This window comes from Klebsiella pneumoniae (genome assembly GCF_000742135.1).
Classification (GTDB): domain Bacteria; phylum Pseudomonadota; class Gammaproteobacteria; order Enterobacterales; family Enterobacteriaceae; genus Klebsiella; species Klebsiella pneumoniae.
Window position 1 is genome coordinate 3,330,707 of record NZ_KN046818.1, and the last position, 56,952, is coordinate 3,387,658.

54 protein-coding genes, 1 pseudogene and 1 riboswitch (1 of these 56 running past the window's edge) are annotated in these 56,952 nt (G+C 57.7%); of the genes and pseudogenes, 35 read left to right on the forward strand and 20 right to left on the reverse strand.

Annotated features, from left to right (window positions below):
- Together folB and bacA are read left to right on the forward strand one after the other, a co-directional pair.
- A protein-coding gene (folB, locus tag DR88_RS09860; RefSeq protein ID WP_032428415.1) for a bifunctional dihydroneopterin aldolase/7,8-dihydroneopterin epimerase crosses the window boundary here: on the forward strand, positions 1-189 show its end. 195 nt of this gene lie to the left of the window's left edge; the window shows 189 of its 384 coding nt (coding positions 196-384); its start codon lies beyond the left edge, outside the window; the stop codon is at positions 187-189.
- A gap of 198 nt (positions 190-387) precedes the next feature.
- On the forward strand, positions 388-1,209 hold the full coding sequence (gene bacA / locus DR88_RS09855; RefSeq protein ID WP_004144532.1) for an undecaprenyl-diphosphate phosphatase: 822 nt from the start codon (positions 388-390) through the stop codon (positions 1,207-1,209).
- A gap of 11 nt (positions 1,210-1,220) precedes the next feature.
- Here bacA and DR88_RS09850 read toward each other — a convergent pair whose 3' ends face one another.
- Entirely contained in the window at positions 1,221-2,462 is a 1,242-nt protein-coding gene (locus DR88_RS09850; RefSeq protein WP_004149858.1) for a multifunctional CCA addition/repair protein, read from the reverse strand.
- 61 nt (positions 2,463-2,523) lie between these two features.
- Positions 2,524-3,144: a TIGR04211 family SH3 domain-containing protein gene (locus DR88_RS09845; protein WP_002916862.1), complete on the reverse strand. Its 621-nt coding sequence runs from the start codon at positions 3,142-3,144 to the stop codon at positions 2,524-2,526.
- A gap of 214 nt (positions 3,145-3,358) precedes the next feature.
- Between DR88_RS09845 and DR88_RS09840 the strand changes: the two genes are divergently transcribed.
- Genes DR88_RS09840 through hldE form a run of 3 tightly spaced genes read left to right on the forward strand, consistent with a single transcriptional unit; the run spans position 3,359 to position 9,007 of the window.
- Entirely contained in the window at positions 3,359-4,657 is a 1,299-nt protein-coding gene (locus tag DR88_RS09840) for a CYTH domain-containing protein (protein WP_032443943.1), read from the forward strand.
- A gap of 20 nt (positions 4,658-4,677) precedes the next feature.
- On the forward strand, positions 4,678-7,515 hold the full coding sequence (glnE, locus tag DR88_RS09835; RefSeq protein WP_004149856.1) for a bifunctional [glutamate--ammonia ligase]-adenylyl-L-tyrosine phosphorylase/[glutamate--ammonia-ligase] adenylyltransferase: 2,838 nt from the start codon (positions 4,678-4,680) through the stop codon (positions 7,513-7,515).
- 58 nt (positions 7,516-7,573) lie between these two features.
- Positions 7,574-9,007, forward strand: a complete 1,434-nt coding sequence (hldE, locus tag DR88_RS09830) for a bifunctional D-glycero-beta-D-manno-heptose-7-phosphate kinase/D-glycero-beta-D-manno-heptose 1-phosphate adenylyltransferase HldE (protein WP_002916858.1) — start codon at positions 7,574-7,576, stop codon at positions 9,005-9,007.
- 77 nt (positions 9,008-9,084) lie between these two features.
- On the opposite strand, the gene DR88_RS30930 is transcribed toward hldE, so the two are convergent.
- Positions 9,085-9,234 (reverse strand): hypothetical protein, encoded by a 150-nt coding sequence (locus DR88_RS30930; RefSeq protein ID WP_004144536.1) that lies wholly within the window; start codon positions 9,232-9,234, stop codon positions 9,085-9,087.
- Between DR88_RS30930 and glgS the strand changes: the two genes are divergently transcribed.
- A complete protein-coding gene (gene glgS, locus DR88_RS09825; RefSeq protein ID WP_002916857.1) occupies positions 9,226-9,423 on the forward strand; it encodes a cell surface composition regulator GlgS in 198 nt (65 codons plus the stop codon). The genes DR88_RS30930 and glgS overlap by 9 nt on opposite strands.
- Before the next feature lie 35 nt (positions 9,424-9,458).
- Here the strand turns inward: glgS and ubiK are convergent, their stop codons facing one another.
- Positions 9,459-9,731: a ubiquinone biosynthesis accessory factor UbiK gene (ubiK, locus tag DR88_RS09820; RefSeq protein WP_002916856.1), complete on the reverse strand. Its 273-nt coding sequence runs from the start codon at positions 9,729-9,731 to the stop codon at positions 9,459-9,461.
- A gap of 120 nt (positions 9,732-9,851) precedes the next feature.
- A riboswitch (FMN riboswitch) is annotated at positions 9,852-10,003 on the forward strand.
- Positions 10,004-10,108: 105 nt separating this feature from the next.
- Between ubiK and ribB the strand changes: the two genes are divergently transcribed.
- Positions 10,109-10,762, forward strand: coding sequence for a 3,4-dihydroxy-2-butanone-4-phosphate synthase (ribB, locus tag DR88_RS09815; RefSeq protein WP_002916855.1), 654 nt, complete (start codon positions 10,109-10,111; stop codon positions 10,760-10,762).
- Positions 10,763-10,823: 61 nt separating this feature from the next.
- Here the strand turns inward: ribB and zupT are convergent, their stop codons facing one another.
- Entirely contained in the window at positions 10,824-11,594 is a 771-nt protein-coding gene (gene zupT / locus DR88_RS09810; RefSeq protein WP_032443944.1) for a zinc transporter ZupT, read from the reverse strand.
- Positions 11,595-11,780: 186 nt separating this feature from the next.
- Here zupT and ygiD point away from each other — a divergent pair, with 186 nt between their 5' ends.
- Positions 11,781-12,572 (forward strand): 4,5-DOPA-extradiol-dioxygenase, encoded by a 792-nt coding sequence (ygiD, locus tag DR88_RS09805; RefSeq protein ID WP_025861741.1) that lies wholly within the window; start codon positions 11,781-11,783, stop codon positions 12,570-12,572.
- A gap of 44 nt (positions 12,573-12,616) precedes the next feature.
- On the opposite strand, the gene DR88_RS09800 is transcribed toward ygiD, so the two are convergent.
- The 3 genes from DR88_RS09800 to tolC all read right to left on the reverse strand — a co-directional run bounded on the left by DR88_RS09800 (position 12,617) and on the right by tolC (position 16,094).
- Positions 12,617-13,777, reverse strand: coding sequence for a glutathionylspermidine synthase family protein (locus DR88_RS09800; protein ID WP_004144540.1), 1,161 nt, complete (start codon positions 13,775-13,777; stop codon positions 12,617-12,619).
- Between the two features lie 5 nt (positions 13,778-13,782).
- On the reverse strand, positions 13,783-14,454 hold the full coding sequence (locus DR88_RS09795) for a DUF1190 family protein (RefSeq protein WP_002916849.1): 672 nt from the start codon (positions 14,452-14,454) through the stop codon (positions 13,783-13,785).
- Between the two features lie 167 nt (positions 14,455-14,621).
- On the reverse strand, positions 14,622-16,094 hold the full coding sequence (tolC, locus tag DR88_RS09790; protein WP_032443945.1) for an outer membrane channel protein TolC: 1,473 nt from the start codon (positions 16,092-16,094) through the stop codon (positions 14,622-14,624).
- A gap of 196 nt (positions 16,095-16,290) precedes the next feature.
- Between tolC and nudF the strand changes: the two genes are divergently transcribed.
- From nudF to parE, 5 genes are read left to right on the forward strand one after another with little or no spacing between them, the layout of a single operon-like run.
- Positions 16,291-16,923 (forward strand): ADP-ribose diphosphatase, encoded by a 633-nt coding sequence (gene nudF / locus DR88_RS09785; RefSeq protein ID WP_002916848.1) that lies wholly within the window; start codon positions 16,291-16,293, stop codon positions 16,921-16,923.
- Positions 16,920-17,342, forward strand: a complete 423-nt coding sequence (locus tag DR88_RS09780) for a DUF1249 family protein (protein ID WP_002916847.1) — start codon at positions 16,920-16,922, stop codon at positions 17,340-17,342. The genes nudF and DR88_RS09780 overlap by 4 nt, the downstream gene beginning before the upstream one ends.
- A gap of 24 nt (positions 17,343-17,366) precedes the next feature.
- Positions 17,367-18,194 carry a 3',5'-cyclic-AMP phosphodiesterase gene (cpdA, locus tag DR88_RS09775; protein WP_002916846.1) on the forward strand — a complete coding sequence of 276 codons (828 nt, stop codon included), beginning with the start codon at positions 17,367-17,369 and terminating at the stop codon, positions 18,192-18,194.
- Positions 18,194-18,769: an esterase YqiA gene (gene yqiA / locus DR88_RS09770; RefSeq protein ID WP_002916845.1), complete on the forward strand. Its 576-nt coding sequence runs from the start codon at positions 18,194-18,196 to the stop codon at positions 18,767-18,769. The genes cpdA and yqiA overlap by 1 nt, the downstream gene beginning before the upstream one ends.
- Before the next feature lie 30 nt (positions 18,770-18,799).
- The gene (gene parE / locus DR88_RS09765; RefSeq protein WP_002916844.1) at positions 18,800-20,695 is read left to right on the forward strand and encodes a DNA topoisomerase IV subunit B; all 1,896 of its coding nucleotides are present in this window, start codon (positions 18,800-18,802) and stop codon (positions 20,693-20,695) included.
- Between the two features lie 72 nt (positions 20,696-20,767).
- Here the strand turns inward: parE and DR88_RS09760 are convergent, their stop codons facing one another.
- From DR88_RS09760 to qseB, 4 genes are all read right to left on the reverse strand, one after another.
- Positions 20,768-21,082, reverse strand: coding sequence for a putative quinol monooxygenase (locus DR88_RS09760; protein WP_002916842.1), 315 nt, complete (start codon positions 21,080-21,082; stop codon positions 20,768-20,770).
- Positions 21,083-21,163: 81 nt separating this feature from the next.
- A complete protein-coding gene (locus tag DR88_RS09755; RefSeq protein ID WP_004900659.1) occupies positions 21,164-21,745 on the reverse strand; it encodes an NAD(P)H-dependent oxidoreductase in 582 nt (193 codons plus the stop codon).
- A 106-nt stretch (positions 21,746-21,851) separates the two neighbouring features.
- Positions 21,852-23,201 carry a quorum sensing histidine kinase QseC gene (qseC, locus tag DR88_RS09750; RefSeq protein ID WP_004149844.1) on the reverse strand — a complete coding sequence of 450 codons (1,350 nt, stop codon included), beginning with the start codon at positions 23,199-23,201 and terminating at the stop codon, positions 21,852-21,854.
- Positions 23,198-23,857 (reverse strand): quorum sensing response regulator transcription factor QseB, encoded by a 660-nt coding sequence (gene qseB / locus DR88_RS09745; RefSeq protein WP_002916836.1) that lies wholly within the window; start codon positions 23,855-23,857, stop codon positions 23,198-23,200. Before qseB ends, qseC begins: the two co-directional genes overlap by 4 nt.
- 150 nt (positions 23,858-24,007) lie before the next feature.
- Here qseB and DR88_RS09740 point away from each other — a divergent pair, with 150 nt between their 5' ends.
- From DR88_RS09740 to DR88_RS09710, 7 genes are all read left to right on the forward strand, one after another.
- Positions 24,008-24,403, forward strand: coding sequence for a YgiW/YdeI family stress tolerance OB fold protein (locus DR88_RS09740; protein WP_002916833.1), 396 nt, complete (start codon positions 24,008-24,010; stop codon positions 24,401-24,403).
- 77 nt (positions 24,404-24,480) lie between these two features.
- Positions 24,481-25,350: an AraC family transcriptional regulator gene (locus DR88_RS09735; protein WP_002916831.1), complete on the forward strand. Its 870-nt coding sequence runs from the start codon at positions 24,481-24,483 to the stop codon at positions 25,348-25,350.
- A gap of 121 nt (positions 25,351-25,471) precedes the next feature.
- On the forward strand, positions 25,472-27,730 hold the full coding sequence (gene parC / locus DR88_RS09730) for a DNA topoisomerase IV subunit A (protein WP_004181324.1): 2,259 nt from the start codon (positions 25,472-25,474) through the stop codon (positions 27,728-27,730).
- 191 nt (positions 27,731-27,921) lie between these two features.
- Complete coding sequence (gene plsC, locus DR88_RS09725) at positions 27,922-28,659, forward strand: 1-acylglycerol-3-phosphate O-acyltransferase (protein ID WP_002916826.1); 738 nt, start codon at positions 27,922-27,924, stop codon at positions 28,657-28,659.
- Positions 28,660-28,742: 83 nt separating this feature from the next.
- Positions 28,743-30,155 carry a cell division protein FtsP gene (gene ftsP / locus DR88_RS09720; protein WP_004144547.1) on the forward strand — a complete coding sequence of 471 codons (1,413 nt, stop codon included), beginning with the start codon at positions 28,743-28,745 and terminating at the stop codon, positions 30,153-30,155.
- A gap of 123 nt (positions 30,156-30,278) precedes the next feature.
- A complete protein-coding gene (locus DR88_RS09715) occupies positions 30,279-32,462 on the forward strand; it encodes a YgiQ family radical SAM protein (RefSeq protein WP_004174383.1) in 2,184 nt (727 codons plus the stop codon).
- A gap of 57 nt (positions 32,463-32,519) precedes the next feature.
- Positions 32,520-33,047 carry a GNAT family N-acetyltransferase gene (locus tag DR88_RS09710; protein WP_004144550.1) on the forward strand — a complete coding sequence of 176 codons (528 nt, stop codon included), beginning with the start codon at positions 32,520-32,522 and terminating at the stop codon, positions 33,045-33,047.
- Between the two features lie 35 nt (positions 33,048-33,082).
- Here the strand turns inward: DR88_RS09710 and dkgA are convergent, their stop codons facing one another.
- Positions 33,083-33,910 (reverse strand): 2,5-didehydrogluconate reductase DkgA, encoded by an 828-nt coding sequence (gene dkgA, locus DR88_RS09705; protein ID WP_002916796.1) that lies wholly within the window; start codon positions 33,908-33,910, stop codon positions 33,083-33,085.
- 145 nt (positions 33,911-34,055) lie between these two features.
- The gene (gene yqhD, locus DR88_RS09700; RefSeq protein WP_004144551.1) at positions 34,056-35,219 is read right to left on the reverse strand and encodes an alcohol dehydrogenase; all 1,164 of its coding nucleotides are present in this window, start codon (positions 35,217-35,219) and stop codon (positions 34,056-34,058) included.
- 196 nt (positions 35,220-35,415) lie between these two features.
- Here yqhD and DR88_RS09695 point away from each other — a divergent pair, with 196 nt between their 5' ends.
- Entirely contained in the window at positions 35,416-36,315 is a 900-nt protein-coding gene (locus DR88_RS09695; RefSeq protein WP_032443946.1) for an AraC family transcriptional regulator, read from the forward strand.
- 49 nt (positions 36,316-36,364) lie between these two features.
- Here DR88_RS09695 and yghB read toward each other — a convergent pair whose 3' ends face one another.
- Positions 36,365-37,024, reverse strand: a complete 660-nt coding sequence (gene yghB, locus DR88_RS09690; RefSeq protein WP_002916791.1) for a DedA family general envelope maintenance protein YghB — start codon at positions 37,022-37,024, stop codon at positions 36,365-36,367.
- Positions 37,025-37,155: 131 nt separating this feature from the next.
- A complete protein-coding gene (gene metC / locus DR88_RS09685) occupies positions 37,156-38,343 on the reverse strand; it encodes a cystathionine beta-lyase (RefSeq protein ID WP_004149836.1) in 1,188 nt (395 codons plus the stop codon).
- A gap of 250 nt (positions 38,344-38,593) precedes the next feature.
- Here metC and exbB point away from each other — a divergent pair, with 250 nt between their 5' ends.
- From exbB to DR88_RS09650, 7 genes are all read left to right on the forward strand, one after another.
- Complete coding sequence (exbB, locus tag DR88_RS09680) at positions 38,594-39,325, forward strand: tol-pal system-associated acyl-CoA thioesterase (protein WP_004174395.1); 732 nt, start codon at positions 38,594-38,596, stop codon at positions 39,323-39,325.
- Positions 39,326-39,331: 6 nt separating this feature from the next.
- Positions 39,332-39,757 carry a TonB system transport protein ExbD gene (gene exbD / locus DR88_RS09675; protein WP_002916785.1) on the forward strand — a complete coding sequence of 142 codons (426 nt, stop codon included), beginning with the start codon at positions 39,332-39,334 and terminating at the stop codon, positions 39,755-39,757.
- 204 nt (positions 39,758-39,961) lie between these two features.
- Positions 39,962-41,380 (forward strand): glycoside-pentoside-hexuronide (GPH):cation symporter, encoded by a 1,419-nt coding sequence (locus tag DR88_RS09670; protein WP_002916782.1) that lies wholly within the window; start codon positions 39,962-39,964, stop codon positions 41,378-41,380.
- Positions 41,381-41,393: 13 nt separating this feature from the next.
- Positions 41,394-42,917, forward strand: coding sequence for a glycoside hydrolase family 43 protein (locus tag DR88_RS09665; RefSeq protein WP_025862128.1), 1,524 nt, complete (start codon positions 41,394-41,396; stop codon positions 42,915-42,917).
- A gap of 106 nt (positions 42,918-43,023) precedes the next feature.
- A complete protein-coding gene (locus DR88_RS09660; RefSeq protein WP_004105804.1) occupies positions 43,024-43,518 on the forward strand; it encodes a TIGR00645 family protein in 495 nt (164 codons plus the stop codon).
- A 121-nt stretch (positions 43,519-43,639) separates the two neighbouring features.
- Positions 43,640-44,527: a YghX family hydrolase gene (yghX, locus tag DR88_RS09655; RefSeq protein ID WP_004144560.1), complete on the forward strand. Its 888-nt coding sequence runs from the start codon at positions 43,640-43,642 to the stop codon at positions 44,525-44,527.
- Between the two features lie 78 nt (positions 44,528-44,605).
- On the forward strand, positions 44,606-44,893 hold the full coding sequence (locus DR88_RS09650; RefSeq protein ID WP_002916743.1) for a DUF2623 domain-containing protein: 288 nt from the start codon (positions 44,606-44,608) through the stop codon (positions 44,891-44,893).
- A gap of 72 nt (positions 44,894-44,965) precedes the next feature.
- On the opposite strand, the gene yghU is transcribed toward DR88_RS09650, so the two are convergent.
- On the reverse strand, positions 44,966-45,832 hold the full coding sequence (gene yghU, locus DR88_RS09645; protein ID WP_025862129.1) for a glutathione-dependent disulfide-bond oxidoreductase: 867 nt from the start codon (positions 45,830-45,832) through the stop codon (positions 44,966-44,968).
- Between the two features lie 47 nt (positions 45,833-45,879).
- Positions 45,880-46,440, reverse strand: coding sequence for a DsbA family protein (locus DR88_RS09640; protein WP_004150918.1), 561 nt, complete (start codon positions 46,438-46,440; stop codon positions 45,880-45,882).
- A 20-nt stretch (positions 46,441-46,460) separates the two neighbouring features.
- Between DR88_RS09640 and DR88_RS30935 the strand changes: the two genes are divergently transcribed.
- The 3 genes from DR88_RS30935 to DR88_RS09630 all read left to right on the forward strand — a co-directional run bounded on the left by DR88_RS30935 (position 46,461) and on the right by DR88_RS09630 (position 49,852).
- Positions 46,461-46,583: a hypothetical protein gene (locus DR88_RS30935; RefSeq protein WP_004217169.1), complete on the forward strand. Its 123-nt coding sequence runs from the start codon at positions 46,461-46,463 to the stop codon at positions 46,581-46,583.
- Positions 46,584-46,659: 76 nt separating this feature from the next.
- The gene (gss, locus tag DR88_RS09635; RefSeq protein WP_004149826.1) at positions 46,660-48,525 is read left to right on the forward strand and encodes a bifunctional glutathionylspermidine amidase/synthase; all 1,866 of its coding nucleotides are present in this window, start codon (positions 46,660-46,662) and stop codon (positions 48,523-48,525) included.
- A 145-nt stretch (positions 48,526-48,670) separates the two neighbouring features.
- Positions 48,671-49,852 carry an aminotransferase-like domain-containing protein gene (locus tag DR88_RS09630; RefSeq protein WP_004149825.1) on the forward strand — a complete coding sequence of 394 codons (1,182 nt, stop codon included), beginning with the start codon at positions 48,671-48,673 and terminating at the stop codon, positions 49,850-49,852.
- A gap of 176 nt (positions 49,853-50,028) precedes the next feature.
- Here DR88_RS09630 and DR88_RS31515 read toward each other — a convergent pair whose 3' ends face one another.
- Together DR88_RS31515 and DR88_RS0126275 are read right to left on the reverse strand one after the other, a co-directional pair.
- On the reverse strand, positions 50,029-50,148 hold the full coding sequence (locus DR88_RS31515) for a hypothetical protein (RefSeq protein WP_085956357.1): 120 nt from the start codon (positions 50,146-50,148) through the stop codon (positions 50,029-50,031).
- A gap of 29 nt (positions 50,149-50,177) precedes the next feature.
- Positions 50,178-50,875, reverse strand: a protein-coding gene (locus DR88_RS0126275; protein WP_228135124.1) for an IS1 family transposase whose coding sequence is annotated in 2 segments (ribosomal slippage) — positions 50,178-50,626 and positions 50,626-50,875 — 699 coding nt in all. Because the reading frame shifts where the segments join, the coding sequence is not laid out codon by codon here.
- Between the two features lie 41 nt (positions 50,876-50,916).
- Here DR88_RS0126275 and DR88_RS0126285 point away from each other — a divergent pair.
- The 4 genes and pseudogenes from DR88_RS0126285 to DR88_RS28405 form a co-directional block, all read left to right on the forward strand.
- Positions 50,917-51,510 (forward strand): fimbrial biogenesis chaperone, encoded by a 594-nt coding sequence (locus DR88_RS0126285; protein WP_227539921.1) that lies wholly within the window; start codon positions 50,917-50,919, stop codon positions 51,508-51,510.
- Between the two features lie 46 nt (positions 51,511-51,556).
- A complete protein-coding gene (locus DR88_RS09625) occupies positions 51,557-54,151 on the forward strand; it encodes a fimbria/pilus outer membrane usher protein (RefSeq protein WP_032430740.1) in 2,595 nt (864 codons plus the stop codon).
- Positions 54,148-56,229: a reverse transcriptase domain-containing protein gene (locus DR88_RS09620; protein ID WP_025862282.1), complete on the forward strand. Its 2,082-nt coding sequence runs from the start codon at positions 54,148-54,150 to the stop codon at positions 56,227-56,229. Before DR88_RS09625 ends, DR88_RS09620 begins: the two co-directional genes overlap by 4 nt.
- A gap of 17 nt (positions 56,230-56,246) precedes the next feature.
- Positions 56,247-56,679, forward strand: a pseudogene (locus tag DR88_RS28405) (integrase domain-containing protein); the annotation flags it as partial.
- Positions 56,680-56,952: the final 273 nt, after the last annotated feature.

Sequence of the window (56,952 nt, forward strand, 5' to 3'; positions counted from 1 at the left end):
GGGGGGACATTTGCGTTAGTGGAGCGGGTGGCGGAAGAGGTGGCCGACCTGCTGCTGGAAACATTCCAGTCGCCATGGGTGCGCATAAAAGTCAGCAAACCTGGCGCCGTGGCTCGCGCGGCAAACGTCGGGGTGATTATTGAACGTGGCCTTAATCTGAAACAAAACTTTTCAGGTCATACTTGTTAAACAAATTGCGTTTATACCGGTCATAGCATCCGGTCATCAGGCAATTTTACTGGCGATGTCCTTCCAGAACGGTGGACGAATCCGTGTGTACTTCCTATACGCTGCGGATTACGCGCGCTCTGGCAGCCGGGTTGTGCCTGTTGAACGATACCGTGTTCCTGGTTTTTTTCATTTTACTTTTTTAAAGGGTTTAATTGGATGAGCGATATACACTCGCTGCTGGTGGCGGCAATATTGGGTGTGGTTGAGGGTTTGACAGAGTTTTTACCTGTTTCCAGTACCGGTCATATGATTATTGTTGGTCACCTGCTGGGGTTTGAAGGTGATACCGCAAATACCTTTGAAGTGGTGATTCAGTTAGGTTCGATACTCGCCGTGGTGGTGATGTTCTGGCGTCGCCTGTTCGGCCTGATCGGCATCCATTTCGGGAAACCGCCGGCGCATGAAGGCCAGGGCAGCGGCCGTTTGTCGCTTATCCATATCCTTCTCGGCATGATCCCCGCGGTGGTGATGGGGCTGATTTTCCATGACACCATTAAATCCTTGTTTAACCCGGTGAACGTGATGTACGCCCTGATTGTCGGCGGCGTATTGCTGATTGCAGCGGAAGTGCTGAAGCCGAAACAGCCGCGCGCGGTCGGGATTGACGATATGACCTACCGTCAGGCGTTCGTCATCGGCTGCTTTCAGTGCCTGGCGCTGTGGCCAGGTTTCTCCCGCTCGGGGGCGACTATCTCCGGCGGCATGCTGATGGGCGTCAGCCGCTATGCGGCCTCGGAGTTCTCTTTCCTGCTGGCGGTACCGATGATGATGGGCGCCACCGTGCTGGACGTCTACAAGAGCATCGGCTTCCTGAACATGGGCGATGTCCCGATGTTCGCCGTCGGCTTCGTGATGGCGTTTATCGTGGCGCTGATTGCGATTAAAACCTTCCTGCAGCTGATCAAACGGATCTCGTTCATTCCGTTCGCTATCTACCGCTTTATCGTCGCGGCAGCGGTGTACGTGGTCTTCTTCTAAGGCCTGCGCCCTCAGCCTTGCGGCTGGGGGCAACGCTGTTCCTTCCACTGCGCTACCGCCGCAATTCTCCGCCGCGTCAGCTCCTCGCGAATTTCCGCCCCTTTAAAGCCCGCCGCCACGACCTCTTTAGTGGAGACCGACTGCGCCACTTCCCAGGCCTCCAGCAGCAGGCGCCCCTGCGGGTAATCGCTGGCCTCGAAACCGGTGCGTCCGCGGACGTCGGCTTCGCTGGTGAGCGCGATCTGCTGCACGCGCTGCGGTTTGCACCACGCGTCAATGCTGTCGAAGAGTTTGACGAGGGTTTTCGGCTGCAGAATTGGCAGGGTGTGGATTAGGTCATGGTACTCCGCCACCAGTTTCGCGAGATCGCGGATATCGTTCGGCACCCGCAGACGCGCGCAGAGCTGCTCCACCAGCTTGACTCCCGCCGGACCATGGCCGTGGTGACGCGGCCAGAGCGCCTTCGGCGTCAGCCCTTTGCCGAGGTCATGGCACAGGGTGGCGAAACGTACGTCGACATCCGGCGACAGCATCGCGGCCATCGTGACGGTCATCAGGGTGTGCAGGCCGGTGTCGATTTCCGGATGCCATTTCGCCGGGGCCGGCACGCCGTACAGGGCGTCAATCTCCGGGAACAGCACCTTGAGGGCCTGACAGTCGCGCAGCGTCTGGAAAAATACCTGCGGGTTGCGAGTAGTTAATGCGCTTTCCGTCTCCTTCCACACCCGCTCCGGCGTTAAATGCGCCAGCTCGCCGGCCTCAACCATCGCGGCCATCAGGGCCTGGGTCTCTTCGGCAATGCGAAAACCGAGGTGGGCGTAGCGGGCGGCAAAGCGCGCGACGCGCAGCACGCGCAGCGGATCTTCACTAAACGCGGGAGAGACATGGCGCAGCAGGCGCTGACGGAGATCGTTCTGTCCGCCGTAGGGGTCGATAATTGCGCCGTCGGCATCCTGGGCGAGGGCGTTGACCGTCAGGTCGCGGCGCAGCAGATCGGCTTCGAGGGTGACGTCCGGGGCGGCATAGCAGGTAAAACCGGTATAGCCCGCGCCGGATTTGCGCTCGGTGCGGGCCAGGGCATACTCTTCCCGGCTTTGCGGATGGAGGAACACGGGAAAATCGCGGCCTACCTGTTGATAGCCCGCGTCTAGCATCTGTTGCGGGGTGGCGCCCACCACCACCCAGTCTCGGTCTTTGACCGGCAGCCCTAACAGCGCGTCACGCACCGCGCCACCGACCAGATAACTCTTCACGCCTGATTCTCCCGTATCCGTTTTTCGCAAGATGATACGTAAGTCTGGCAGAGAAGACGAATTAGTTCATCCACCGGTCTTTACGTTTGCGGCTTGGCACCAGATGCGGCAGCACCAGACCGAGCAGCAGACCGACGCCCAGCACACCGCCGCCGTACATAAACCACTGCATGATAATGGTGCGCTGTTTATCATCAAGCTGCAGATTTGCCGCATTCACCTTCTTCTGCGCGACAACCAGCTCGTTTTTCAACTTTTGGTTCTCGTCCTTCAGCGCGTTAATCACGCTGTCGCTGCCGGCGACTTTCTTCTGCATATCCGCCGTGCGCTGGTTCCAGGTGGCATCGATGTTATTCAGCTTATCGGTCAGCGTTTTGACCTGGTTTTCCAGATCCGGGACGCGGGTGCGCAGGCTGGGCTCGTTGCTCAGCTCTTTCAGCGGGATCCAGGCGGTACGGCCGTTGCTGTCGCGAATTTGCGCGTAACTGGTGCTGTCGTTCGTTTGCAGTACCGACACTTCTTCCCCGGCGTTGATGGTGCCGACCAGACGATAATTATCGCCCGGGCCGCTGCGAACCCAGGTGTTCAGCTCATCGGAAACGTAGCGCTTTTCTTCTGCGTGAACCGCCGTGGCGGCGCTAAGCGCGAGCAAAGTAAAAGTAATCAGGCGTAATTTTGGCATCAGGTCATCGTTTGGTCATAAAAAGTGGAACGATAGTAGAGGCATCGCCAGAGCGACGCAAAGTTTTCCGCCACAATCGGAATCATCCAGGAGGTGGCCCGGCAAAAAGCGCGTTGCATGGCGATTCACCGCAAAATACTATCTACTGACAAAAAATATTGTCGTAAGTTCGCCGCAATTTGTCGGCGCAGCACAGAAGCGGAAGAATTCAGTCATGGCTCAAGAAATCGAACTCAAGTTTATCGTCGCTCAGGATGGGGTAGAGACGCTGCGCGAGCAGCTCAATGCGCTCGAGGCGAAACATACGCCCGCGGGCCAGTTGCTGAACATTTATTACGAAACCGCCGATGACTGGCTGCGTCGTCACGATATGGGGCTGCGCATCCGCGGCGATCAGGGGCGTTATGAGATGACGCTGAAAATCGCCGGTCGGGTGGTCGGCGGCCTGCACCAGCGCCCGGAATATAATATTCCACTGGATAAACCGGAGCTGGCGCTTGAGCGCCTGCCGGCGGAGGTCTGGCCGCAAGGGGAACTTCCGGCCGCGCTGGCGGAGCACGTCCAGCCGCTGTTCAGCACCGATTTTGCCCGTGAACGCTGGGTGATCCAGGAAGGAAAGAGTGAGATTGAGATTGCCCTCGATCGCGGCGAAGTAAAGGCGGGCGAAGATCAGGAGCCGATCTGCGAACTGGAGCTGGAGCTGCTCGCCGGGGAGACCGCCGATCTGCTGCGCCTCGCGCATCGTTTGCTGGAGAGCGGCGTCCTGCGTCAGGGGAGCCTGAGCAAAGCCGCGCGCGGGTATCATCTGGCGCAAGGTAACAATGAGCGTCCGGTGACCCGGCTGGCGGTGCTGCCGGTGGCAGCGAAGGCCAGCGTGGAGCAGGGGCTGGAGGCGGCGCTGGAGAGCGCCCTGGCGCACTGGCTATATCACGACGAGATCTGGCTGCGCGGCAACGCAAAAGCCAAAGTGGAAATTCTGCTGGCGATAGCCCGCGTGCGCCATGCCCTCGTGCTGTTTGGCGGCATCGTGCCGCGTAAGGCGACCACCCACCTCCGCGCGTTGCTGAACGACGCCGACGCCGTTCTGCTGGCTGCGGACACCGCCGACGAAGCGTTATTCCGCACCGAGGTCGTTGGCGCCAAACTGGCCCTGACCGAATGGCTGGTCCAGCGCGGGTGGCGTCCGTTCCTCAACGAGGCGGGAGAGAAAAAAATAGCCGGCTCGTTCAAACGGTTTGCCGATATTCACCTCTCGCGGGTGGCGGCCGAGCTGCGCAGCGCCGTGCAGCATCTGGCGGTAGAAGATGCCGCTGACCAGTTGCCGAAGCTGTCCCGCAACATCGACAGCGTCCAGCTGCTGGCGGGCGCCTATGGCGACGCCGTCGCGCCCTGGCTGGAGAACTGGCAGGAACTTCAGCGTGCGATAGAGCATGACGACCGCAGCGTGTTTGAATATTTCCGTCGCCAGGCGCTGGCTGCCGAGCCGTTCTGGCTGCATAGTGGAAAACGATAATTACAGGCCAGGGAGCCCTTATGATGCCGCTTTCTCCGCAGTTACAGCAGCACTGGCAGACGGTCGCTGACCGTCTGCCAACGGATTTTCCCGTTGCCGAACTGAGCCCACAGGCCAGGTCGGTGATGGCGTTCAGCGATTTTGTCGAACAGAGTGTGATCGCTCAGCCGGGCTGGCTGAATGAGCTTGCGGACTCCGCGCCGGCGGCGGAAGAGTGGCGGCATTACGAAGCCTGGCTGCAGGAGCGCCTGCAGGCCGTCACTGACGAAGCGGGGTTGATGCGAGAGCTGCGTCTCTTCCGCCGCCAGATGATGGTCCGCATCGCCTGGGCGCAGGCGTTGTCGCTGGTGCGCGAAGAAGAGACGCTGCAGCAGCTGAGCGTCCTGGCGGAGACCCTGATTGTCGCCGCCCGCGACTGGCTTTACGCCGCCTGCTGTAAAGAGTGGGGAACGCCATGCAACGCCGAGGGTCAGCCGCAGCCGCTGCTGATCCTCGGGATGGGAAAGCTGGGCGGCGGCGAGCTGAACTTCTCTTCCGATATCGATCTGATCTTTGCCTGGCCGGAGCATGGCGCCACCCGCGGCGGCCGTCGCGAGCTGGATAATGCCCAGTTCTTTACCCGCCTGGGGCAGCGGCTTATCAAGGCGCTGGATCAGCCGACGCAGGACGGCTTTGTTTATCGGGTGGATATGCGCCTGCGGCCCTTTGGCGACAGCGGGCCGCTGGTGCTCAGCTTTGCGGCGCTGGAAGATTATTACCAGGAGCAGGGGCGGGACTGGGAACGCTACGCGATGGTGAAAGCGCGGATCATGGGCGATAACGACGGCGCCTACGCCAGCGAACTGCGCGCGATGCTTCGCCCCTTCGTCTTCCGCCGCTATATCGACTTCAGCGTGATCCAGTCGCTGCGTAACATGAAAGGCATGATCGCCCGTGAAGTGCGGCGTCGCGGGCTGAAAGACAACATCAAGCTCGGCGCCGGCGGCATTCGTGAAATTGAATTTATCGTTCAAGTCTTTCAGCTGATCCGCGGCGGTCGCGAACCTGCGCTGCAGCAGCGCGCGCTATTGCCGACACTGGCGGCGATTGATGAGCTGCATCTGCTGCCGGAAGGCGACGCGACGCTGCTGCGCGCGGCCTATCTGTTCCTGCGCCGGCTGGAAAACCTGCTGCAAAGTATCAACGATGAACAGACCCAGACCCTGCCACAGGATGAACTGAACCGCGCCAGACTGGCGTGGGGGATGCATACCGATGACTGGGAGACGCTGAGCGCGCAGCTGGCGAACCATATGGCCAACGTACGGCGGGTGTTTAATGAACTGATCGGCGATGACGAGGCTCAGTCGCCAGATGAGCAGCTGGCCGAGTACTGGCGCGAGCTGTGGCAGGATGCGCTGGAAGAAGATGACGCCAGTCCGGCGCTGGCGCATTTAAACGACGCCGACCGCCGCAGCGTGCTGGCGCTGATTGCCGATTTCCGCAAAGAGCTGGATCGGCGCACCATCGGCCCGCGCGGCCGCCAGGTGCTGGATCAGCTGATGCCGCATCTGTTGAGCGAAATCTGCTCGCGCGCCGATGCGCCGCTGCCTCTGGCGCGGATCACGCCGCTGTTGACCGGGATCGTCACCCGCACCACCTATCTTGAACTGCTGAGCGAATTCCCCGGCGCGCTGAAACACCTGATTACGCTCTGCGCGGCATCGCCGATGGTCGCCAGCCAGCTGGCGCGCCACCCGCTGCTGCTGGATGAGCTGCTGGATCCCAACACCCTCTATCAGCCGACGGCGACCGATGCCTATCGCGACGAGCTGCGTCAGTATCTGCTGCGGGTGCCGGAAGAGGATGAAGAGCAGCAGCTGGAGGCGTTGCGCCAGTTCAAGCAGGCGCAGCAGCTGCATATCGCGGCGGCGGATATCGCCGGCACCCTGCCGGTGATGAAGGTCAGCGATCATTTAACCTGGCTTGCCGAAGCGATCCTCGATGCGGTGGTGCAGCAGGCATGGGGGCAGATGGTGGCTCGCTACGGCCTGCCGACCCACCTGCACGATCGCCAGGGGCGCGGCTTCGCCGTCGTCGGCTACGGCAAGCTCGGCGGTTGGGAGCTGGGCTACAGCTCCGATCTCGACCTGGTGTTCCTCCATGACTGCCCGGCGGAGGTGATGACCGACGGCGAGCGGGAGATTGACGGCCGTCAGTTCTACCTGCGGCTGGCCCAGCGGATCATGCATCTGTTCAGCACCCGCACCTCGTCCGGTATTCTTTACGAAGTGGACGCCCGGCTGCGCCCTTCCGGCGCGGCGGGGATGCTGGTTACCACCGCTGACGCGTTTGCCGACTATCAGCAGAACGAGGCCTGGACGTGGGAGCATCAGGCGCTGGTGCGCGCCCGCGTGGTCTATGGCGACCCGGCGTTGCAGGCGCGCTTTGACGCCATTCGTCGCGATATCCTGACCACCCCGCGGGAGGGCGCAACCCTGCAGACCGAGGTTCGCGAGATGCGCGAGAAGATGCGCGCCCACCTCGGCAACAAGCATCCCAATCGTTTTGATATCAAAGCCGATGGCGGCGGGATCACGGATATTGAATTTATTACCCAGTATCTGGTCCTACGCTATGCCAGCGACAAGCCGAAGCTGACCCGCTGGTCTGATAATGTGCGTATTCTCGAGCTGCTGGCGCAGAACGACATCATGGACGAGGAGGAAGCGCGCGCCTTAACGCACGCGTACACCACCTTGCGTGACGCGCTCCATCACCTGGCCCTGCAGGAGCTGCCGGGACACGTGGCGCCAGAGGCCTTCAGCCGGGAGCGCGAGCAGGTCAGCGCCAGCTGGCAGAAATGGCTGATGGCTTAACTATAAAATCGGGTGTGCTATTATCGCGCGCAAAGTTTGCGTCTCGCAGGAGAGAGTCATGAAAGTAACGCTGCCGGAGTTTGAACGTGCAGGAGTGTTGGTGGTGGGTGATGTGATGCTGGACCGCTACTGGTACGGCCCCACCAGTCGTATTTCCCCGGAAGCCCCGGTGCCGGTGGTGAAGGTGGAAAATATCGAAGAACGTCCTGGCGGCGCGGCAAACGTAGCGATGAACATCGCCTCGCTGGGGGCAACCTCGCGCCTGGTGGGATTGACCGGGATTGATGACGCCGCCCGCGCGCTGAGCCAGGCGCTGGCCAACGTCAATGTGAAGTGCGACTTCGTCTCCGTCCCGACTCACCCGACTATCACCAAGCTGCGGGTGCTGTCGCGCAATCAACAGCTGATCCGCCTCGACTTTGAAGAGGGCTTCTCCGGCGTCGATCCGCAGCCGATGCACGAGCGCATTCAGCAGGCGCTGGGCTCTATTGGCGCGCTGGTCCTTTCGGACTATGCCAAAGGGGCGCTGACCAGCGTCCAGACCATGATCCGACTCGCACGTGAAGCGGGCGTGCCGGTGCTGATCGATCCGAAAGGCACCGATTTCGAACGCTATCGCGGCGCGACGTTGCTCACCCCGAACCTCTCTGAGTTTGAAGCGGTGGTGGGCAAGTGCCAGGATGAAGCGCAGATCGTTGAGCGCGGCATGAAGCTCATCGCCGAATTCGAACTGTCGGCGCTGCTGGTGACGCGCTCTGAGCAGGGGATGACGCTGCTGCAGCCGGGACGTCCGCCGCTGCATATGCCGACCCAGGCCCAGGAAGTGTACGACGTGACCGGCGCCGGCGACACGGTGATTGGCGTACTGGCGGCGACCCTGGCGTCCGGCAACACCCTGGAAGAGGCCTGCTATTTCGCTAACGCCGCGGCGGGCGTGGTGGTCGGTAAGCTGGGTACATCCACCGTTTCCCCTGTCGAGCTGGAAAACGCGGTCCGCGGCCGGGCTGAGACCGGCTTTGGCGTGATGAGCGAAGAGGAGCTCAAACAGGCGGTTGCGGCGGCGCGCAAGCGCGGCGAGAAAGTGGTGATGACCAACGGCGTCTTCGACATTCTGCATGCCGGTCATGTCTCCTATCTGGCGAATGCGCGCAAGCTGGGCGACCGTCTGATCGTGGCGGTCAACAGCGATGCCTCCACCAAACGTCTGAAAGGCGAAACCCGCCCGGTGAACCCGCTGGAACAGCGGATGATCGTGCTGGGGGCGCTGGAAGCCGTCGACTGGGTGGTCTCCTTCGAAGAAGATACTCCGCAGCGCCTGATCGCTGGCATCCTGCCGGATCTGCTGGTCAAGGGCGGCGACTACAAACCGGAGCAGATCGCCGGCAGCGAAGAGGTCTGGGCGAACGGTGGCGAAGTGCTGGTGCTCAACTTTGAAGATGGCTGCTCAACTACCAATATTATTAAGAAAATACAAAAAGATAGCGACAAATAAGCTTTTCGCTATTCACCGGTTTGTACGGTGAAGCATCACGGCCTGCGATAGACGTATCGCGGGCCGTTTTTATTTAATCATGTGGAAAATGATTTAGCGCAATAAATAATCATGTTAAGCGCATTTTTCGTACAAATCGCGTTAAGGTAAGCGTAAATACTGAAGTGAGTAAAAGGCATATGACTTATCAGAACATCCACCGCTGAAGGAGTATGCGCATGAACCATAACGATATGTATTCAATGAAGAATTTTGATTTTTTGGCGCGGAGTTTCGCCAGAATGCACGCCCAGGGCCAGCCAGTTGATCTTCAGGCCATTGTCGGCAATATGGATGAAGAACATCGTGAATGGTTTTGCCAGCGCTATGAACTGTACTGTCGCCAGGTGAGTAGTCAGGCGGAAGCCGCCCATTAAGCCAAACGCAAAACGGGCCCCCAGGGGCCCGTTTTTTACTGCTGCTCTTCGCTGCCCGGCGTCGCCGCCGGTCGGTTTTCGAGGTCATTCAGGCGCTGCTCCAGCAGCGCCAGTTTTTCCCGGGTCCGCAGCAGCACCTGAGTCTGCACGTCAAACTCTTCGCGGCTAACCAGATCCAGACGGGTCAGCTGCGACTGCAGCGCCTGGCGGATTTTCTTCTCAACATCCTCACCCAGATCGCGAAGTCCTTTTGGCATCGACTCATGGACCTGGCGGGCGATTTGTTCAATTTTTTTCGGGTCAATCATGGTGGTTTCCTGCTCGGGTCGGATGATTGATCATTGTAGTGCGAACCAGGCCGCCTATAAACCAGAAATGTTTGAAGCTTATGCATTGCCGAGGATAGTCAATAGCGTTATAGTTATCTCGCTTATTCTCAGGGCGGGGCGAAATTCCCCACCGGCGGTAAATCAACCATGGCGTTGAAAGCCCGCGAGCGCTTCCCGTGACTACGGGAAGGTCAGCAGATCCGGTGTAATTCCGGGGCCGACGGTTAAAGTCCGGATGGGAGAGAGTAACGGCACAGTCGGGCCCAGGCCCGCTCGCGTTGACTTTTGCCGCTAAACCGGCGCTCCTAAGACTGCCCTGATTCTGGTAACCATAATTTTAATGAGGTTTTTTTACCATGAATCAGACGCTCCTTTCTTCTTTTGGTACCGCTTTTGAACGTGTGGAACACGCTTTGAACGCCCTGCGCGAAGGCCGCGGCGTGATGGTGCTTGATGATGAAGACCGTGAAAACGAAGGCGATATGATCTTCGCCGCTGAAACCATGACCGTTGAGCAGATGGCGCTGACCATTCGTCACGGCAGCGGCATTGTGTGCCTGTGCCTGACCGAAGAACGCCGCAAACAGCTGGATCTGCCGATGATGGTAGAGAACAACACCAGCGCCTACGGCACTGGCTTCACCGTGACCATCGAAGCGGCCGAAGGTGTGACCACCGGCGTCTCCGCTGCCGACCGCGTGACCACCGTCCGCGCGGCCATCGCCGACGGCGCGAAACCTTCCGATCTCAACCGTCCAGGTCACGTCTTCCCGCTGCGTGCGCAGCCGGGCGGCGTACTGACCCGCGGCGGCCACACCGAAGCCACTATCGACCTCGTGACCCTGGCTGGCTTTAAACCGGCAGGCGTGCTGTGCGAGCTGACCAATGACGATGGCACCATGGCCCGCGCGCCGGAGTGCATCAAGTTCGCTCAGCAGCACAATATGGCGGTAGTCACGATTGAAGATCTGGTGGCCTATCGTCGCGAACATGAGCGTAAAGCCAGCTAAATAGCGGTTCGCTACGCCCGAGCACAGCCCACTTGTTAGTGGGCTGTGTTGTTTCTGCGCTTTAACCGATGCCCATCGTCTGGAGTACCACCAGGCTCAGCCCCATGACCGACATCCCGCACAGGACGCCGTAGCTTGGATTGCTTTGCGGATCGAGCTCTTTCGCCAGCGGCATCAGTTCATCGACCGACAGCGCCACCATAATCCCGGCGACGGCAGCCATGATCGCGCCCATCACCAGCGGCGAGACCAGGCTCCCCAGAATCAACCACGCCAGCACGCCGCCCAAAATTTCCGCCATGCCGGAAAGCCCGGCCCAGAGCACCGCTTTGCTGCGCGAGCCGGTGGCGGCATACACCGGTCCGGCAACCGCCAGTCCTTCCGGAATATTGTGCAGGGCGACGGCAAGGGCGACGCCCATGCCAAGCTCGAGGTTGTTGCTCGCCGTGACATAGGTGGCGATCCCTTCCGGAAAGTTATGCAGGCTGATCCCCAGCGTCAAAAGAATAGCGGTGCGGCGTAAGTTGCGCGGGCGCGGCATGGCGGGAGTCATCAGATCCTGCGGGTGGGCGTGCGGCAGCAGGCGGTCAAGGCCAAAGTAGCCCAGCAGGCCGACAACAAACATTCCATAGCCGAGCAGCGGCGACATGCCCTCGGCGGCCAGCGCGGCAGGCAGCATTTCCATCAACGAAATCAATAGCATAATCCCGGCGGCAAAGCCGAGGGAGAAGCCAAGCAGGCGGTTAGAGGGTTTCTGGCCAATCACGCCGAATATGGCGCCAATGAAGGTTGCGCTACCGGCTAACAGCGTCAATATTAAGGGTGATGACATCGCTTCTCTCCCTGTGAAAATAATTACATACGAGTATATTGCCTGAGGATGCGCGTACGGGACACGTCCCTTTACCGCGAATTACATTCAAATTTTCTGACGATCATCATCATGGTTATCTGAGTTTATCCTGGCGCAAAAGCGCGTAATGTGAGCACATCACATTGACACCCTAAGGATATCATCATGTCCCGTACCCGAATGCCCGCGTTGTTTCTCGGCCATGGCAGCCCAATGAACGTGCTGGAAGACAACCGTTATACCCGCGCCTGGGCTCAACGGGGCGAAACCCTGCCGCGTCCGAAAGCGATCGTGGTGGTCTCTGCGCACTGGTTTACGCGCGGTACGGGCATAACGGCGATGGAGGCGCCGAAGACCATTCATGACTTCGGCGGTTTTCCGCAGGCGCTGTATGACACGCATTATCCGGCGCCGGGCTCTCCGGCGCTGGCGCAACGGCTGGTGGAGCTGCTCTCGCCGGTGCCGGTCACCCTCGATACAGAAGCCTGGGGATTTGACCATGGCTCGTGGGGCGTGCTGATTAAAATGTATCCGCAGGCGGATATCCCGATGGTTCAGTTGAGCATCGACAGCACCAAACCGCCGGCCTGGCATCTCGAAATGGGGCGGAAGCTGGCCTCGCTGCGTGATGAAGGCGTTATGCTGGTGGCCAGCGGCAACGTGGTGCATAACCTGCGCACCGCCCGCTGGCATGGCGAGAACACGCCGTACCCTTGGGCAGAGTCCTTCAATAACTACGTGAAGGCGAATCTGCAATGGCAGGGGCTGGACGAGCAGCACCCGCTGGTTAACTACCTGGCACACGAAGGGGGCTCGCTCTCCAACCCGACGGCGGAGCATTTCCTGCCGCTGCTGTATGTCCTGGGGACGTGGGATGGCGTTGAGGCGATGACGATCCCAGTCGATGGCATCGAGATGGGCTCGCTGAGCATGCTGTCGGTGTTGGTTGGCGCCTGATGATAGCGCGCTCCGGCGGCATTTACCGTCGCCGGAGCGCGGCATTATTCGACGAAAATGTGCGGATAGAAGCGCGACAGATCCTGGGTGATCAGCGCCCGGTCTTCGCGAATACCGATCCCTGCAGGCTGGTCGTTGATGAGCCAGCTGCCAATCAGCGTATAGCTATCGCCAAACTTCGGCAGCGGGTAAAACGCCTGCACGATGGTGCCTTCTTCCCCGTACGGGCCTTCTACTGCCTCCACCACTTTGCCATTTTCAACGATCGACACGTTAGCGCCTTCGCGGGAGAAGATTGGCTTAATGACGTACTTCTCCATCTCCGGGTGAGTATCTTCGCTGAAGTAGGCCGCCAGCAGATTAGGGTGATTGGGGAACATCTCCCACAGCATCGGCAGCAGCGCCTTGTTGGAGATAATGCTTTTCCACGCCGGCTCCAGCCAGCGGACGCCAGCGTCTTCCAGCTTGGTGGAGAACATCTCCCGCAGCATAAACTCCCACGGATAGAGCTTGAACAGATTGCCAATCACCTGATCCTGCAGATCGGTAAACTGGCCTTTTTCGCCCAGGCCGATATCTTCAACGTAGAGGAATTCCGTCGCCAGCCCCGCTTCAGCGGCGCAGTCCTGCAGATACTGCACGGTACCGCGATCTTCAACGGTATCGCGGCAGCAGGCCATATGCAGCAGCTGAAAGCCAAACTGCTCGCGCAGCTCGCCGAAGCGATCGATCAGCTTTTCCTGCAAACTGTTGAACTGGTCGCTGCCCGCCGGCAGCTTGCCGGCGTTGAGCTGATCTTCCAGCCAGATCCACTGGAAGAAGGCCGCTTCATACAGCGAGGTCGGGGTGTCGGCATTGTTCTCCAGCAGCTTCGGTTCGCCGACGCCATCCCAGGCCAGGTCGAGACGTGAGTAGAGCGACGGCTGGTTGGTTTTCCACGACTGGCGTACAAAACCCCAGGTGTGTTTAGGGATGCGGAATTTGGTCATCAGCTCATCGCTGGCGATCACTTTTTCCACCACCTGGAGGCACATCTGATGTAGCTCAGCGGTGACCGCTTCCAGCTTTTCCACCTGCGCGAGGGTCAGCTTGTAATACGCCTCTTCGCTCCAGTAGGGCTCGCCGTACATGGTATGGAAGTTGAAACCGTACTCGGTCGCTTTCTCGCGCCAGTCCGGGCGCTCGGTAATACTGACTCTTTCCATGTTGCTTAGCCGCCCATTGAGCGAGAAGAGGACGTTGAGCCTGCGGCGCTACGCTGCATGGTCGACTGTTTCGCTACCGACTCGCCAAAGCCGCCGCGGGTGACGGTGGTGGTGGTGGCTGGCTTCGGCGCCATCGCGGTTTTCGGCACATTCATGGTGCGGCCCGGCTGGGCGGCGCCATAGCTCTTGCCGCTGGCGTCAGTGTACTGACCGTAGGCCGGGCTGGCCGGATTTTTCGAGCTGAACAGCGGCTGCTGTTGCGCCATGCCGCCGCCCATCAGGCGGCCCATCATGTAGCCGGCCATCAGCGGCATCCAGAAGCTGCCGCTGCTTTGCGCCTGCGCCTGGTTTTCCGGGGCGACGCCCGCCTGGGCTGGCGTCTGCTGGCACTGGCCTTCGCCAAACTCGGCGACGCAGTCTTCGCGGGTGGCATACTTCGGCGCAGTGCGCTCTGCCTCTTTTACCGCGTTGGTGTAGGCCGTGGTGCATTCGGCTGCTTTGCCCGGGTTGGCGGCGGAGCAGTCATCGGCGTTCTGGTACAGCGACACCGTTTCGTCGCTTTTTTCACAACCGGCGAGCATAAAGACCGCGGTGACGGCCAGCGCGACCGGCGTCAGATGGCGTGCGCTCCAGCTTTTGCGGAACGACGAATGATTAATATTTTTTGTCCGTTTCATATTTGTCTTCCAGGACCCAGTGGTATGGCGTGTGTTAACGCTCAGGATAGAGGATGAGTGGTGGAAAATGAAGCGAAGAGGGGCGCTAAGCGGGGGATCTTTACGTTGCCTTACGTTTAACGCATCGCCTGTCCGACGGACAGGCGATGCGCATCACAGTATGAGAATTACTGACGGAACGGATTGCTGCCGCTGCTCTGGTTGGTCCGTGCGGACACCGGCTTCACCGCCGCGGTAGTGTTGCCGTAGCCATCAGCGGTGGCATCCTGTTGCGGATTTTCCGGCGCGACGCTATCTGCGGAGGTGGAGATGGGTTTACCCAGCGTGTTGTTCAGGGCGACCAGATCCTGCTCGTTCAGGGTACCTAACGCCGACTTAATGTTCAGCTCGTTGATCAGGTAGTTGTAGCGCGCATTCGAGAGCTGCTGCTTAGCGTTATACAGCGTAGTGGTGGCGTCGAGGACGTCAACGATCGTACGCGTACCCACCGAGTAGCCAGCTTCCATGGCATCCAGGGAGCTTTGCGCAGAGACCACCGCCTGTTTGTAGGCGTTGATGCTGCTGATGGAGGCGTTCACGTTGTTAAACGATGAACGCACAGTCTGCACGACGCTGCGGTGGGCGCTTTCCAGCTGCTCGCTGGCGCCAACGAAGTTGTATTGCGCCTGTTTGACCTGCGAGGTCACCGCGCCGCCCTGATACAGTGGCAGAGAGAAGTTCAGGCCGATTTGGTTCTGCCCGGCATCGTTATCCTGGTATTGCTGAGGATTATTATGGGTTTTTGAACCACTGTAGCTAGTATTCGATATCCCACTCGACGCGGATAGGCTGAGCGTCGGCAAATGGCCGTCCTGCGCCTGGCGAATCTGCTCGCGAGCCAGGTCCTGGTTCAGACGCGCCTGCAGCAGCGACAGGTTGCGGTTCTCCGCTTCCTTCAGCAGGGCGTTGACCGCCTGCGGCTTGTTGGTTTTGAAGCCATTCACGTTCAGGGAGGCCAGCTCCGGATAGTAATTACCGGTGACCTGACGCAGTTCTTCGACGGCGTTGTCGAGATCGTTACGCGCGGTGACTTCGTTCGCCAGCACGGCATCGTATTGTGAACGGGCGTTCTGTACGTCGGTGATCGCCACCAGGCCTACGTTAAAGCGCTGCGTGGTTTGATCCAACTGGCGGTAAATAGCCTGTTTCTGCGCTTCGGTATAGGAGAGCGTGTCGATGGCGGCCAGCACTTTAAAATAGGCCGTCGCGGTATTCAGAATCAGTGTTTGCTGATCGGTCTGATACGTGACATCCTGAATCCCTGCCGTTTTTTCCTGCAGCGTCAGGGCGCGCCATTTCGACATATCAAACAGAACCTGCGTTAACTGCAGCGAACCGCTGGTGACGTTTGAATTGATGCCGTTGCTGTCGCGATAGCCATTGGTATAGGTATAATCCGCTCCCAGCCCAAGCTGAGGCAGTAATGGACTGCGCGCTTCGTTGATCTTTTCGAACGCGGCGTCACGATCGGCTGCCGATTTACGCAGATCGGGGTTGCTGATGCGTGCCTGCTGGTAAACCTGAAGCAGGTTTTCCGCCTGGCTCATGGCGCTGAACCCGGTCAGGCTCAGTCCGATAAGAATGGGGAGCAATTTCTTCATTTGCATTCCTTGTTGTGAAGCATTTAGCGCTGGTCTAATTCTAAGAAAAATTCCGCTGATTGTATCGATTCTGCCGCCGTAAAAAGTTGGCGTTACGTGCCATCCGGCGGTAATTTGCACCAATCTAACATACGGACCGTAAAACGGTAGCCAAACGGTTTGGAAATCCCTAATTTCAGATTCGCAGGACATGACAATGAGCAAACCCACGCAGCAGGGAATTACCTTCTCCAAAAATGATGTAGAAATTATTGCACGCGAAACGCTATATCGTGGTTTTTTTTCGCTCGATTTATACCGTTTTCGCCACCGCCTGTTTAACGGCGGCATGAGTGGCGAAATCACCCGTGAAATTTTTGAGCGCGGGCACGCCGCCGTCTTGCTACCCTTTGACCCGGTGCGCGACGAAGTGGTGCTGGTCGAACAAATCCGTATCGCCGCCTATGATACCAGCGAGAGCCCGTGGCTGCTGGAGATGGTCGCCGGCATGATTGAAGCGGGTGAAACGGTGGAAGATGTTGCCCGTCGGGAAGCGCTGGAGGAGGCCGGGCTTGAAGTTGGGCGGACGAAACCAATATTAAGCTATCTGGCCAGTCCCGGCGGCACCAGCGAACGGTTATCGATCCTGGTGGGAGAAGTTGATGCATCGACGGCAAAAGGCATTCACGGCCTGGCCGAGGAAAACGAGGATATTCGGGTGCATGTGGTGAGTCGGGAGCAGGCTTACCAGTGGGTAGAAGAGGGGAAAATCGACAACGCAGCCTCTGTCATCGCCTTGCAATGGCTGCAATTGCATTATCACAATTTACGAAATGAGTGGACAAAATGAAGCGTTATACACCTGACTTCCCTGAGATGATGCGCCTGTGCGAGACCAACTTCGCGCAGTTGCGCCGCCTGTTGCCGCGAACGGATGCAGCGGGTGAGAAGGTAAGCTATCAGGTGGGAAGCGCGCAGTATCGGTTAACGATAGTTGAATCGACCCGCTACACTACTCTGGTGGCAATAGAGCAGACTCTGCCTGCAGTGAGCTACTGGAGCCTGCCATCGATGACCGTCCGCCTCTACCATGACGCCATGGTGGCCGAAGTGTGTTCGAGTCAGCAGATCTTTCGCTTCAAAGCGCGATATGATTATCCTAATAAAAAGTTGCATCAACGCGACGAAAAGCATCAAATTAACCAGTTTTTGGCCGACTGGCTGCGTTACTGTTTAGCACATGGAGCGATGGCGATTCCGGTTTGTTAGCGTCGTTAAACCTAAGGACACCATTTGGAAAGCCTGTTAAACCTACCTCTGGCTGGTGAGGCCAGAGTCAGGATATTACAAATTACTGATACTCACCTGTTTGCTGAAAAGCATGAAACGTTGTTAGGCATCAATACCTGGGATAGCTATCAGGCCGTACTGTCGGCCATTCATGCCTCACAGCGTCCATGCGATCTGATTGTCGCAACAGGCGATCTGGCGCAGGACCACTCCTCCGCGGCCTATCAGCATTTTGCTGAGGGCATCGCGAGTTTTGCTGCACCCTGCGTCTGGCTACCGGGCAACCATGATTTCCAGCCGGCGATGTACAGTACCCTGCAGGAGGCGGGCATTTCCCCTGCCAAGCGCGTGTTTCTCGGCGATCGCTGGCAGATCCTGCTGCTCGACAGCCAGGTGTTTGGCGTTCCCCATGGCGAGCTGAGCGACTTCCAGCTGGAGTGGCTCGAACATAAGCTGGCGGAGGCGCCGGAGCGCTATACCTTACTCCTGCTGCACCATCATCCGCTGCCGGCCGGCTGCAGCTGGCTGGATCAGCATAGTCTGCGCAACGCCGGCGCGCTGGACAGCGCGTTGAGCGCCTGGCCGCGGGTGAAGCATCTTTTGTGCGGCCATATTCATCAGGAACTGGATCTCGACTGGAATGGCCGGCGCATGATGGCGACGCCGTCGACCTGCGTCCAGTTTAAACCGCACTGTGCCAATTTCACTCTGGATACGGTGTCACCGGGCTGGCGCTGGCTGGAGCTTCACCCTGACGGGACGTTGACCACCGAAGTGTGCCGCCTGGAAGGCGCCGCGTTTCATCCGGATATTGCTTCAGAAGGCTACTGATGGCGACGCTCCTTTATCTGCACGGCTTTAACAGCTCTCCGCGCTCGGCGAAGGCGACGGCGTTAAAGACCTGGCTGGCGCAGCACTATCCTGAGATCACCATGGTGGTGCCGGAGTTGCCGCCTTACCCGGCGGAAACGGCGGAGCTGTTGGAGTCCATCGTGCTGGAGCACGGAGGCGAGCCGCTGGGGGTCGTAGGGTCGTCGCTGGGCGGCTACTACGCGACCTGGCTTTCGCAGTGCTTTATGCTGCCGGCGGTGGTGGTTAACCCGGCGGTGCGGCCGTTTGAACTACTAAACAATTTTCTCGGCCACAATGAGAATCCATACACCGGGCAGCAATATGTGCTAGAGTCTCGCCATATTTACGATCTCAAAGTCATGCAAATCGACCCGCTCGAAGCGCCGGATTTACTCTGGCTGCTGCAGCAGACCGGGGATGAAGTGCTTGATTACCGCCAGGCCGTTCATTACTACGCCTCTTGCCGGCAGACGGTAGAGGAGGGCGGTAATCACGCATTTGTCGGCTTTGACGATCATTTCACTCAGATTATCGAATTTCTCGGCCTGCGCTAAACGGCCCTGAACGACCTACGAATACACACCATGACGCAATCTTCATATAATGCTGATGCCATTGAGGTACTCACCGGGCTAGAGCCGGTGCGCCGCCGTCCGGGCATGTATACCGACACCACTCGTCCTAACCATCTTGGTCAGGAAGTTATTGATAACAGTGTGGATGAAGCGCTGGCAGGCCACGCCAAACGTGTGGAAGTTATCCTTCATGCCGACCAGTCCCTGGAGGTCATTGACGATGGCCGCGGGATGCCGGTCGACATCCACCCGGAAGAGGGCGTGCCGGCGGTTGAGCTGATCCTCTGCCGGCTGCATGCGGGCGGTAAGTTTTCCAATAAAAACTATCAGTTTTCCGGCGGCCTGCACGGGGTGGGGATCTCGGTGGTCAACGCCCTGTCAAAACGCGTGGAGGTCAACGTGCGTCGCGACGGTCAGGTCTACAGCATCGCCTTTGAAAATGGTGAAAAAGTGGAAGACCTGCACGTCACCGGCACCTGCGGCAAACGCAATACCGGGACCAGCGTCCATTTCTGGCCGGACGAAAGCTTCTTCGACAGCCCGCGCTTTTCCGTTTCACGTCTGACCCACCTGTTAAAAGCGAAAGCGGTGCTGTGCCCGGGCGTGGAAATTGTTTTCCGCGACCAGGTGAACAACAGCGAGCAGAGCTGGTGCTATGCCGATGGCCTGAACGATTACCTGAGCGAAGCGGTGAACGGCCTGCCGCTGCTGCCGGAAAAACCATTCGTCGGCGCCTTCTCCGGCGAGACGGAGGCGGTGGACTGGGCGCTGCTGTGGCTGCCGGAAGGCGGCGAACTGCTGACCGAGAGCTACGTGAACCTGATCCCGACTATGCAGGGCGGGACGCACGTTAACGGTCTGCGTCAGGGGCTGCTCGACGCGATGCGTGAGTTCTGCGAGTACCGTAATATCCTGCCGCGCGGCGTGAAGCTGTCAGCGGAAGATATCTGGGATCGCTGCGCGTACGTGCTGTCGGTGAAGATGCAGGATCCGCAGTTCGCCGGGCAAACCAAAGAGCGTCTGTCGTCGCGCCAGTGCGCGGCGTTCGTCTCCGGCGTGGTGAAGGACGCCTTCAGCCTGTGGCTGAATCAGAACGTGCAGGCCGCGGAGCTGCTGGCGGAGATGGCCATCTCCAGCGCCCAGCGCCGTCTGCGCGCGGCCAAAAAAGTGGTGCGCAAAAAGCTGACCAGCGGTCCGGCGCTGCCGGGTAAGCTGGCGGACTGTACCGCCCAGGATCTGAACCGTACCGAGCTGTTCCTTGTCGAAGGGGATTCGGCGGGCGGCTCAGCCAAGCAGGCGCGCGATCGCGAATATCAGGCGATCATGCCGCTGAAGGGCAAGATCCTTAATACCTGGGAAGTCTCCTCCGATGAAGTGTTAGCTTCGCAAGAAGTGCACGACATTTCGGTGGCGATTGGTATTGACCCGGACAGCGATGATTTAAGCCAGCTGCGCTACGGTAAAATTTGTATTCTGGCGGATGCGGACTCCGATGGTCTGCACATTGCCACCCTGCTATGCGCGCTGTTCGTAAGACATTTCCGTACCCTCGTGAAAGAGGGGCACGTCTATGTGGCGCTACCGCCGCTGTACCGTATCGACCTCGGTAAAGAGGTTTACTACGCGCTGACGGAAGAAGAAAAAACCGGCGTGCTGGAGCAGCTAAAGCGCAAGAAGGGCAAGCCAAACGTCCAGCGCTTTAAAGGGCTCGGTGAGATGAACCCGATGCAGCTGCGCGAAACCACCCTTGACCCGAATACCCGCCGCCTGGTGCAGCTGGTGATCAGCGATGAGGACGAGCAGCAGACCACGGCGATAATGGATATGCTGCTGGCCAAAAAGCGTTCGGAAGATCGTCGCAACTGGCTGCAGGAGAAGGGCGATATGGCGGATCTGGAAGTGTAAGTCTGTACGCTGCGCCAGACGTAAAAGGGAGCCTCAGGCTCCCTTTTTCATGGCATTACTGAGTCGGCGGACTTAAACGCCAGCCTGCAGAATACGGATGCTGGTCTCCAGCACATCGCCTTTGACCGCTTCCGACCAGGCTTTCATGTGCGGGGTTTGCAGGTGTGCTTCAAGATGCGCGACGCTTTCCCACTGCTCGACCATGACGATAGAGTCGGGCGCTGTGGTCTGGAAGCTGACGCCGGCGGCATGATCCACCAGCGGGGCATAGCCGTGGCAGCCGGCCTCCTGCAAAACGGTCGGAATAATTTTCGCGAACTGATCGAGAACCGCCTGGCGGTGGTGCTGGCCCGGGCGGGTACGGATTTCTGCAATCACTGTTAACATGGTTAACTCAACTCCTTCTGTGTGGATCTTGTCATACTCCAGGTTCCAATAACTCGAAATATGTAGAGCATAGACCCCTAGTTAACCAAAAATTTCCGCCAGATGCTTGCGATATTCTGCGATATACCGCGGGACATCAGGCATTTTTATCACGTCGTTGGCGATAAAGGTTGGCAATGCCTCCATGCCGAGGAACTGATTGGCTTTATGGAACGGCAGGTAAACGCCGTCAACGCCGACGCCGTGGAAGAACTGGTCCTGGTCGGTGAAGGCTTCCATCGGCGCGTTCCAGGTCAGAGAAAGCATATATTTTTTCCCCTGCACCAGGCCGCCGGAGCCGTATTTTTTGCTGGCGTCGGAGCGGGTACGGCCATCGCTGGCGTACAGCGAGCCGTGGCCTTCGGTAAAGACGTCATCCATATATTTTTTCACCGTCCACGGAGCGCCCATCCACCAGCCCGGCATCTGCCAGATCACCACATCGGCCCACAGGAAATTCTGTACTTCTTCTTTTACGTCGTACTCGCTTTCGGCGCGAACGCTTTTAACATCGTGCCCGGCGTCGCGCAGATAACTCTCCGCGACCTCGGTCAGGGTGTCGTTCAGTTGACCATTAGAGTGCGCGAACTTTTTCGCCCCATTGATAATCAGGATGTTGCTCATTTTTTACCCTCATATATGAAAATTTGCCGACGATCTTACCCCGCGAAGCGGGGCAGTAAAATGAGCAAAATGTGCAAAGTCTTTTGCCAAATGAGCAATAATCTCGCTACCAGTACACGCGGGCCTCGAAGCCGCCGTCGCGCGCGTTGGCAAAATCAACCTGCATGCCGTGCAGCGAGGCGATGCGCCTAACGATCGACAAGCCCAGGCCGCTGCCCGGCGCCTCCTGCCCCGGCGGACGATAAAAACGCTCGCCAATGCGCGAGAGCGCCTGCGGGCTAATGCCTGGGCCGTTATCGCGCACCCGGAACTCGCGGGCGTTGAGCGTGATATCGACCTGGCTGCCGCGCGGGCTATAGCGTACGGCGTTATCCAGCAGATTGCGCACCAGCAGACTGAGCAGCAGCGGCTGGCCGGTGCGGACGATATGGCTGGCATTAAGATGCAGGCGCAGCTCAATCCCGGACTGCTGCGCCGGGTGATACATCTCCATCACTGCCGACTGCAGCAGATCGGCGATGGCGACCTGCTGCACATCATCCAGTTGGGCGAGCGAGTCCAGCCGCGACAGCGTCAGCAGCTGATCCACCAGTCGGGTGGCGCGATCGATCCCCTGGTGGAGCTGATCCAACGCTTTCTCACGCCCTTCGGGATCGTCCAGGGAGAGTTGGGCGACTTCGGTCTGCACCTTCAGCGCCGCCAGCGGGCTGCGTAGCTCATGGGCGGCATCAGAGGTAAACCGACGCTCGCGCAGCATGGCGTCGTGAGTGCGTCGGAACAGCTGATTCAGCGCTTCGACCAGCGGGCGAACTTCGGCGGGGATCTTCTCCACGCTGAGCGAATCCGCCGAGTCCGGCGCGCGCAGGCGCAGCGTGCGCGCCAGATTTTTCAATGGCGCCAGCTCGCGGCTTAACAGCACGATGAGCAGCACGAACATCAGCGGCAGGGCAACCATCCACGGGGTGAGCTGCGAGGTCACGATATCCATCGCCATTTCGCGCCGGTAATCCCACTCCTGGCCGACGGCGATGCGGTAGCGGCCGTCGGCGGTGGTTAACCACAGGAAACGCCACTCGTCATCGTCGTCACGCAGATAGCCATCGCTGAATCCCTCGCGCTGCGAATTCCACTGAATATCCTCTCCGTTCTCGCCGTCATTAAGCACCATTTTGCCGTCGCGGGTGAAGATGGCGAACGCCAGCGCGTCGTCGTCGATGTGCCCGTGGCGTACCTTTTTCTTTTCCCCGAGCAAGGCGGGCGGGGCGCGCAGTTCATCGAAATGCATGACGCTCAGGCGGCGAGCGAACAGCAGCTGCTGGGTATCGAACAGCTTATCCAGCTTTTTGCTGGTCTGCTGCCAGGCGATAACGCTGGCCATCCCCCAGGCGGCGGTGGTCAGTACGGCAAACAGCAGCGTCAGGCGCAGGCGTAGGCTCAGGCGGGCAAGTCGTTTCATGCGTCACCCAGGGTATAGCCGATGCCGTGGACGGTACGGATAAAGTCGCTGCCGAGCTTGCGGCGCAGATGATGGACGTGAACTTCCACGGCGTTGCTGGAGACCTCGTCGTCCCAGGTGTAGAGCTTTTCCTCGATAAGCTTACGCGGCAATACGCGCCCGGCGTTGCGCATAAGCAGTTCCAGCAGGGCGAACTCCTTCGGCTTCAGCGCCAGGCTTTCGCCGTCGAGGCTGGCGGTTAAGCGGTTCGGATCGAGGATCACCTTGCCGTGGCGCAGTTCGCTGCTGCTCTGGCCGTGCGCGCGGCGGATCAACGCTTCGAGGCGCGCTGCCACCTCAATCAGGGCGAAAGGTTTGCACAGGTAGTCATCGGCGCCCAGGCGCAGGCCCTCCACCCGCTGGCTGAGGGCATCGCGGGCGGTGAGGATCAACACCGGCTCATGGCGGCCTTTATCGCGCCATTCGCGCAGAATATCGAGGCCATCGATGCCGGGTAGGGTGAGGTCAAGGATTGCGGCGTCGTAGGGGGCGCTGTATAAGGCATTTTTGCCCTCCAGCCCGGCGGTAAACCAGTCAATGCTAAAGCCCATTTTGCTCAGCCCGGCTTTGATGCCGTCGCCGATAAGCTTGTCATCTTCCACCAGTAATATGCGCATGTTTCCCTCCGACGATCCCGTTTCTTTGCGCAGTAAACCGCGTTGAAGCGGGTGATGTACAGCATTAAAATTTCTTTTTTCCGCTTAAGAAGTCGTTAAGTTTTGTCGGGCGTAATAGGAGCCATACCAACACAAAAGGGAGAATATAAGATGAAAAAAATTGCTGCGATGACCGCGATTATTGCTTTGGTTTCCATGCCGGTACTGGCCGCCGGGCAGGGAGGATTCACCGGACCGTCTACTACCACTACCACCCAGGCTGGCGGCTTCACCGGGCCGAGCGGCGCGGTGACCACCGTGGCGAACGCCAAGTCGCTGCGTGATGACACCTGGGTGACCCTGCGCGGTAAAATCGTCGAGCGCATCTCTGATGACCTGTATAAATTCCAGGATGCTTCCGGGGTGATCAATGTCGATATCGACCACAAGCGCTGGAACGGCGTGACCGTCGGCCCGCAGGACACAGTAGAAATTCAGGGGGAAGTCGATAAGGACTGGAACTCGGTAGAAATCGACGTTAAACAGATCCGTAAAATCGCGCCATAAGTCTCCGTCGGATAAGCGCAAGATCGGTCAGGAATCGCGATCCTCGCTCTGTCAGAGTATGTCGCGAGGAGGAGACGATGAACGATATTAAGGCCAGCCCGGCGTATGTCGGGCGCTTCCAGCGCGTCTGTAGGTACATTGCGCGCCATCTTGATGAGCCGCTGTCGCTGGAGACGCTGAGCGCGATAGCGCACAGTTCGCCTTACCATTTTCACCGGCAATTTAGCGCCTATACCGGCATTCCATTGTACCGGTATATTCAGTGGTTGCGTCTGCGACGCGCCTGTTGGCGCCTGGCGTTCAACCCCCGCGATAAAGTCATCGATATTGCCCTTGATGCCGGATTTCAGAATGCGGAGTCGTTCAGTCGTGCCTTCCGTACCGCGTTTGACCAAAGCCCGACCCAATTCCGTCAACAACCGGACTGGGCCGAGTGGCATCGACGCGTACCGAAACATACGCTACAGGAGCAAACGTCGATGGACGTCAACATTATTTCGTGCCCCTCCACCCGGATAGCCGTACTGCAACATCGCGGTAGCCCGGACCTTGTCAACGCCACCGCCGCGCGTTTTATCGCCTGGCGTAAGACGAGCGGACTATCGCCCGTCGCCACCAGCGATACCTGGGGGATCGCCTGGGACGATCCGCAGACCACCCCGCAGGAGGCATTTCGTTTTGATATCTGCGGTACGGTCGATCGGCCGGTTGGTGAAAACGCCTTTGGCGTGATTAACGGCGAAATCCCCGGCGGACGCTGCGCCGTCGTGCGCCATCACGGCTCGCTGGACACGCTGGCGAACAGCGTTTGGTTTCTCTATCGCGACTGGTTACCCGCTTCAGGCGAGACGTTACGGGATTTTCCGGTGTACTTCCGTTACCTCAATTTTGTCCATGAGGTGGCTGAGCATGAACTGCAAACCGATATTTATCTGCCGCTGGCCTGATTAAGCGTGACGGAATCCTCAGCCGATCTCACGGCCTGTGACTCAGGGCGTGAGATCGGGTATTATCGCGGGTAGTTTTGCCGTCCGAACGGTCGGTACCCAGATTGAGGATCCACGATTAATGAGCGATATGGCAGAGCGCCTTGCGCTGCATGAATTTACGGAAAATGCTTACCTGAACTACTCCATGTACGTGATCATGGACAGGGCATTACCGTTTATTGGCGATGGCTTAAAACCGGTCCAGCGTCGCATCGTCTATGCGATGTCCGAGCTGGGGCTGAACGCCAGCGCGAAATTCAAAAAGTCCGCCCGCACCGTCGGCGACGTGTTGGGTAAATATCACCCGCACGGCGACAGCGCCTGCTATGAAGCGATGGTGCTGATGGCGCAGCCGTTCTCTTACCGCTATCCGCTGGTGGATGGTCAGGGAAACTGGGGGGCGCCGGACGATCCCAAATCTTTCGCCGCCATGCGTTACACCGAATCCCGCCTGTCGAAGTATGCCGAGCTGCTGCTCAGCGAGCTGGGGCAGGGGACGGTCGACTGGGTGCCAAACTTTGACGGCACGCTGCAGGAGCCGAAAATGCTGCCAGCGCGTCTGCCGAACATCCTGCTGAACGGCACCACCGGCATCGCGGTAGGCATGGCGACCGATATTCCTCCGCACAACCTGCGGGAAGTGGCCAAAGCGGCGATTACGCTGATTGAGCAGCCGAAAACCACCCTCGACGAACTGCTGGATATCGTACAGGGGCCGGATTTCCCGACCGAGGCGGAGATCATCACCTCGCGGGCGGAAATTCGCAAAATCTACCAGAACGGGCGCGGCTCAGTGCGCATGCGCGCGGTGTGGAGTAAAGAGGACGGCGCGGTGGTGATCAGTGCGCTGCCGCATCAGGTCTCTGGCGCCAAAGTGCTGGAGCAGATTGCGGCGCAGATGCGCAATAAAAAGCTGCCGATGGTTGACGATCTGCGCGACGAATCGGACCACGAAAACCCGACCCGTCTGGTGATTGTCCCGCGCTCCAACCGGGTGGATATGGAACAGGTGATGAACCACCTGTTCGCCACCACCGATCTGGAGAAGAGCTACCGCATCAACCTCAATATGATCGGCCTTGACGGCCGCCCGGCGGTGAAAAACCTGCTGGAGATCCTCAGCGAGTGGCTGGTGTTCCGTCGCGATACCGTGCGTCGCCGTCTAAACCATCGGTTAGAGAAAGTGCTGAAGCGCCTGCATATCCTCGAAGGTTTGCTGGTGGCGTTTCTTAATATCGATGAAGTGATTGAGATCATCCGCACTGAAGATGAACCGAAGCCGGCCCTGATGTCGCGCTTTGGCATCAGCGAAACCCAGGCGGAAGCGATTCTGGAATTAAAACTGCGCCACCTCGCCAAACTGGAAGAGATGAAGATCCGCGGCGAGCAGAGCGAGCTGGAAAAAGAGCGCGACCAGCTGCAGGCGATTCTGGCGTCTGAACGTAAGATGAACAACCTGCTGAAAAAAGAGCTGCAGGCCGATGCCGATGCCTTCGGCGACGACCGTCGCTCGCCGCTTCACGAGCGTGAAGAAGCGAAAGCGATGAGCGAACATGACATGCTGCCGTCTGAGCCGGTGACTATCGTTCTGTCGCAGATGGGCTGGGTGCGCAGCGCCAAAGGACACGACATTGACGCCCAGGGCTTGAGCTATAAGGCGGGCGACAGCTGGAAAGCCTCGGCGAAGGGCAAGAGCAACCAGCCGGTGGTGTTTATCGATACCACCGGACGCAGCTATGCCATCGATCCGATTACTCTGCCTTCCGCACGTGGCCAGGGTGAACCGCTTACCGGCAAACTGACCCTGCCGCCGGGCGCGACCGTGGAGCATATGCTAATGGAAAGCGACGATCAGAAACTGCTGATGGCTTCCGACGCGGGCTACGGTTTCGTCTGTACCTTCAACGATCTGGTGGCGCGCAACCGTGCCGGTAAAGCGCTAATCACCCTGCCTGACAACGCGCACGTGATGCCGCCGCTGGTGATTGAGGATGAGTCCGATATGCTGCTGGCCATCACCGCCGCCGGGCGGATGCTGATGTTCCCGGTCAGCGATCTGCCGCAGCTGTCGAAAGGCAAGGGCAACAAAATTATCAGCATTCCGGCGGCGGAAGCCGCAGCCGGCCAGGACGGTCTGGCACATCTGTTTGTTCTGCCGCCGCAGAGTACGCTGACCATTCACGTCGGCAAACGGAAGATCAAACTGCGTCCGGAAGAGCTGCAAAAAGTCACCGGCGAGCGCGGCCGCCGCGGTTCGCTGATGCGCGGGCTGCAGAAAATTGACCGCGTGGAAATTGACTCGCCGCGTCGTGCCGCGGCAGGCGATAGCGAAGAGTAAGCGCGTCTCCTCCCCTCTTTGACGGGAGGAGACGAAAAAATGCCGCAAAATCGTTGTTTATTCAGGCGTTGCGATTAACAATGTCCATCATCAGGGACCCAGGAAGAACGGTCCCGGCCTGCGCAGAACTTGTGAGCCTGCCTTCTGCCAGCAGCGAATAATTCTAAGCGGTTTGGGTTTTAGAGGTAGCTATGCTATTCATTTTTCGAGTAATTTTCGTGGTCATTTATTGCATCGTAGTGTGCGTACTTGGCTGTCTGTACTGCTTGTTCAGCCCACGTAATCCAAAACACGTTGCCACTTTCGGCCATCTGTTTGGCCGTTTATCTCCGGTATTTGGCCTCAAGGTAGAGCTACGCAAACCCGCCGACGCGGAAAGCTATGGTAACGCGATCTACATCGCTAACCACCAGAACAACTATGATATGGTGACGGCGTCGAATATCGTGCAGGCTCCGACGGTCACCGTAGGTAAAAAGAGCCTGCTGTGGATCCCGTTCTTTGGCCAACTGTACTGGCTGACGGGCAATTTGCTGATTGACCGTAATAACCGAACCAAAGCGCACGGCACTATTGCCGAAGTCGTCAACGCTTTTAAAAAGCGTAAAATTTCGTTCTGGATGTTCCCGGAAGGGACCCGTAGCCGCGGCCGCGGCCTGCTGCCGTTTAAAACCGGGGCTTTTCACGCGGCTATTGCCGCTGGGGTGCCGATTATTCCGGTGTGTGTCTCGAATACATCGAATAAAATAAAGCTCAATCGCTGGAACAACGGTCTGGTGATTGTGGAAATGCTGCCGCCGGTAGATACCACGCAGTTTGGTAAAGACAACGTGCGCGCGCTGGCGACGCATTGCCGCGAGCTGATGGCCGCCAAAATCGCTGATCTGGACAACGAAGTGGCCGAGCGCGAAGCGGCTGGAAAGCAATAAGACAGGAAACGCCGCCAACGCGCGCGTATTGCTGGCGGGAAACGAATTCCCTTTTTCATTTGTCAGTATGTCATGGAGTTAATATGTCACTCAGTCGGCGTCAGTTTATTAAGGCTTCCGGCGTAGCGCTGTGCGCTGGCGCCGCGCCGCTGAAGGCCCATGCCGCCGGCCAGCAGCCTGCGCTGCCGGTTCCGCCGCTGCTGGAATCTCGTCGCGGCCAGCCGCTGTTTCTGACGCTGCAGCGTTCCCACTGGTCGTTTACCCCCGGCACCCGCGCCCCCGTCTGGGGGATCAATGGCCGCTATATGGGGCCGACGATCCGCGTCTGGAACGGAGACGACGTCAAGCTTATCTACAGCAACCGCCTGACGGAGAACGTGGCGATGACCATCCGCGGTCTGCAGGTGCCTGGCCCGCTGATTGGCGGCGCGGCGCGCATGATGTCGCCGAACGCCGACTGGGCGCCGGTGCTGCCTATCCGCCAGAGCGCGGCGACGCTGTGGTATCAGGCCAACACGCCGAACCGGATGGCGAAACAGGTTTACAACGGTCTGGCGGGCATGTGGCTGGTGGAAGACGAGGTCAGCAAGAACCTGCCGATCCCTAACCACTATGGCGTCGATGACTTCCCGGTGATTATTCAGGATAAACGGCTGGATAACTTCGGCACGCCGGAATATAGCGAACCGGGCAGCGGCGGCTTTGTGGGCGACACGCTGCTGGTTAACGGCGTGCAGAGCCCGTATGTTGAAGTGTCGCGCGGCTGGGTGCGCCTGCGCCTGCTGAACGCTTCCAACTCCCGGCGCTATCAGCTGCAGATGAGCGATGGCCGACTGCTGCATGTGATTTCCGGCGATCAGGGATTCCTGCCGGCGCCGGTTTCGCTCAAGCAGCTATCGCTGGCCCCGGGGGAGCGGCGTGAAATTCTGGTCGATATGACTAACGGCGATGAAGTATCCATTACCTGCGGCGAAGCGGCGAGCATCGTCGACCGTATCCGCGGTTTTTTTGAACCGTCAAGCATCCTGGTCTCCACGCTGGTGCTGACGCTGCGTCCGACCGGGCTGCTGCCGCTGGTGACCGACAGTCTGCCGGTGCGCCTGCTGCCGACCGAGCTGCTCTCCGGTACGCCGATCCGCAGCCGGGATATCACCCTTGGCGACGATCCGGGCATCAACGGCCAGCTGTGGGATCCGCAGCGTATCGATATCACGGCGCAGCAGGGGACCTGGGAGCGCTGGACGGTGCGCGCCGACCGCCCGCAGTCGTTCCATATTGAAGGGGTGATGTTCCAGATCCGTAATGTCAACGGCTCGTCTCCTTTCCCGGAAGATCGCGGCTGGAAGGACACCGTGTGGGTCGACGGGCAGGTTGAGCTGCTGGTCTATTACGCTCAACCGTCGTGGCCGCACTTCCCGTTCCAGTATCTGAGTCAGACGCTGGAGCTTGCCGATCGCGGCTCGATCGGCCAGATGCTGGTGAATCCCGCGCCGTAACCTCTTTGACCCTGGCCGGCGCACGGTCAGGGTTTGAGAAAATCCTCCTTCATTTCCACTATCATTCCGGCTTATAATCCACGCCCTTTTGGTTATTTTTTTATCATTTTCCCCGGAAGCAATATGAGCGCAATATCCCTGATCCAACCGGATCGTGACCTTTTTTCCTGGCCGCAATACTGGGCTGCCTGTTTTGGCCCTGCGCCTTTTTTACCGATGTCGCGTGAAGAGATGGATCAACTTGGCTGGGATAGCTGCGACATTATTCTGGTTACCGGCGACGCCTATGTCGACCACCCGAGCTTCGGGATGGCTATCTGCGGCCGCATGCTGGAAGCGCAGGGTTTCCGGGTTGGGATCATCTCCCAGCCGGACTGGAACAGCAAAGACGACTTTATGCGTCTGGGAAAACCGAACCTGTTCTTCGGCGTGACCGCCGGCAACATGGACTCAATGATCAACCGTTACACCGCCGACCGTAAACTACGTCATGACGATGCCTATACGGCGGGTAACGTGGCGGGCAAACGTCCGGACCGCGCTACCCTCGTCTATACCCAGCGCTGTAAAGAGGCGTGGAAAGATGTGCCGGTGATCCTCGGCGGCATCGAAGCCAGCCTGCGTCGTACCGCCCACTATGATTACTGGTCCGACACCGTGCGCCGTTCGGTGCTGGTGGACTCCAAGGCCGATATGCTGATGTTCGGCAACGGCGAGCGTCCGCTGGTGGAAGTGGCTCATCGCCTGGCGATGGGCGAAACCATCGACCAGATCCGCGATGTGCGCAATACCGCCATCATGGTGAAAGAGGCGCTGCCGGGCTGGAGCGGCGTGGACTCCACCCGTCTGGATACGCCCGGTAAAATTGACCCCATCCCGCATCCGTACGGTGAAGATCTGCCGTGCGCCGATAACAAACCGGTCGCGCCGAAAAAACAGGAAGCGAAAAGCATTACTGTGCAACCGCCGCGGCCCAAACCGTGGGAAAAAACCTATGTGCTGCTGCCTTCCTTCGAGAAGGTGAAAGGCGATAAGGTCCTGTACGCTCACGCCTCGCGCATTTTGCACCACGAAACCAACCCCGGCTGCGCCCGGGCGCTGATGCAAAAGCACGGCGAGCGCTACATCTGGATCAACCCGCCGGCAATCCCGCTCTCCACCGAAGAGATGGACAGCGTCTTCGCGCTGCCGTACAAGCGGGTGCCGCATCCTTCCTATGGCGATGCGCGTATTCCGGCGTATGAGATGATCCGCTTCTCAATCAACATCATGCGCGGCTGCTTCGGCGGCTGTTCGTTCTGCTCGATCACCGAGCACGAAGGACGCATAATCCAGAGCCGTTCTGAGGATTCGATCATTAATGAGATCGAAGCCATTCGCGACACCGTGCCCGGCTTTACCGGGGTGATCTCCGATCTCGGCGGGCCAACGGCCAACATGTATATGCTGCGCTGTAAATCGCCGCGCGCTGAGCAGACCTGCCGCCGTCTCTCCTGCGTCTATCCGGATATTTGCCCGCACATGGATACCAACCATGAGCCGACGATCAATCTTTATCGCCGCGCTCGCGAGCTGAAGGGCATCAAGAAGATCCTTATCGCCTCCGGGGTACGCTATGACATCGCGGTCGAAGATCCGCGCTATATCAAAGAGCTGGCGACCCACCACGTCGGCGGCTATCTGAAGATCGCCCCGGAGCATACCGAAGAGGGACCGCTGTCGAAGATGATGAAGCCGGGAATGGGCAGCTACGACCGCTTTAAAGAGCTGTTCGACACCTATTCGAAGCAGGCGGGTAAAGAGCAGTATCTGATCCCGTACTTTATCTCCGCTCATCCGGGGACCCGTGATGAAGATATGGTTAACCTGGCGCTGTGGCTGAAGAAGCATCGCTTCCGTCTCGACCAGGTGCAGAACTTCTATCCGTCGCCGCTGGCGAACTCGACCACCATGTATTACACCGGCAAGAACCCGCTGGGTAAAATTGGTTATAAGAGCGAAGAGGTGGTGGTGCCGAAGGGCGATAAACAGCGCCGTCTGCACAAAGCGCTGCTCCGCTACCACGATCCGGCAAACTGGCCGCTGATCCGTCAGGCGCTGGAGGCGATGGGCAAGAAGCACCTGATTGGCTCCCGCCGCGACTGCCTGGTGCCAGCGCCAACCCTGGACGAAATGCGTGAAGCGCGTCGCCAGAACCGCCATACTCGTCCGGCGCTGACCAAGCACACGCCGATCGCCCATCAGCGCCAGACGCCTGCCGCTGCGGGCGCGAAAAAACGCGTTAAGCCGAAGGCCGTATCACGCTAAGCGGCTGGCCCGGCGGGATCGCTCGCCGGGAACATCTGTGAAAAAAGGAGAGAGGTGATGACGCCGGTCATCCTGTCGCGACAACAACTGGACCAGCTCTGGGAGATAGACCGCAGCGAAATTATCGATACGCTCTACCGTCTCGATAACGGTCAGCTGCGGGCTTATCGGGAATATTATGACGTGCGTGGCTGGGACCCTCACGATCGTCAGGTTTATACTCCGATTCACGAGGCCTGTTACGATCGCGGCGGTATTTTTTTCGCCTTTTTTGACGATGAGCAGATGATTGCCGCAGCGGCGCTGGATACGCTGCCTCGCGGCATGAATGGCGAGCTGCGCCAGCTATTATTCTTTTATGTAGGGGCGGGAAAGCGCGGCCAGGGCTGGGGGCGGCGACTGTTTCAGTATGCCCTGCACCAGCTGCCAGAAATGGGGGCGTCCGGCCTCTATATCTCGTCGATCCCCAACAAAAACACCGTCGATTTTTATCTGGCTCAGGGATGTCGCTTAGCGGATAAGCCCGACCCGGCGCTGTTTGCGCTGGAGCCAGAGGATATTCATCTGGTCTGCGATCGCCTTTAACGCCGAGGCGCTAAAGGCGATGGCAAGAGAGAGCATTATCCGCCGAACTGATCCGGGTCAGGACCGAGACGTTTACCCTGGTCCAGCTTCGCGATCGCTCCCAGCTCATCTTTGTCGAGACGGAAGTCCCAGACGTCAAAGTTTTCCGCGATACGCGACGGCGTGACGGATTTCGGGATCACCACCAGACCGCTGTCGAGATGCCAGCGGATGACGATTTGCGCCGGCGTTTTGCCGTACTTATCGGCGAGCTGGTGGATGACTTTTTGATCGAAGACGCCTTCGCCGCCCTGGGCCAGCGGGCTCCAGGATTCGGTCTGGATCTTGTGGGTGGCGTTCCACGCGTGCAGCTGACGCTGCTGCATAAGTGGATGGAGTTCTATCTGATTGATCACCGGGGCGACGCCGGTTTCATCAATCAGCTTCTGCAGATGCGGTACCTGGAAATTACACACGCCAATGCTTTTGGTCAGCCCCTGCTGCTGCAGCTCGATCAGCGCCTGCCAGGCCTCGACGTAATGGCCGATAGCCGGTACCGGCCAGTGGATTAAATAGAGATCCACATAGTCCAGCTTCAGTTTGCTGAGGCTCTCTTTCAGCGCCTCGTGCGGCCGTTTTTGATCGTCGTTCCACAGCTTAGTGGTGATGAAGAGCTCATCGCGGTTGACGCCAGCGCTGTGCAGCGCATTGCCGACGCCGGTCTCATTTTGGTACGCGGCGGCGGTGTCAAAAGAGCGATAACCGACTTCCAGCGCCTTATGAATGGCGGAGACGACTTCCTCGTTGCCAGCTTTCCACACGCCGAGACCCAGCTGCGGCATCAGGTTGCCGTCGTGCAGTTTTATAACGGTTGGATGTGTCATGCCTTCCTCCTGTTAATGAACTCGGCGAAGCAGGATCCGCCGAGGGGTAGCATTAAGTCTGGACGAAATAGCTAAAAACGGTAGTAAAAACACCTCTCCCCGGCGTTTGTTTAACGTAAGGAGAGGTGAATCAGGCGGGGAGTGCTTAGCGTGCAGCCTCGTAGATACGGCGGCTGACGTCCAGGGTGATATCCTGATGTTCGCCCAGTTTAGTCATGCCGTGCTCTTCCAGTTTCGCCAGCAGCGCCGGGATGGAGCTACCGTCGAGACCGTAATCGGAAAGGCGGGTCGGCACGCCCATCTGCTCGAAGAACTGACGCGTTGCGGCGATGGCGGCATCGATACGTTGGTCGTCAGAGCCTTCGGTAATATTCCACACGCGCTCGGCATACTGCAGCAGCTTCTCGCGCTTGGCATCGCGTTTCTCATTCCACAGCGCCGGCAGCACGATAGCCAGCGTCTGGGCGTGATCCAGGCCGTGCATCGCCGTCAGCTCGTGGCCGAGCATATGCGTCGCCCAGTCCTGTGGCACGCCTGCGCCGATCAGGCCGTTCAGCGCCTGCGTCGCCGCCCACATAATGTTGGCGCGCACGTTATAGTTCTCCGGTTCCTGCAGGGCTTTCGGGCCATCCTCGATCAGGGTCAAGAGAATGCCTTCGGCGAAACGGTCCTGGATTTTGCCGTCTACCGGGTAGGTCACGTACTGCTCGACGGTATGGACGAAGGCGTCAACCACGCCGTTCGCGACCTGGCGCGGCGGCAGGGTATAGGTATAAACCGGATCGAGGATCGCGAACTGCGGCTGGACGTGCGAAGACATAAACGCGCGTTTGTCGCCGGTGGTTTTCCGCGATATGACCGCGCCTTTGTTGGATTCAGAACCGGTCGCTGGCAGAGTCAGTACCGAGCCCATTGGAATGGCGCTGGCAATTTTGCTGCCATAGGTTTCCAGAATTTCCCACGGATCGATATCCGCGTCGTAGTGGGCTGCTGCAGCGATAAACTTGGTGCCATCCAGCACCGAACCGCCGCCGACCGCCAGCAGGAAGGTCACTTTCTCTTCCCGGGCGAGTTTCACCGCATTCATCAGGGTTTCGTAAGACGGGTTCGGCTCGATGCCGCCAAATTCAAGGACATCCAGGCCATTCAGAGCGGTGAGGACCTGATCCAGGACGCCTGTTTTTTTGACGCTGCCGCCGCCGTAGGTGATCAGTACGCGGGCTTCCGCCGGGATCTGTTCACGCAGCTTTTCAATCGCGCCTTTGCCAAACAGAATGCGGGTTGGGGTATGCAGGTCGAAATTATTCATTGCTTAAGTCCTCCAAAGAGTAAAACCGTCGACAGGGACGATACCGCTGCCCGATGAAGGTTATTGTGGTCCTGGCGCCGTTGACCCTCAATGCACATTCCTGCCGATGTCTTGCCTATTTCTCCATATGGCTGGAGAATTTGTAGCGGCCTGCGCACAATGTACAGGTGAAGAAACATCGGGAGAGACGGTGGCAATGCAACACGCAGAGATATGTCGGACATTAACGGAGAAGATTAACCTGCTGAAAGATAAGCACGAAATGTTAAGTTCGTTGCTGCCTGACGTCCGTTTGCTGTACGGAACGCAACCGGGGCCCCGGACGCCGGTGATGTATCAGCCGGGGATCGTTTTTCTCTTTTCGGGCCATAAAATTGGTTATATCAATGAGCGGACTTTTCGCTACGATACAAACGAATATTTACTGCTGACCGTGCCGCTACCTTTCGAGTGCGAAACCTTTGCCACCCCGGAGGTGCCCCTCGCCGGGATGCGCCTGAACGTCGATATCCTGCAACTGCAAGAGCTGCTGATGGATATTGGCGAAGATCCGCTGTTTCAGCCTGCGGTCGCCTCCAGCGGGATAAACTCCGCGGTACTCTCGGAGGATATTCTGTGCGCTGCCGAACGGCTGCTTGACGTGATGGAGCGGCCGCTGGACGCACGGATCCTGGGCAAGCAAATCGTCCGCGAAATTCTGTATTATGTGCTGACGGGGCCCTGCGGCGGCGCGCTGTTGGCGCTGGTCAGCCGGCAGACCCACTTCAGCCTGATAAGTCGCGTGCTCAAGCATATCGAAAGCCAGTACACCGAAAACCTCAGCGTCGATCGGCTGGCGGCGGAAGCGAATATGAGTGTGTCAGCGTTTCACCATAATTTTAAAGCGGTGACCAGCACTTCTCCTTTGCAGTATCTGAAAAACTACCGTTTGCATAAAGCACGAATGCTGATGATCCATGACGGCATGAAGGCCAGCGCGGCGGCGATGCGCGTGGGATATGAAACCCCTTCGCAGTTCAGCCGCGAGTTTAAGCGCTACTTCGGTTTGACGCCGGGAGAAGACGCCGCGCGTATTCGCACGATGCAGGGGATGTAATACCGGGAAAGGGCGGCCGGGCGGGCGCAGGCCCCCCGGCAGGTAAGCGTCAGGCGCTGCAATATTTCTTTTTAATGACCACGAACAGCGTGCCGAGCAGGCCAGCCAGCAGCAGGGCAATCGGCAGGATCATCAGACAGGTCATCACCTGATCTTCATGGCGCTTCACAAACGGGATCATGCTCAGCGCATAGCCAAGACCCGTCACCACACAGACCCACAGCAGGGCGCTCAGCCAGTTGAAGAACTGGAAGCGGCGGTTCGGCAGGCCAGAAATCCCGGCCATGGTTGGCAGCAGGGTGCGGACAAACGCCAGAAAACGGCCCGCGAGCAGCGCCAGCAGGCCGTGGCGGTCAAACATGCAGGTGGCGCGCTGATGGTACTTATGCGGCAGATGCGCCAGCCAGCCTTTCACCGTTTGCGTATTGCCCAGCCAGCGCCCTTGCACATAGCTCAGCCAGCAGCCGAGGCTGGCGGCGGCGGTCAGAATGGCGATAGTGGGCACAAAGTCCATGACGCCTTTAGCAATCAGCGCGCCGGCGAGCAGCAGCAGGCTGTCTCCCGGTAAAAAGGAGGCGGGCAGCAGCCCGTTTTCCAGAAACAGGGTCGCGAACATAACCAGATATACAACGCCCACAACGTGAGGGTTCGCCAATGCGGCAAAATCATGTTGCCACAGCGCGGCGACAATCTCTTGAATGACAACCATGGACTTTCCTAAGTGGTACCGTATTGTTGACTAGTGTACTCCTGAAGAGGCCCGAGCACCTTGATCCCGGGCGCAACAAAAGCGGCCGCTTTGCTAAAAAGCGTCCGCTATTGTTGCCACTGACTGTCACTTTACACGATACGCGCGAAGCCCGCTGCTAAATCCGCCTGCAGATCGTCAACATTTTCGAGACCAATGTGCAGGCGGATCAGCGTGCCGCTGAAGTCGACTTCAGCATCCGGTCGAATGTGGGCGATTTGCTCCGGCTGGTTGGCGAGAATCAGCGACTCAAAGCCGCCCCACGAATAGGCCATACTGAACAGGCTGAAATTGTCGAGATACTCCGCCAGTTCGGCATCATTGAGGCGCTTGCTGAGCACAAACGAGAATAGCCCGCTGCTGCCGGTGAAATCACGTTTCCAGAACTCATGACCTTTACTGCCGGGCAGGGCGGGGTGGTTTACCCGCGCCACCTGCGGGTGCTGCGCCAGCCACTCGGCGATGCGCAGGCTGCTTTCATGATGCTGACGCAGGCGCACGCCCAGGGTGCGCAGGCCGCGGCTGGTCATATAGGCAGTATCGGCGTCCAGCATTTGCCCCATCAGGTAGGCATTTTCACGCAGCTGCGGCCAGCAGCGCGCGTTCGCCACCGCGGTGCCCACCATGGCGTCGGAATGGCCGATCAGGTATTTGGTGCCTGCCTGAATGGAAATATCAATGCCAAAATCCAGGGCTTTAAACAGGATCCCCGCCGCCCAGGTGTTATCGATCATGATAATCGCTTCCGGGGCGACCTGACGCACGGCGGCGACTATCGCCGGCACATCGTGCACTTCCATGGTGATCGAGCCGGGCGATTCGAGGAACACCACGCGGGTCTCAGGGCGAACCAGACGGGCGATATCGGCGCCGATTAAGGGATCGAACCAGCTGGTGGTGACGCCGAGTTTGGCGAGAATTTTGGTACAAAAGTCCTGGCTTGGCTCATAGGCGGTATTGGTCATCAGCACATGGTCGCCTTGCTCGACAAACGCCAGGATAGTGTTAGCCACCGCCGCGGCGCCGCAGGGGAAGAGGGCGCAGCCGGCGCCGCCTTCCAGCTCGCACATCGCTTCCTGCAGCGAGAAATGGGTCAGGGTGCCGCGACGACCGTAGAACAGCTCGCCGTTGGCCCGATTGCGGGTGGCGTGCTTTTTAGCCTCGACAGTGTCGAAAACCAGCGATGACGCGCGCTGGATAACGCTGTTCACTGAGCCCTGGGTGTACTTTTTGCTCCGCCCGGCGTTGACCAGTGCGGTATCAAGATGTTTATCAGCCATGTTGACGAACCTGTTTTTATACGTCTGGACGTCTAAACTAACATGAATCTGCTTTTCTGTACCAGCGCACCGCCGATACAGGCGAAAATATTACCCGGCCCGCGGTTAGCCGCTTTTTTACTGCGTAAGCGCAAGGAAAATAAACGTGATTTGCTGCACAGTGTAAATACTAATGAGAACCACTATCAATTCGATGTCGTTTTGATATTATTGTGGGCAGATTTTGTGATTATCGTCGTGGAGATAGAGCGTGGGTAATAATTTGATGCAGGCGGATCTCTCCGTTTGGGGTATGTATCATCATGCCGATATTGTCGTTAAGGTGGTGATGATTGGCCTGATTCTGGCGTCGGTCGTCACATGGGCCATTTTCTTCGGTAAAGGGGCGGAAATCCTCGCCAGCAAGCGTCGCCTCAAACGTGAACAGCAGCAGCTGGCAGAAGCCCGCTCTCTCGATCAGGCCAGCGATATCGCCAGCGCCTTTGAGGCGAAAAGCCTCACCACCCAGCTTATCAATGAAGCGCAGAACGAACTCGAACTCTCTGCCGGTGCCGAAGACAATGAAGGCATCAAGGAACGAACCGGTTTTCGCCTTGAGCGCCGCGTTGCGGCGGTCGGTCGCCATATGGGTCGCGGTAACGGCTACCTGGCGACCATCGGCGCCATTTCCCCGTTTGTGGGCCTGTTTGGTACCGTCTGGGGCATCATGAACAGCTTTATCGGCATCGCCCAGACCCAGACCACCAATCTTGCGGTGGTAGCGCCGGGCATCGCAGAAGCGCTGCTGGCGACGGCCATCGGCCTGTTCGCCGCCATCCCGGCGGTGGTCATCTATAACATCTTCGCCCGCATGATCGGCAGCTACAAGGCCTCGCTCGGCGACGTCGCCGCTCAGGTACTCCTGCTGCAAAGCCGCGATCTGGACCTCAGCGCCAGCGGCGTGAAGCCGGTGCGCAGCGCGCAGAAATTACGGGTAGGTTGATCGGCTATGGCGATGCGTCTTAATGAAAACCTGGACGATAACGGCGAAATGCATGAGATCAACGTGACGCCGTTTATCGACGTCATGCTGGTTCTGCTGATTATCTTCATGGTGGCCGCGCCGCTGGCGACGGTCGACGTGAAGGTCAATCTGCCGGCCTCCTCCAGCCAGCCGCAACCGCGACCGGAAAAACCCATCTACCTGTCGGTGAAGGCGGATAAGAGCATGTTCCTCGGCAACGACCCGGTTACCGAAGCGAATATGATTAACGCCCTGGATAGCCTGACCGCCGGCAAAAAAGATACCACCGTCTTCTTCCGCGCGGATAAAACCGTCGATTACGAGACGATGATGAAAGTGATGGATACCCTGCATCAGGCGGGCTATCTCAAGATCGGGCTGGTGGGCGAAGAGACCGTCAAAGCGAAGTAACCTCCCCCTTTCCACTTTTCTCCTCAGGCTGGCCTTGCGCCAGCTTTTTAATAGGTGGCGCAATAACTTGTAAGACCAATCTTATAGATGTGTGACAACTTTCTCAGTTAACAGAAAACATAAACCCGATGCGAAAAATGACAATAGGATAGTTTTTATCCTGCCTCTACAGTGAATACCACTTCATCTGAGAGGGATTATATTGTGAATCACGATAATAAACTGTCATTTGCGGAGAAGCTGGGATATGGCATGGGGGATGCAGCCTGCGGTATCGTTTACTCTTCGGTAACCATGTTTCTGACATGGTTTTATACGGATATTTACGGGCTTTCTGCTGCCGCAGTCGGAGTGATGTTCCTGGTGACGCGGGTTCTGGATGCGATTACCGATCCGCTAACCGGCATTGTTGCAGACCGTGTAAAGACCCGCTGGGGCCATTTTCGCCCGTGGCTTATCTGGTTTGCCGTACCTTATGCCGTGCTGGCGGTAATGACCTTCACGACTCCGGAATTTGGCGCATCGGGTAAACTGGTTTATGCCTACCTGACCTACACCTTACTCATGCTGTGTTACACCTTTATCAATATTCCCTACTGCGCATTGGGCGGAGTCATTACGCGTGATGAGAAGGATCGCCTTTCAGCCCAGTCATATCGTTTTACGATCTCATCTCTGGCCGGTCTGATGGTTTCTGTCGCAACCCTGTTCCTGGTGGATTTTTTCGGTAAAGAAAATAAGCAGTTTGGTTTTCAGGCGACAATGGGAATCATGGGCGCGATCGCTATTGTAATGCTGGCTTTTTGCTTCTTCTCTACCAAAGAACGCGTGGCTCCAGCTGTTGAACAGCAGGGGAGCATACGCGAAGACCTCCGTCAGCTGCTGGCGAATGACCAGTGGCGTATTGTGGCGATAATTACTTTTTTCTCCAGTATGGCCGGGGTTATGCGCAGCGCCGCCACGCTCTATTATGCAACCTACCTGATGTTAGGCGGTGTGGAGTCAGCGGCGGGAACGGCCATGAAATCAGCATTTGTTTCCACCAGCGTCGTTGGCACGATTATCGGCAGCATCGCCGCCGGATGGCTGGCCAAGCGCTATCGCGCGGTATCGCTGTTTAAAAATATCAACCTCCTGCTGGTCCTGGTTGGCGTCGTAATGTTCTTTGTGCCGCCGACCTGGCTGCCGGTGGTGTTCCCTTTATACTTCCTGGTCGGCTTCTTCCATCAGATGTACCAGCCGTTTAAATGGAACATGATGGCCAACGCTGCCGATTATGGCGAATGGAAGTTTGGCCGTCGCATCACGGGATTATCCTATTCCGGTAATCTGTTTGCTTTGAAAATGGGCATGGCGGTTGCTGGCGCCGCCGTAGGTTTTTCGCTTGGGCTATTTGGCTATCAGGCGGGCGTAACGGCGCAGACTCCGCTGGCGACAATGGGAATTGTGGGGCTGTTAACCCTCGGTCCATCACTATCTTACCTGCTCCTGTGGTGGCTGGCGCGTTTCTATAAGCTGGATGACAAAATGATGCAGACAATTCAGCGCGAGCTGTCCATGCGTCAGCAGCAGGGGCATTCAGAGACGCATTTGCCGCTAAACGCCGTTCCGGAAAAGGCCTGAGGAGATGCGAAATATGACCCCTTCTGAATACCAGAATCCTATCTTATGCGCCGATTATTCCGACCCGGATATCGTGCGCGTAGGCGATGATTTCTTTATGGTCTCTTCCAGTTTTAACCATGTGCCCGCTTTACCGATCCTGCATTCAACGGACCTGGTTAATTGGACTATCATCAACCACGTTATGGATGAACTGCCGCTACCTGGTTATGACCGGTATCAGCCGGGTAAGGGCGTATGGGCGCCGTCGATTCGCTGGCACGATGGCAAGCTGTGGGTCTGCTTCAGCACGCCAGATGAAGGTATTTTTATCTGCCATACCGAGGATCCGTGGGGGGAATGGAGCGCTCCGCACTGCCTGCGCGAGGCCAGAGGTTGGATAGATCCCTGCCCGTTCTGGGACGACAATGGTCAGGCCTGGTTGGTACATGCCTTCGCCCATAGCCGCAGCGGCATCAAGCATAAACTGCAGTTGTTTGCGATGGCGCCGGACGCCAGCGAATTGCTGGGCGAAGGGCAGATTATCTATGACGGCTGCTGCGATTTACCTACCCTTGAGGGGCCAAAGGTTTATCAACGCGCCGGTTGGTACTACATCTTTGCTCCTGCGGGCGGGGTTGAAAATGGCTGGCAGACGGTACTGCGCGCGCGCCAGATGACGGGGCCCTGGGAAGCCAAAAACGTGCTTTTCCAGGGAAACACCTCGATAAATGGACCACATCAGGGCGGCTGGGTGGAGGGTGAGGAGGGCGAATGCTGGTTTGTTCATTTCCAGGACTTACACCTCTATGGCCGCGTGGTTCACCTCCAGCCGATGTCCTGGGGTAACGATGGCTGGCCGCGTATCGGTGAGCAGATTGGCAACTGCGGCGTCGGACAGCCGGTTTTACGTTGGCAGCGTCCTAAAGGGTTAACGCCTTCACCGGCATTGGCGCCGCAAACCAGCGACTATTTTGCGCAAGGCCAACCGGGAATACAGTGGCAGTGGCAGGCTAACCCCAGCCCTGAGTGGCTGCTGCCGGCGAAAGGCGAACTTCGATTACGCTGCGTCCCATTATCCGAAGTCGATGGACAGAGAGCGTTATACTGGGCGCCGCAGCTGTTGCTGCAGAAATTCCCGGCGCTAACTTTTAGCGCGAAAACAAGCGTAACGTTATATGCCGCTCAGGACGGTGATGCCGGAGGCCTGATCGTATACGGCGAACGCTACGCCGCTTTGCTGGTGGAGTTTGGGCAAGGGGGTTACCGGCTCGTGTGGCGACACGGTTGGATGAGCGATGCGGGCGTGGTGCGCGAAACTCGTCAGGTTCTTGCTGAGCTTAAGTGCGGCAAGTGTCAGCTGCAGGTGGTCGTAGGCGAAGGCGGCCTGTGTCCATTTTCCTGGCGAGCCGAGGAGGAGTGGCGGAAGGTTCCTCTTTGTTTTGCTGCCGGGAAGGGAAAATGGGTCGGCGCGAAATTTGGCCTGCTGGCTGCTTCAATGGTTGGCCTACAAAGCGAGGGCTACTCCGCTTTGCAGGACTTTGAGGTCATACTTTAAAGAAACCGTTTCTGGCCGCCTGCAGATGACGCGGGCGGCTGATGTTGCATAAGCGTTACCCTGTTGCGATATAATGGCGGCCGTTTATGTTAACTGACAGGATCTTATGGAACGCTTTCTGGAAAATGCTATGTACGCCTCGCGCTGGCTGCTGGCGCCGGTTTATTTTGGCCTCTCGCTCGGTCTGATTGCGCTGACCATCAAATTTTTTCAGGAGATCTTCCACATACTGCCGCATATTTTTAGCGTCAGCGAGTCGGATATGATTCTGACCCTGCTGTCGCTGGTGGATATGACCCTGGTGGGCGGTTTGCTGGTGATGGTGATGTTCTCCGGGTATGAAAATTTTGTCTCGCAGCTGGATATTAACGAGGGTAAAGAAAAACTCAGCTGGCTGGGCAAAATGGACGCGACTTCGCTGAAAAATAAGGTTGCCGCCTCCATCGTGGCGATCTCCTCTATTCACCTGCTGCGGGTGTTTATGGATGCGAAAAACGTCCCGGACAATAAGCTGATGTGGTACGTGATTATCCACCTGACCTTCGTGCTTTCGGCCTTTGTGATGGGCTACCTTGATCGTCTGACCAAAGTGAAACACTGATCCCTTCTCTCCCGGCGGTGTTAGCCGCTGGGCTGTTTCTCCCCGTTTCATGCTTTTCTGGGCTGGCGTATGTCCGGGCTTCTGCTTTGCTTAAAGAGCGCTTAACAACGGAGGCAGGGTGATGACGCGATTAACGGCCAAAGATTTCCCGCAGCAGTTGCTCGAATATTATGACTACTATGCCCACGGCAAAATCAGTAAACGCGAGTTTCTCCAGCTGGCGGGGAAATATACTGTCGGCGGGATGACCGCGCTGGCGCTGTTTAATCTGCTGAAGCCCGACTATGCCCTGGCAGAGCAGGTACCGTTCACCGACCCGGATATCCGCCCGGAGTATATTCATTATCCCTCTCCTGACGGTCACGGCGAAGTGCGGGCTTACCTGGTGACGCCGACAAAAATAGCCGACAAAGCGCCCGCTGTGGTGGTGGTGCATGAGAACCGCGGCCTGAACCCCTATATTGAAGATGTAGCCCGGCGGGTAGCGAAAGCGGGGTATATCGCGCTGGCGCCGGATGGCCTGAGCGCCGTCGGCGGCTATCCGGGGAATGATGATGAAGGCCGCGCCCTACAGCAGAAAGTCGATCCCGTGAAGCTGATGAATGATTTTTTTGCGGCGGTCGCGTTTATGGCGAACTATCCACAGGCGACGGGGAAGGTCGGTATCACCGGTTTTTGCTACGGCGGCGGCGTCAGCAACGCGGCGGCGGTGGCGATCCCGGAGCTGGCCTGCGCGGTGCCGTTTTACGGTCGCCAGCCGCCGCTGAAGGAGGTTGATAAAATTAAAGCACCGCTGCTGCTGCACTATGCCGGCCTCGATAGCGGCATTAATGAAGGCTGGCCTGCCTATGAACAGGCGTTGAAGGAACACCATAAAGTCTACGAGGCCTATTTCTATCAGGGCGTGAATCACGGCTTTCATAATGATTCCACACCGCGCTACGATCGGGCTGCGGCTGATCTTGCCTGGCAACGCACGCTGGCATGGTTTGAGAAGTATTTACGCTAGCGCAACCGTCATAAATAGCGCTACCGCTCGCTCAAAAAAACGCTATATAATTTATTATATAACGATTGGGAGGACGCGATGGAAAATCATTTTGGCAAAGGCTTAATGGCGGGGCTACAGGCATCCTATGCTGACACCGCCGCGCATGCGGCGAATTTTTGCGCCGACTATAAACGCGGGTTTGTGCTCGGCTACTCGCACCGCATGTTTGAAAAAACCGGCGACCGCCAGCTCAGCGCCTGGGAAGCGGGGATCCTCACCCGTCGCTATGGCCTGGACAGGGATATGGTGATGGATTTCTTCAAAGAAGGTGGTTCCGGTATGGCGATGCGCTATTTTCTGGCGGGCTATCGGCTGGAAAGCTAAACAGGACGGCTTCGCAGGCGGAACCGTCCTGTGGTGGGAACCCTTTCCCGTCAACGGGAAAGGGTGAAGACCTTACGCCTGGCGCTTATCTTCCGTTTGGGTGTCAAAGTCGCGGGCGTCATGGCGCTCATGCAGCTGCTCATTGAGCGGGCCGTTGGTGCGGTTGACGATGCGTCCGTGCTTGACGGCCGGGCGGTTGCCGACATCCTGCGCCCAGCGCAGCACGTTTTTATAGCTCCCGGCGTCGAGGAACTCCGCCGCGTTATAGACATTGCCCAGCACTACGTTGCCATACCACGGCCAGACAGCCATATCGGCGATGGTGTACTCCTCGCCGGCCACATAGCGACCGCGGGCGAGCTGTTTGTCCAGCACGTCGAGCTGGCGTTTAGCTTCCATCGTAAAGCGGTCGATCGCGTACTCGATCTTCACTGGCGCATAGTTATAGAAGTGGCCGAAGCCGCCGCCGAGGAACGGCGCCGCGCCCTGCAGCCAGAACAGCCAGTTGAGGGTTTCGGTGCGACCGGCAGGATCTTTCGGCAGGAAGAAACCAAATTTTTCCGCCAGATAGAGAAGAATGTTGCCGGACTCAAATACCCGGGTCGGCGGCGTGGTGGAATGGTCGCTGAGGGCCGGGATCTTCGAGTTCGGGTTGATCTCGACAAAGCCGCTGGAAAACTGATCCCCTTCGCCAATGCGTATCAGCCAGGCGTCGTACTCCGCGCCGCTGACGCCCAGCGCCAGCAGCTCCTCCAGCATGATCGTCACCTTCTGGCCGTTGGGTGTACCGAGTGAGTATAGCTGGAGCGGATGGGTTCCTACCGGCAGGACGCGTTCATGAGTCGCGCCGGAAACGGGACGGTTGATGTTGGCGAACGCGCCGCCGCTGTTTTGCTTCCATTCCCACACTTTTGGTGGCTGGTAGTTTTGCTCTGACATGCTGGTTTGCCTTTCTCGTGGATGTACAAAAAGTGTAGCAGGTGACCTCAGGCCATAATCCGCGCGGCCCACACGCTGACATCATCGCCGCTGCCCAGATCCGGCTGCACCAGGCCGTTGACCATAAAGGTCGGCGAGACATGGATGCCGTTCTGACGGGCGTATTTACTGTGCCACTTGATCACGTCCTGCAGCTCCGGGCGGGCAAAGGCGGCCCCCAGCAGCACGTGACTGTAGCGTTCAATGCGCTCAATGATTTGCTGCGGCGTGGCGTTCATATTCGGCCCGCTGCAGTGATCGGTAAACTCAAACTCTTCCCGATGGTCGGCCACGGCCTGCATCACCTTATGCGCCTGCTCTCTGCCGTGCGGCAGGGTGGACGCGGCGAGGATGCAGCGGACGATAACCCCGGAGAACAGATGCCACGGCTGCGACTGCAGGCGTATCTTGATGGTCACGTTATCGGCGCCAACCTCATCGAGCAGATCGTCGAGTTTATTAAACGCGCGGACAGAGTAGGGGCAGGTGGGCTCAAGGAACACCTCAAACGTCCGCGGGCCGTGTCCCCAGACCAGCGGTTGGGCATTCAGATGCGAGGGTGTGCTCATTGTCGACTCCTGATGTTGCGTTGTTTTTTTGTTATATCACCGATAACGATATCACTTTTGTTTCCGGCTGCAGGGTTATTTTCCTTAACGGCACGATTAGCGAAACGAATGAGTGGTATCATCGTTACACCTCTGTCTGGTAAGTGCCTGCGGCAGGATAAGAAGAGGGAGTTTTGTTTCGCCAACTGCCCGGGCTGCATTAATTTGAGGTCAGGCTAAATGAGCAAAGGATCGACAAGCAGTGACGCCCCGTTTGGGACATTGTTAGGCTATGCACCCGGTGGCGTAGCGATTTATTCATCGAATTACAGTAGCTTAAATCCGCAGGACTACCCGGATGACGCGACGTTTCGCAGCTACATCGGTAATGAGTATATGGGGCATAAATGGCAGTGCGTGGAGTTTGCGCGCCGCTTTCTGTTCCTGACCTATGGCTTTGTCTTCACCGATGTGGGGATGGCTTATGAAATCTTCTCCCTGCGTTTCCTGCGCGAAGTGGTCAATGACAATATTCTGCCGCTGCAGGCCTTCGCCAACGGCTCCCGCCGTCCGCCTATCGCTGGTTCGCTGCTGATCTGGCAGAAGGGGGGCGAGTTTAAGCACACCGGCCATGTGGCGGTGATCACCCAGCTTGTCGGCAATAAGGTGCGTATCGCCGAGCAGAACGTCATTCACTCGCCGCTGCCGCAGGGCCAGCAGTGGACCCGCGAGCTGACCCTCGAGGTCAACGACGGCCGGTACACCATCAAAGATACCTTTGCCGATACCGAAATTTTAGGCTGGATGATCCAGACCGCCGATACCGAACACAGCCTGCCGCAGCCGGTGCTGCCGGGCGAGGCGATGGCCATCAAAGGCGCGCGGCTGCCAAACAACGGCCAGTTTCGCGGTAAATGGCTGAACGAGAAAGACCCGCTGCAGAAAGCCTACGTGGCAGCCAATGGTCATTTCATCAACCAGGATCCCTATCAGTATTTCACCATCAGCGAAAGTGCCGAACAGGAGCTGATCAAAGCCACCAACGAGCTGCACCTGATGTATCTGCACGCCACCGATAAGGTGATGAAGGATGACAACCTGCTGGCGCTGTTCGATATTCCGAAAATTCTCTGGCCTCGTCTGCGCCTCTCGTGGCAGCGCCGCCGTCATCATATGATCACCGGGCGCATGGATTTTTGCATGGACGAGCGCGGGCTGAAGGTGTACGAGTACAATGCCGATTCCGCTTCCTGCCATACCGAAGGCGGGCTGATCCTCGAACAGTGGCTGAAGCAGGGCTACTACGGCACCGGCCACAATCCGGCGGAAGGTCTGCTCGATGAGCTGGCGGGGGCGTGGAAACACAGCCGGGCGCGGCCCTTCGTCCACATCATGCAGGACAAGGATCTGGAAGAGAACTACCACGCGCAGTTTATTCAGCGTTCGCTGACCCAGGCCGGTTTTGAGAGCAAAATTCTCTTTGGCCTTGATGAGCTGCGCTGGGAGGCTGCCGGTCAGCTGATCGACGCCGACGGGCGGCTGGTCAACTGCGTCTGGAAAACCTGGGCATGGGAAACCGCCATTGAGCAGGTGCGCGAAGTCAGCGCCGAGGAGTACGCGGCGGTACCGATTCGTACCGGACATCCGCAGAATGAGGTGCGGCTGATTGACGTCCTGCTGCGTCCTGAAGTATTGGTATTCGAACCCCTGTGGACGGTGATCCCCGGCAACAAAGCCATTCTGCCGGTGCTGTGGTCGCTGTTCCCGCATCATCGCTATCTGCTGGATACCGATTTTGAGGTTAACGACGAGCTGGCGAAAACCGGCTATGCGGTGAAGCCTATTTCCGGGCGCTGCGGTAACAATATCGACCTGATCGGCCCTCAGGATGAACTTCTGGATAAGACCAGCGGCCAGTTTGTCGATCGCAAGAATATCTACCAGCAGCTGTGGTGCCTGCCGAAAGTGGACGGTAAGTACATTCAGGTGTGCACATTTACCGTCGGCGGTAACTACGGCGGTACCTGCCTGCGCGGCGATTCGTCGCTGGTGGTGAAAAAAGAGAGCGATATCGAGCCGTTAATCGTTTTGAAAGACAAAGCATGACGTACGAAACCCGGGTAGCGGCATACCCCTGTCCGGGTGACAACGTACTGAAAAGGATAGCCCCGGCATGGTAAGCGCCGCCGGGGAGCACCTGCAACAAAGCCAAGATAATTAACACAACAACAAGACAGAAAAGGAAAATAGTATGCACGATCGGCGTCTCGCCGCCCGCGCGGGTGAACTCAAGCCCTCCGCCGTCCGCGAACTTCTCAAGCACAGTAAACTGCCCGGCGTGATTTCGCTTGGCGGCGGCATTCCGGCCCCGGAACTGTTTGATACCGAAGGCCTGGAGCTGGCGGTGCAGAAGGTGATGAGCGAGCGTTTTAATGACGCATTCCAGTACGGTCTGACGGAAGGCTACCCGCCGCTGCGCCAGGCGGTGAGTGAAATTTGCCACTCCCGTGGCGTCGCCTGTTCAGCCGCCCAGGTCTATATCACCTCCGGCTCCCAGCAATCGCTGGATATCGTTGCCCGTACGCTGCTCGATCCGGGCGATACTATCGTCGTTGAGCGTCCCACCTATCTGGCGGCGCTGCAGGTATTTCAGCTGGCGCAGGCCAATATTCTCAGCGTTGACACCGACGATGACGGGATGCTGGTGGAGCAGCTGGCCGACCTGCTGGAGACCACCCGCGTCAAAGCTGTTTACCTGGTGCCGACGTTCGGCAATCCCGGCGGCAAAACGCTGAGCGAGGCGCGTCGTCGCCGGTTGGTTGAGCTGGCGAAAAAATATGATTTCGTCATTCTGGAAGACGATCCCTACGGCGAAATTAGCTTTACAGACGCCGTTAGACGCCCGCTCTATCAGCATGCTGTCGAGCTGGGCTGTGAAGATCAGGTGGTTTACACCTCGACTTTTTCGAAAATCCTCGCGCCAGGGATGCGTATCGGCTGGATCGTCATGCCGGACTGGCTGGCGCAGCAGACGGTGATTGTGAAGCAGGCGGCGGATCTGCATACCAATATGCTGTCGCAGGTGATCACTGCGGAATACCTCAGTCTGAACCGGCTGGATAACCAGATTGCGTTGATTCGCGAAGACTACCGCAAGAAGTGCGTGGCGCTGGCCGATGCGCTGGAAAGCCGCCTTGGCGAGCACCTGGAATTCAGCCGCCCGCAGGGGGGGATGTTCCTGTGGGCGCGTTTCCGCTATCCGTTCGATACCATGGAATGGATGAAGAAAACGCTGGAAAACGGCGTGGTGTACGTCCCGGGTGAAGCGTTCTATCACGATAAGCCGGATACCCGTACCCTGCGTCTTTCTTACTCCACGGTGTCAGAAGCCGGATTGCTGACGGCCGTTGAGCGGCTGGCGGCCTCCCTGTAACGTCTCTGCTGTGCGCCGCTTTTCGGCGGCGCGCAGCCCTGCGTGACGTTAACGTCCAGCGCAGGGTCAATCCGTTTCGGCGATCCGGTCATCGAGCCAGACCAGCATCAGCGCGGCGAGAAAAGCCAGCGCAAAGGTTCCAATAAACAACCACATAGACGTCCCTCGCGGGTTAATTATTTTGCTGATTCTACCGGAGAGCGATCGTTGCGGTCGGCGATGGAGATTTTAGTTCCGGCGGAATGGCTGGCGAGAGAGAAAAAGTCATCGGCATCAATATCGAAGTTAAGAATAATTTCCCTGTATTTTCGGTAATGACTCCAACTTACTGATAGTGTTTTATGTTCAGATAATGCCCGATGACTTTATCATGCAGCTCCACCGATTTTGAGAACGACAGTGACTTCCGTCCCAGCCTTGCCAGATGTTGTCTCAGATTCAGGTTATGTCGCTCAATGCGCTGAGTGTAACGCTTGCTGATAACGTGCAGCTTTCCCTTCAGGCGTGATTCATACAGCGGCCAGCCATCCGTCATCCATACCACGACCTCAAAGGCCGACAGCAGGCTCAGAAGACGCTCCAGTGTGGCCAGAGTGCGTTCACCGAAGACGTGCGCCACAACCGTCCTCCGTATCCTGTCATACGCGTAAAACAGCCAGCGCTGACGTGATTTAGCACCGACGTAGCCCCACTGTTCGTCCATTTCAGCGCAGACAATCACATCACTGCCCGGTTGTATGCGCGAGGTTACCGACTGCGGCCTGAGTTTTTTAAGTGACGTAAAATCGTGTTGAGGCCAACGCCCATAATGCGTGCACTGGCGCGACATCCGACGCCATTCATGGCCATATCAATGATTTTCTGGTGCGTACCGGGCTGAGAGGCGGTGTAAGTGAACTGTAGTTGCCATGTTTTACGGCAGTGAGAGCAGAGATAGCGCTGATGTCCGGCAGTGCTTTTACCGTTACGCACGACGCCTTCGGTAGCTGAACAAGTGGGACATCTGATGGAAATGGAAGCCACGCAAGCACCTTAAAATCACCATCATACACTAAATCAGTAAGTTGGCAGCATTACCCGCAAAGCCTTTCCTTTTACAGTCGCGGGTTATTCCATGGCAGGCTGATGAACAGGATAACGTATCCGGTAATCAGAGTGGAGGGGTGCCATTTATTGTATTGCCTCCCTTACAGCGGCTGGAAGCATCAGATGCGCTGACGCTCCGTATCCGTTTAACGCGTAATACACTGCCTAAGGATCGTGAGTCGGTATTTATTCTGAGCCTGAAAACCATACCTGGTCAGGAGAAAAACACGGATTCAGCGTCATTGACGCTGGCTATGCAAAATAATCTGAAGCTGTTTTATCGCCCGGAGGGGATGCCTGAGTATGATGTGTCCGAATTTGCGCGGGAAATACGGTTTATATCGCAGAGTGGGGAACTGAAAGTGATAAACCCGACACCATATTATCTCACTTTTCGTTCACTGTCTGTCGGGAAATATCCGGTCGAAAAAAACGCGCTTTCAAAAATGATACCGCCATTTGGGGAGCAGAGGTACCCATTATCATCCGGTGCGCGGGGGCAGGTGACCTGGAGTCTTATTGACGGTGAAGGACGGAATACTCCAGAGCAGGTCAGCGTACTGTCTGGGTAAGTATTTTAATAAATACAATCTTTTCTGGTGAATGGAAAAAAGCGACATGCATCTTATTTCTAATTTCGGGAAGCCTTCTTCCGGGAAGCTTTTCCGTTACTCCCCGGTGGCAGGTTTTTTATTGGTTTGTATTAACCCAGCCTGGGCCGGTGATTATTTTGATCCGGGATTTCTTGGTAATTCCGGCGATAATACGGCTGTCGACCTTTCCGCATTTTCTGAGGCCGGGGGAGTTCAGCCGGGGAAATATACGGTATGGGTATTTGTTAACCAGCGCAATGCAGGGCAGTACACCCTGGATTTTCAGAAAAATACGCAGGGCAAAATTGCGCCGGTTCTCACGCCATCTGAACTGGAAACGTTTGGAGTGAATGTCAGGCAACTGCCGGACCTGAAAGATTTGCCTGCTACGGCTGAGATAGACAATATTGGCGCGCTTATCCCTCAGGCGACCACCATGCTGGATCTGGCGCGCCTGCGTCTGGATATCAGCGTACCTCAGGCCGCGATGCAGCCTGAAGTACGTGGTGCGGTTGACCCGTCGCAATGGGAAGAGGGAATTTCCGCCCTGATGGCGAACTATAGCCTCAGCGCCGGTCGTACCACGAATTCCGGCCAGAACCAGACCTCACATAATAACAACCTCTTTGCAACCGTGCGCGCCGGGGCAAACACGGGGCCGTGGCGCCTGCGCAGCACCATGACCCATACCCGGGTGGAGAATAACGGCGGTAATAATGCCCTGACGACCACCCAGACACGCTTTTCGAATACCTACCTTGCCCGCGATATTCGGGGCTGGCGCTCGAACTTACTCATGGGTGAGAGTAGCACCGGAAGTGACGTTTTTGACGGTATCCCTTTCCGTGGGGTGAAGCTCAGCTCTAATGAACAGATGCTCCCGAGCCAGCTTCGTGGCTATGCGCCGGCCATCAGCGGCGTGGCGAACAGTAATGCCCGAGTGACTGTGCGTCAAAACGGCAATGTAGTGTACGAGACCTATGTGGCGCCAGGGCCGTTTTACATCAATGATATCCAGCAGGCCGGCCTGTCAGGGGACTATGATGTCAAAGTCACGGAAGCGGACGGCACCGAGCGCCAGTTCATCGTGCCCTACTCTTCCCTGCCGGTCATGTTGCGTCCCGGTGGCTGGAAGTATGAGCTGACGGCGGGACAGTATGACGGCAATCTGACAGATGGTTCCCGCCGGGCTGATTTTATGCTGGGGACCGTGGTATACGGACTGCCCGGTGATGTCACGCTGTTCGGCGGTATTCTCGCCGCAAAAGACTACCAGGCGTTCAACATCGGTACCGGGGTATCCCTGGGATACGTCGGTGCGCTCTCGGCTGATATCACGAATTCATCGGCGAAGTTTGATAACGAATCCACCCTGATAGGCCAGTCTTATCGCGTTCGTTATTCCAAAAGTCTGCTGTCCACGGGCACCTCTGTTGATTTAACCGCGCTGCGGTATTCAACCGAGGATTATTACAGTTTCAGTGAATTCAACAGTCAGGGACACCAGTTGCAGGAGGGAGTCAGCCCGTGGTCCCTGCAGCGCCGTCGTAACAGCTTCCAGACGCAGCTCAGCCAGCAACTCGGGGACTGGGGAACCATGTATTTCCGGGCCAGCCGGGATGACTACTGGGGAGGCGAACGTACGCTGACCGGCATGTCGCTGGGTTACAGCAACAGCCTGAAAGGCGTCAGTTACGGTGTCAACTACAACATTGATCGGACAAAGGATGCGAACGGTAACTGGCCGGAAAATCGCCAGATTTCGTTTAACGTCAGTGTGCCGTTCAGCATCTTTGGCTATTCACGTAACCTGCAATCAATGTATGCCACCACGACGCTCACTCATGATAACACCGGGCGGACCCTGAGTCAGACCGGGCTCAGTGGTAACACTCTGGACGGGAAACTGTCCTACAGTGCTTCGCAAAGCTGGGGTAACCAGGGACAGATCAGTAACACCAACTTAAATACCGGTTACCAGGGAAGCAAGGGAAGTATCAGCGGCGGATACAGCTACAGCAGCGATATGCAGGCTATCAACATGAGCGCAAGTGGCGGGGTGATGGTGCATAGTGGCGGGATAACGCTGTCACGTGCCATGGGCGATTCGGTGGCGCTGGTGAGTGCCCCGGGGGCGGCTGGCGTGAGTGTCAACGGTGGTACGGCGGTCACCGACTGGCGCGGATATGCGGTAGTGCCTTACCTGACGGATTACACCCGCAACAGCGTGGGTGTTGACCCCAGCACCTTACCGGAAAATGTCGACCTCACACAGACCAACCTCAATGTATACCCGACCAAAGGCGCTGTCGTCAAAGCAAACTTTACGACCCGGGTGGGTTATCAGGTGCTGATGACGCTTAAACTCGACAATGGCGTGGTGCCGTTTGGAGCAGTTGCCACGTTACTGAATGCGGGGATGGCAGAGGTGAATAGCAGCATCGTGGGTGATGACGGACAGGTTTATCTGACCGGATTGCCGGAGCGGGGGGAGTTACTGGTTAAGTGGGGCGAGACAGCAGCACGTCAGTGCCGTGTCAGTTTTGACATCTCCGGTTTATCGACGTCGCCGGATAAACCGGTCCGTCAGGTGACCTATACCTGTCAGGGCGGGAAATGATGAACATGAATCCCACACAGTGTAATGAGCTGAGTGCGGAGCACGATGAACGCACGAAGTGGCATAACGACGACCTGCGTGATGCGCAACGTTTAGACGAGGCCTGGGCCTGGCTGTGTGAGTCGCGCAAAACGGCGCCAGCGAATGCGGATATCTGGCATTTGCGACAGCGCTGGCCTGCCTGCCGGGAAGCGTTTCTCAGAAAACTGCAGTCGGGAGAGCACCACCTGTCCCCCATGTTGGTGGTGGGGACACGCCGTCAGGTGATGTGGCCCGCGGAGGATGCGCTGGCCCTTAAGTGGGTGGCGCTGTCCATCACCCCATCCATCCCGGTACATGAGAAGTGTGAGCATGTGAAGGGGCATGGCGGTGGTAGATCGTCCGTACGTCGGATCTCGCAGAGCCTGACCGAAAACGGTTACCGCTGGGTTTGCCGCACCGACATTAAGGGGTATTACGGGGCTATCAATAAAGAGACTTTGCTGTTGCAGCTGAGAGAGCATATTACGCACCCGGCGTATCTGACTATTTTAACTCAGTATATTCACTACAGCGTGGAAGAGGGCGGCGAGTTTTACACGCCCGAAAAGGGTATCGCGCGTGGTTGCGCGTTAAGTCCGCTCATGGGGGCGTTGCATCTCTGGGCTGTGGATAATTATTTTGCTCATCAACATAAAATCTATTATGGACGTTATATGGACGATTTTGTTATTTTAACTTACAGCCGCTGGCAGTTACGTAAGCAGGTGAAGCAACTCAATAAATATCTTGCGTCATTAGGGTTTGAGAAACACCCGGACAAGACGTTTATTGGCAAAGTGAGCCGGGGTTTTGACTGGCTGGGCGCGTGGCTCACGGATAAGGGTGTGGTCGGCATTGCCCCTCGCGCACTGACCAACCACCGGGAGAAGGTCCGTCGGCTTTATGAGCAGACACGTCACTGGTCTAAAACGAAACAAGCCAGGCGTGTGTCGGATTACCGTGCACGGTGGAAAATTTGGGGGGCTATGGTAGGACTCCTGTCCTCCGCCCCCTCTTACGCCCTCATTGAGGTCATACGCCCAGGCGGGGCGGATGCTACCTGGCGCGTTCCGGTGAACCTCACCATCCCCGGTACCACCGCATCTGGTTCCAATTTGGATACAAATAATCTCGGGGCACCGGCTAGCGTCGTTCGAGCCGACGTAATGCCGCCCGATGGATCCTGCATGCGCGTACCGTTTCACCAGGCCATGACCACGACCAGCGACGGGTTCTACGGCATACCACTAGGTCCGGACCTCGTGTTAGGGATCTCGGGCACGATGACTGGCTCGACCCAGTACACCTCGGGACGTGTGAATGGCTCTGCGACGCTTGCGGATAACGGTGTCACCGCGTCCCAAACCTATCCGCTATCCAGGTGTCCTTGGGCGGCCCCAACCACCACCACGTCTGGGACCCAGACGTCCGTAACAATGTCGTATCCATCCTCGTTCACTGGTAGCGTCTTCATTCATGCAGGTCCGAACGCCGTTGCCGGGACGTACAACGTGGTACCGCTTGTGTTTGCAAAATTCAGTGCGAATACGTGGGGGAGTCCTCCCACAGTCTCCATTCCCTTGCCGTCTGCTGTACGTGTGGTGTTGCCCACTTCGTGCACCGTCAACATAGACACACCTACAGTCCAATTTGGCCAGATTGACGCGTCCGTCGCATCCGGGCAACTCATGCGGGTGCAGCAAAGCACTGTAACGACCTCGTGCACCTCTGTCGATGATGGTGGCAGTGGGACCAATCGCGTGTCAGTTACCCTATCCGCGCAAGGCACCGTTGGAGACGTTTCAAATTCTCTCGCTCTCCAGGATGCCTCGAATACTGTCAAGATGGCTAATATCTTTGGTCTAATAGGAAACCGCCCTGCCGGGCAGTGCACACCCGACGTCAACAACTTCGACTTCGTAGGAACCCCGTTTGACCTGGGAACCGTAGGGGTAGGGAGCACGGGTACCATCCTTACCTGGTCCTTGTGCAGTAACGGAACGGGTGCCCTCGGCATAGGGCATGCTAGTGCGGTGCTCACCGTCTCGTGGCCTTGACAACATTGAACTCGTAGGAAGCGGTTCAGTGCTGTCAGTCACTGAAAACGTGGAAATTGGCGCTGGAGCGCGGCGAAATCCGGTTCACGGTGGTATTTGGTACCAAAGGCCATCGTCCCCGTGAAACCATTCAGGACGCTGGCGCAGGGAAAAAAGTGCCGGAAAATGCCCTGGCTGTCGCAGAACAACGTGACGGCAGACTGATTGACAAGCCCAGTCTCCAGCAAGCGATGGATTACTGGCGCAAAGAAATCGCGAAGACCGGGCTGACGGGGTATTTATATCCTGCAGTCATTCCGTTATGCATGGACGCAGGATGCGCTCCGCCGATATCTGGCGCAGGGATTCAGTCACAGGGAAGCGCTGGCGCTGACCTCGATGGATTTGGGCCACGGCGACGGGCGCGGGCGGTATGTGGTGCGGGTTTACGGGCGACGGGAAGAGGAATAATTTCCTGTTCTGGTGCAATCATGAAAAGCAAAAGGCCGAAGGGGTAAAGGAGCGCTAACGGTAACAGCGCCAGGCCAGAACAGACCAAAGGGCTGAAAGGGCTGGCACTGGCGCAGATTGGTGTTTATCCGGGGAGATCTGGCGCCGAGAAATGGATTACGAAGCTGGTACAAATAAAAAAGCAGATCCGCTGAGATCTGCTTTCCTACGTGATCCACTGAATGGCTCAGGCCACCTGAACCTGCCTGTCATACCGATATGGCGCAACAAAAT

Bases quoted from the DNA above. Each gene is read 5' to 3' on its own strand.
- bacA (WP_004144532.1), top strand. From the start codon at position 388: ATGAGCGATATACACTCGCTGCTGGTGGCGGCAATATTGGGTGTGGTT.
- DR88_RS09845 (WP_002916862.1), bottom strand. From the start codon at position 3,144: ATGCCAAAATTACGCCTGATTACTTTTACTTTGCTCGCGCTTAGCGCC.
- DR88_RS09840 (WP_032443943.1), top strand. From the start codon at position 3,359: ATGGCTCAAGAAATCGAACTCAAGTTTATCGTCGCTCAGGATGGGGTA.
- glnE (WP_004149856.1), top strand. From the start codon at position 4,678: ATGATGCCGCTTTCTCCGCAGTTACAGCAGCACTGGCAGACGGTCGCT.
- hldE (WP_002916858.1), top strand. From the start codon at position 7,574: ATGAAAGTAACGCTGCCGGAGTTTGAACGTGCAGGAGTGTTGGTGGTG.
- glgS (WP_002916857.1), top strand. From the start codon at position 9,226: ATGAACCATAACGATATGTATTCAATGAAGAATTTTGATTTTTTGGCG.
- DR88_RS30930 (WP_004144536.1), bottom strand. From the start codon at position 9,234: ATGGTTCATGCGCATACTCCTTCAGCGGTGGATGTTCTGATAAGTCAT.
- ubiK (WP_002916856.1), bottom strand. From the start codon at position 9,731: ATGATTGACCCGAAAAAAATTGAACAAATCGCCCGCCAGGTCCATGAG.
- ribB (WP_002916855.1), top strand. From the start codon at position 10,109: ATGAATCAGACGCTCCTTTCTTCTTTTGGTACCGCTTTTGAACGTGTG.
- zupT (WP_032443944.1), bottom strand. From the start codon at position 11,594: ATGTCATCACCCTTAATATTGACGCTGTTAGCCGGTAGCGCAACCTTC.
- ygiD (WP_025861741.1), top strand. From the start codon at position 11,781: ATGTCCCGTACCCGAATGCCCGCGTTGTTTCTCGGCCATGGCAGCCCA.
- DR88_RS09800 (WP_004144540.1), bottom strand. From the start codon at position 13,777: ATGGAAAGAGTCAGTATTACCGAGCGCCCGGACTGGCGCGAGAAAGCG.
- DR88_RS09795 (WP_002916849.1), bottom strand. From the start codon at position 14,454: ATGAAACGGACAAAAAATATTAATCATTCGTCGTTCCGCAAAAGCTGG.
- tolC (WP_032443945.1), bottom strand. From the start codon at position 16,094: ATGAAGAAATTGCTCCCCATTCTTATCGGACTGAGCCTGACCGGGTTC.
- nudF (WP_002916848.1), top strand. From the start codon at position 16,291: ATGAGCAAACCCACGCAGCAGGGAATTACCTTCTCCAAAAATGATGTA.
- DR88_RS09780 (WP_002916847.1), top strand. From the start codon at position 16,920: ATGAAGCGTTATACACCTGACTTCCCTGAGATGATGCGCCTGTGCGAG.
- yqiA (WP_002916845.1), top strand. From the start codon at position 18,194: ATGGCGACGCTCCTTTATCTGCACGGCTTTAACAGCTCTCCGCGCTCG.
- parE (WP_002916844.1), top strand. From the start codon at position 18,800: ATGACGCAATCTTCATATAATGCTGATGCCATTGAGGTACTCACCGGG.
- DR88_RS09760 (WP_002916842.1), bottom strand. From the start codon at position 21,082: ATGTTAACAGTGATTGCAGAAATCCGTACCCGCCCGGGCCAGCACCAC.
- DR88_RS09755 (WP_004900659.1), bottom strand. From the start codon at position 21,745: ATGAGCAACATCCTGATTATCAATGGGGCGAAAAAGTTCGCGCACTCT.
- qseC (WP_004149844.1), bottom strand. From the start codon at position 23,201: ATGAAACGACTTGCCCGCCTGAGCCTACGCCTGCGCCTGACGCTGCTG.
- qseB (WP_002916836.1), bottom strand. From the start codon at position 23,857: ATGCGCATATTACTGGTGGAAGATGACAAGCTTATCGGCGACGGCATC.
- DR88_RS09740 (WP_002916833.1), top strand. From the start codon at position 24,008: ATGAAAAAAATTGCTGCGATGACCGCGATTATTGCTTTGGTTTCCATG.
- DR88_RS09735 (WP_002916831.1), top strand. From the start codon at position 24,481: ATGAACGATATTAAGGCCAGCCCGGCGTATGTCGGGCGCTTCCAGCGC.
- parC (WP_004181324.1), top strand. From the start codon at position 25,472: ATGAGCGATATGGCAGAGCGCCTTGCGCTGCATGAATTTACGGAAAAT.
- plsC (WP_002916826.1), top strand. From the start codon at position 27,922: ATGCTATTCATTTTTCGAGTAATTTTCGTGGTCATTTATTGCATCGTA.
- ftsP (WP_004144547.1), top strand. From the start codon at position 28,743: ATGTCACTCAGTCGGCGTCAGTTTATTAAGGCTTCCGGCGTAGCGCTG.
- DR88_RS09715 (WP_004174383.1), top strand. From the start codon at position 30,279: ATGAGCGCAATATCCCTGATCCAACCGGATCGTGACCTTTTTTCCTGG.
- DR88_RS09710 (WP_004144550.1), top strand. From the start codon at position 32,520: ATGACGCCGGTCATCCTGTCGCGACAACAACTGGACCAGCTCTGGGAG.
- dkgA (WP_002916796.1), bottom strand. From the start codon at position 33,910: ATGACACATCCAACCGTTATAAAACTGCACGACGGCAACCTGATGCCG.
- yqhD (WP_004144551.1), bottom strand. From the start codon at position 35,219: ATGAATAATTTCGACCTGCATACCCCAACCCGCATTCTGTTTGGCAAA.
- DR88_RS09695 (WP_032443946.1), top strand. From the start codon at position 35,416: ATGCAACACGCAGAGATATGTCGGACATTAACGGAGAAGATTAACCTG.
- yghB (WP_002916791.1), bottom strand. From the start codon at position 37,024: ATGGTTGTCATTCAAGAGATTGTCGCCGCGCTGTGGCAACATGATTTT.
- metC (WP_004149836.1), bottom strand. From the start codon at position 38,343: ATGGCTGATAAACATCTTGATACCGCACTGGTCAACGCCGGGCGGAGC.
- exbD (WP_002916785.1), top strand. From the start codon at position 39,332: ATGGCGATGCGTCTTAATGAAAACCTGGACGATAACGGCGAAATGCAT.
- DR88_RS09665 (WP_025862128.1), top strand. From the start codon at position 41,394: ATGACCCCTTCTGAATACCAGAATCCTATCTTATGCGCCGATTATTCC.
- DR88_RS09660 (WP_004105804.1), top strand. From the start codon at position 43,024: ATGGAACGCTTTCTGGAAAATGCTATGTACGCCTCGCGCTGGCTGCTG.
- yghX (WP_004144560.1), top strand. From the start codon at position 43,640: ATGACGCGATTAACGGCCAAAGATTTCCCGCAGCAGTTGCTCGAATAT.
- DR88_RS09650 (WP_002916743.1), top strand. From the start codon at position 44,606: ATGGAAAATCATTTTGGCAAAGGCTTAATGGCGGGGCTACAGGCATCC.
- yghU (WP_025862129.1), bottom strand. From the start codon at position 45,832: ATGTCAGAGCAAAACTACCAGCCACCAAAAGTGTGGGAATGGAAGCAA.
- DR88_RS09640 (WP_004150918.1), bottom strand. From the start codon at position 46,440: ATGAGCACACCCTCGCATCTGAATGCCCAACCGCTGGTCTGGGGACAC.
- gss (WP_004149826.1), top strand. From the start codon at position 46,660: ATGAGCAAAGGATCGACAAGCAGTGACGCCCCGTTTGGGACATTGTTA.
- DR88_RS09630 (WP_004149825.1), top strand. From the start codon at position 48,671: ATGCACGATCGGCGTCTCGCCGCCCGCGCGGGTGAACTCAAGCCCTCC.
- DR88_RS09625 (WP_032430740.1), top strand. From the start codon at position 51,557: ATGCATCTTATTTCTAATTTCGGGAAGCCTTCTTCCGGGAAGCTTTTC.
- DR88_RS09620 (WP_025862282.1), top strand. From the start codon at position 54,148: ATGATGAACATGAATCCCACACAGTGTAATGAGCTGAGTGCGGAGCAC.